The sequence below is a fragment of the Paenibacillus sp. FW126-R14 genome (genome assembly GCF_058789495.1).
Genome location: NZ_JBYTBS010000040.1, coordinates 1 through 57,671 on the forward strand (window position 1 = coordinate 1; position 57,671 = coordinate 57,671).

Annotated in this window: 43 protein-coding genes (1 of these 43 running past the window's edge); 26 read left to right on the forward strand and 17 right to left on the reverse strand. The window is 47.0% G+C overall.

Translation table 11 applies throughout. The annotated features are described in order from the left end of the window. Nucleotides 1-369: 369 nt before the first annotated feature. The gene (locus tag AC3WRW_RS22260; RefSeq protein ID WP_492548485.1) at nucleotides 370-2,271 is read left to right on the forward strand and encodes a heavy metal translocating P-type ATPase; all 1,902 of its coding nucleotides are present in this window, start codon (nucleotides 370-372) and stop codon (nucleotides 2,269-2,271) included. 153 nt (nucleotides 2,272-2,424) lie between these two features. After that, nucleotides 2,425-3,429: a HoxN/HupN/NixA family nickel/cobalt transporter gene (locus tag AC3WRW_RS22265; RefSeq protein ID WP_492548486.1), complete on the forward strand. Its 1,005-nt coding sequence runs from the start codon at nucleotides 2,425-2,427 to the stop codon at nucleotides 3,427-3,429. A gap of 93 nt (nucleotides 3,430-3,522) precedes the next feature. Here AC3WRW_RS22265 and AC3WRW_RS22270 read toward each other — a convergent pair whose 3' ends face one another. Further along, complete coding sequence (locus tag AC3WRW_RS22270; protein ID WP_492548487.1) at nucleotides 3,523-3,672, reverse strand: hypothetical protein; 150 nt, start codon at nucleotides 3,670-3,672, stop codon at nucleotides 3,523-3,525. A gap of 240 nt (nucleotides 3,673-3,912) precedes the next feature. Between AC3WRW_RS22270 and AC3WRW_RS22275 the strand changes: the two genes are divergently transcribed. From AC3WRW_RS22275 to AC3WRW_RS22295, 5 genes are read left to right on the forward strand one after another with little or no spacing between them, the layout of a single operon-like run. After that, complete coding sequence (locus AC3WRW_RS22275; protein ID WP_492548533.1) at nucleotides 3,913-5,523, forward strand: ABC transporter substrate-binding protein; 1,611 nt, start codon at nucleotides 3,913-3,915, stop codon at nucleotides 5,521-5,523. Nucleotides 5,524-5,542: 19 nt separating this feature from the next. Next, entirely contained in the window at nucleotides 5,543-6,532 is a 990-nt protein-coding gene (locus tag AC3WRW_RS22280; RefSeq protein ID WP_492548488.1) for an ABC transporter permease, read from the forward strand. Next, nucleotides 6,529-7,395, forward strand: coding sequence for an ABC transporter permease (locus AC3WRW_RS22285; protein ID WP_492548489.1), 867 nt, complete (start codon nucleotides 6,529-6,531; stop codon nucleotides 7,393-7,395). The genes AC3WRW_RS22280 and AC3WRW_RS22285 overlap by 4 nt, the downstream gene beginning before the upstream one ends. Before the next feature lie 35 nt (nucleotides 7,396-7,430). Further along, a complete protein-coding gene (locus AC3WRW_RS22290) occupies nucleotides 7,431-8,354 on the forward strand; it encodes an ABC transporter ATP-binding protein (RefSeq protein WP_492548490.1) in 924 nt (307 codons plus the stop codon). Continuing rightward, on the forward strand, nucleotides 8,344-8,964 hold the full coding sequence (locus AC3WRW_RS22295) for an ABC transporter ATP-binding protein (protein ID WP_492548491.1): 621 nt from the start codon (nucleotides 8,344-8,346) through the stop codon (nucleotides 8,962-8,964). Before AC3WRW_RS22290 ends, AC3WRW_RS22295 begins: the two co-directional genes overlap by 11 nt. 185 nt (nucleotides 8,965-9,149) lie before the next feature. Here AC3WRW_RS22295 and AC3WRW_RS22300 read toward each other — a convergent pair whose 3' ends face one another. Continuing rightward, nucleotides 9,150-9,392 (reverse strand): PepSY domain-containing protein, encoded by a 243-nt coding sequence (locus AC3WRW_RS22300; RefSeq protein ID WP_492548534.1) that lies wholly within the window; start codon nucleotides 9,390-9,392, stop codon nucleotides 9,150-9,152. Between the two features lie 130 nt (nucleotides 9,393-9,522). Between AC3WRW_RS22300 and AC3WRW_RS22305 the strand changes: the two genes are divergently transcribed. From AC3WRW_RS22305 to AC3WRW_RS22335, 7 genes are all read left to right on the forward strand, one after another. Then, the gene (locus AC3WRW_RS22305; RefSeq protein ID WP_492548492.1) at nucleotides 9,523-10,101 is read left to right on the forward strand and encodes a hypothetical protein; all 579 of its coding nucleotides are present in this window, start codon (nucleotides 9,523-9,525) and stop codon (nucleotides 10,099-10,101) included. A gap of 95 nt (nucleotides 10,102-10,196) precedes the next feature. Further along, nucleotides 10,197-12,410 carry a heavy metal translocating P-type ATPase gene (locus AC3WRW_RS22310; protein ID WP_492548493.1) on the forward strand — a complete coding sequence of 738 codons (2,214 nt, stop codon included), beginning with the start codon at nucleotides 10,197-10,199 and terminating at the stop codon, nucleotides 12,408-12,410. 136 nt (nucleotides 12,411-12,546) lie between these two features. Next, nucleotides 12,547-13,536, forward strand: coding sequence for an ABC transporter substrate-binding protein (locus AC3WRW_RS22315; RefSeq protein WP_492548494.1), 990 nt, complete (start codon nucleotides 12,547-12,549; stop codon nucleotides 13,534-13,536). Between the two features lie 35 nt (nucleotides 13,537-13,571). Further along, nucleotides 13,572-14,525: a FecCD family ABC transporter permease gene (locus AC3WRW_RS22320; protein WP_492548535.1), complete on the forward strand. Its 954-nt coding sequence runs from the start codon at nucleotides 13,572-13,574 to the stop codon at nucleotides 14,523-14,525. Between the two features lie 171 nt (nucleotides 14,526-14,696). Further along, the gene (locus AC3WRW_RS22325) at nucleotides 14,697-18,569 is read left to right on the forward strand and encodes an RCC1 domain-containing protein (RefSeq protein WP_492548495.1); all 3,873 of its coding nucleotides are present in this window, start codon (nucleotides 14,697-14,699) and stop codon (nucleotides 18,567-18,569) included. Between the two features lie 201 nt (nucleotides 18,570-18,770). Continuing rightward, complete coding sequence (locus AC3WRW_RS22330; RefSeq protein ID WP_492548496.1) at nucleotides 18,771-20,000, forward strand: sensor histidine kinase; 1,230 nt, start codon at nucleotides 18,771-18,773, stop codon at nucleotides 19,998-20,000. A 2-nt stretch (nucleotides 20,001-20,002) separates the two neighbouring features. Continuing rightward, on the forward strand, nucleotides 20,003-20,635 hold the full coding sequence (locus AC3WRW_RS22335; protein ID WP_492548497.1) for a response regulator: 633 nt from the start codon (nucleotides 20,003-20,005) through the stop codon (nucleotides 20,633-20,635). An 86-nt stretch (nucleotides 20,636-20,721) separates the two neighbouring features. Here the strand turns inward: AC3WRW_RS22335 and AC3WRW_RS22340 are convergent, their stop codons facing one another. After that, complete coding sequence (locus AC3WRW_RS22340; RefSeq protein ID WP_492548498.1) at nucleotides 20,722-22,263, reverse strand: glycoside hydrolase family 31 protein; 1,542 nt, start codon at nucleotides 22,261-22,263, stop codon at nucleotides 20,722-20,724. Nucleotides 22,264-22,524: 261 nt separating this feature from the next. Here AC3WRW_RS22340 and AC3WRW_RS22345 point away from each other — a divergent pair, with 261 nt between their 5' ends. Beyond that, nucleotides 22,525-24,954, forward strand: a complete 2,430-nt coding sequence (locus AC3WRW_RS22345; protein ID WP_492548499.1) for a DUF4832 domain-containing protein — start codon at nucleotides 22,525-22,527, stop codon at nucleotides 24,952-24,954. A gap of 190 nt (nucleotides 24,955-25,144) precedes the next feature. After that, nucleotides 25,145-26,161 (forward strand): LacI family DNA-binding transcriptional regulator, encoded by a 1,017-nt coding sequence (locus tag AC3WRW_RS22350; protein WP_492548500.1) that lies wholly within the window; start codon nucleotides 25,145-25,147, stop codon nucleotides 26,159-26,161. Nucleotides 26,162-26,241: 80 nt separating this feature from the next. On the opposite strand, the gene AC3WRW_RS22355 is transcribed toward AC3WRW_RS22350, so the two are convergent. The 3 genes from AC3WRW_RS22355 to AC3WRW_RS22365 form a co-directional block, all read right to left on the reverse strand. Then, the gene (locus AC3WRW_RS22355; RefSeq protein WP_492548501.1) at nucleotides 26,242-27,075 is read right to left on the reverse strand and encodes a carbohydrate ABC transporter permease; all 834 of its coding nucleotides are present in this window, start codon (nucleotides 27,073-27,075) and stop codon (nucleotides 26,242-26,244) included. Between the two features lie 11 nt (nucleotides 27,076-27,086). Continuing rightward, entirely contained in the window at nucleotides 27,087-27,959 is an 873-nt protein-coding gene (locus tag AC3WRW_RS22360; RefSeq protein ID WP_492548502.1) for a carbohydrate ABC transporter permease, read from the reverse strand. Between the two features lie 100 nt (nucleotides 27,960-28,059). Next, nucleotides 28,060-29,400 carry an ABC transporter substrate-binding protein gene (locus AC3WRW_RS22365; RefSeq protein WP_492548503.1) on the reverse strand — a complete coding sequence of 447 codons (1,341 nt, stop codon included), beginning with the start codon at nucleotides 29,398-29,400 and terminating at the stop codon, nucleotides 28,060-28,062. Nucleotides 29,401-29,929: 529 nt separating this feature from the next. On the opposite strand from AC3WRW_RS22365, the gene AC3WRW_RS22370 reads away from it, so the two are divergent. The 7 genes from AC3WRW_RS22370 (at nucleotide 29,930) to AC3WRW_RS22400 (ending at nucleotide 39,142) form a co-directional block, all read left to right on the forward strand. After that, nucleotides 29,930-31,273, forward strand: a complete 1,344-nt coding sequence (locus AC3WRW_RS22370) for an APC family permease (protein ID WP_492548504.1) — start codon at nucleotides 29,930-29,932, stop codon at nucleotides 31,271-31,273. 236 nt (nucleotides 31,274-31,509) lie between these two features. After that, entirely contained in the window at nucleotides 31,510-32,583 is a 1,074-nt protein-coding gene (locus AC3WRW_RS22375) for an aromatic ring-hydroxylating oxygenase subunit alpha (protein WP_492548505.1), read from the forward strand. Between the two features lie 24 nt (nucleotides 32,584-32,607). Further along, a complete protein-coding gene (locus AC3WRW_RS22380; RefSeq protein ID WP_492548506.1) occupies nucleotides 32,608-34,032 on the forward strand; it encodes an aldehyde dehydrogenase family protein in 1,425 nt (474 codons plus the stop codon). Between the two features lie 18 nt (nucleotides 34,033-34,050). Continuing rightward, the gene (locus tag AC3WRW_RS22385) at nucleotides 34,051-35,523 is read left to right on the forward strand and encodes an aldehyde dehydrogenase family protein (protein WP_492548507.1); all 1,473 of its coding nucleotides are present in this window, start codon (nucleotides 34,051-34,053) and stop codon (nucleotides 35,521-35,523) included. A 19-nt stretch (nucleotides 35,524-35,542) separates the two neighbouring features. Further along, nucleotides 35,543-36,700 (forward strand): iron-containing alcohol dehydrogenase, encoded by a 1,158-nt coding sequence (locus tag AC3WRW_RS22390; RefSeq protein ID WP_492548508.1) that lies wholly within the window; start codon nucleotides 35,543-35,545, stop codon nucleotides 36,698-36,700. After that, on the forward strand, nucleotides 36,701-37,675 hold the full coding sequence (locus AC3WRW_RS22395; RefSeq protein WP_492548509.1) for an NAD(P)/FAD-dependent oxidoreductase: 975 nt from the start codon (nucleotides 36,701-36,703) through the stop codon (nucleotides 37,673-37,675). Nucleotides 37,676-37,711: 36 nt separating this feature from the next. After that, nucleotides 37,712-39,142 carry an NAD-dependent malic enzyme gene (locus AC3WRW_RS22400; protein WP_492548536.1) on the forward strand — a complete coding sequence of 477 codons (1,431 nt, stop codon included), beginning with the start codon at nucleotides 37,712-37,714 and terminating at the stop codon, nucleotides 39,140-39,142. A 96-nt stretch (nucleotides 39,143-39,238) separates the two neighbouring features. On the opposite strand, the gene rpoN is transcribed toward AC3WRW_RS22400, so the two are convergent. Then, nucleotides 39,239-40,552 (reverse strand): RNA polymerase factor sigma-54, encoded by a 1,314-nt coding sequence (gene rpoN / locus AC3WRW_RS22405; RefSeq protein WP_492548510.1) that lies wholly within the window; start codon nucleotides 40,550-40,552, stop codon nucleotides 39,239-39,241. Between the two features lie 233 nt (nucleotides 40,553-40,785). On the opposite strand from rpoN, the gene AC3WRW_RS22410 reads away from it, so the two are divergent. Then, a complete protein-coding gene (locus AC3WRW_RS22410; RefSeq protein WP_492548511.1) occupies nucleotides 40,786-42,159 on the forward strand; it encodes a sigma-54 interaction domain-containing protein in 1,374 nt (457 codons plus the stop codon). Between the two features lie 7 nt (nucleotides 42,160-42,166). On the opposite strand, the gene AC3WRW_RS22415 is transcribed toward AC3WRW_RS22410, so the two are convergent. Beyond that, the gene (locus AC3WRW_RS22415) at nucleotides 42,167-43,045 is read right to left on the reverse strand and encodes a LysR family transcriptional regulator (protein ID WP_492548512.1); all 879 of its coding nucleotides are present in this window, start codon (nucleotides 43,043-43,045) and stop codon (nucleotides 42,167-42,169) included. 129 nt (nucleotides 43,046-43,174) lie between these two features. Here AC3WRW_RS22415 and zwf point away from each other — a divergent pair, with 129 nt between their 5' ends. After that, a complete protein-coding gene (gene zwf, locus AC3WRW_RS22420; RefSeq protein WP_492548513.1) occupies nucleotides 43,175-44,701 on the forward strand; it encodes a glucose-6-phosphate dehydrogenase in 1,527 nt (508 codons plus the stop codon). A 61-nt stretch (nucleotides 44,702-44,762) separates the two neighbouring features. Here zwf and AC3WRW_RS22425 read toward each other — a convergent pair whose 3' ends face one another. Both AC3WRW_RS22425 and AC3WRW_RS22430 read right to left on the reverse strand, forming a co-directional pair. Beyond that, nucleotides 44,763-45,467 carry a response regulator transcription factor gene (locus AC3WRW_RS22425; RefSeq protein ID WP_492548514.1) on the reverse strand — a complete coding sequence of 235 codons (705 nt, stop codon included), beginning with the start codon at nucleotides 45,465-45,467 and terminating at the stop codon, nucleotides 44,763-44,765. Between the two features lie 3 nt (nucleotides 45,468-45,470). Beyond that, nucleotides 45,471-47,594: a sensor histidine kinase gene (locus AC3WRW_RS22430; protein ID WP_492548515.1), complete on the reverse strand. Its 2,124-nt coding sequence runs from the start codon at nucleotides 47,592-47,594 to the stop codon at nucleotides 45,471-45,473. A 196-nt stretch (nucleotides 47,595-47,790) separates the two neighbouring features. On the opposite strand from AC3WRW_RS22430, the gene AC3WRW_RS22435 reads away from it, so the two are divergent. After that, on the forward strand, nucleotides 47,791-51,690 hold the full coding sequence (locus AC3WRW_RS22435) for an S-layer homology domain-containing protein (protein WP_492548516.1): 3,900 nt from the start codon (nucleotides 47,791-47,793) through the stop codon (nucleotides 51,688-51,690). Nucleotides 51,691-51,826: 136 nt separating this feature from the next. On the opposite strand, the gene AC3WRW_RS22440 is transcribed toward AC3WRW_RS22435, so the two are convergent. From AC3WRW_RS22440 to AC3WRW_RS22470, 7 genes are all read right to left on the reverse strand, one after another. Then, on the reverse strand, nucleotides 51,827-52,726 hold the full coding sequence (locus tag AC3WRW_RS22440) for a DMT family transporter (RefSeq protein ID WP_492548517.1): 900 nt from the start codon (nucleotides 52,724-52,726) through the stop codon (nucleotides 51,827-51,829). 15 nt (nucleotides 52,727-52,741) lie between these two features. Next, nucleotides 52,742-54,055 carry a sodium:solute symporter family transporter gene (locus AC3WRW_RS22445; protein WP_492548518.1) on the reverse strand — a complete coding sequence of 438 codons (1,314 nt, stop codon included), beginning with the start codon at nucleotides 54,053-54,055 and terminating at the stop codon, nucleotides 52,742-52,744. A gap of 2 nt (nucleotides 54,056-54,057) precedes the next feature. Next, entirely contained in the window at nucleotides 54,058-54,756 is a 699-nt protein-coding gene (locus tag AC3WRW_RS22450; RefSeq protein ID WP_171687615.1) for a response regulator transcription factor, read from the reverse strand. Between the two features lie 13 nt (nucleotides 54,757-54,769). Continuing rightward, nucleotides 54,770-55,522, reverse strand: coding sequence for a sensor histidine kinase (locus AC3WRW_RS22455; protein WP_492548519.1), 753 nt, complete (start codon nucleotides 55,520-55,522; stop codon nucleotides 54,770-54,772). Nucleotides 55,523-55,610: 88 nt separating this feature from the next. After that, entirely contained in the window at nucleotides 55,611-56,609 is a 999-nt protein-coding gene (locus tag AC3WRW_RS22460) for an ABC transporter ATP-binding protein (protein ID WP_492548520.1), read from the reverse strand. Further along, complete coding sequence (locus tag AC3WRW_RS22465) at nucleotides 56,606-57,637, reverse strand: ABC transporter ATP-binding protein (protein ID WP_492548521.1); 1,032 nt, start codon at nucleotides 57,635-57,637, stop codon at nucleotides 56,606-56,608. The genes AC3WRW_RS22460 and AC3WRW_RS22465 overlap by 4 nt, the downstream gene beginning before the upstream one ends. 14 nt (nucleotides 57,638-57,651) lie before the next feature. Next, on the reverse strand, nucleotides 57,652-57,671 hold the final stretch of the coding sequence (locus AC3WRW_RS22470; RefSeq protein WP_492548522.1) for an ABC transporter permease. Its footprint extends 901 nt past the window's final position; 20 of the gene's 921 nt are visible here — the last part of the coding sequence; its start codon lies off the right edge, out of view — the gene reads right to left on this strand; its stop codon occupies nucleotides 57,652-57,654.

Here is a 57,671-nt window from a genome sequence, read left to right on the forward strand (position 1 = left end):
GTCCATTTATGGATCCTCTTTTTTATGAAATTATTTTCATATATAAATTTACATTTTGAAAATTAATAAATTAAGAATGTTCGGAATTTCTGAGAAAAATATCCATGGATAACGATGGTTAAAAAATAACCATGATTTGCATTGATAAAAAAGAAATATTTTTCATTTGTAAAGAACAAAGTTTTATTTATGTATTTAAATTTGAATAAGTCTGTGTTACATTATAGTTAAATGATGACACGCATCGACACGGGGTGTTCATATTGAATGCGTTTTCATTAATAGTAATTTAATCCCCAAAGCATTGAAGTTTTCTTATCATTTCCACGAGGCAAAGTAACCTACGAACAGATTGAAGGGGGATATTTTATGGCAAGGCTTTTGAAGGAAATCTGGGTATGGTTTCTGCCTCTGTTTATGATTGTTTCTATTATCGTTTCTTATATTCCAGGACAAGAGGAATGGCTGGGTTTTTCCATTGCTTTTTTACCCATGCTCCTGGGCGGAGGAATAATTGCGTACAGATCGCTTTCGGCATTCCTGGAAACATGGAAGTTTTCGGCTGGTTTTATGGTCGTTATGACGATGGTTGGCTGTGCCTATCTAGGACTATATAAAGCGGCTGCGCTTGTGGCACTAATGATGTTTATCGGCGAGTTTCTGGAAGAAATAACGTTGAAGAAAACCCGCAAAGCTTTCCACGAGCTTCTCGACTTAGTGCCCGATACAGCCCGGGTTTGGCATGAAGGGGAATGGACGATTGTTCCTATTGAAGAAGTACAAGCCGGAAGTCGTCTGCTAATAAAACCAGGAGAACGAATTCCTGTTGACGGCAGTGTGATTCATGGAGATGCGTCAATTAATGAATCCGCAATAACAGGCGAATCGATGCCAATAGATAAAAGCACGGGAGATACGGTGTTTCAGGGAACTGTGAGCGTCTTTGGCTCCATTGAAATTCGTGCTGAGAAACTTGGAGCCGCTACGACCATGGGCAAGATCATCGATATCGTTTTTGCTGCACAGGAATTAAAAGGCCCCGTACAGAAAACAGCTGACCGTTTCGCTAAATATTTTGCTCCAATCATTCTATCGATATCCGGTATTACTTGGCTTCTTACAGACGATTTGCTTCGTACGATGACCGTATTAGTGATTGCTTGTCCATGTGCATTGATACTGGCTACGCCAACAGCAGTTGTCGCAAGTGTAGGCAACGTTGCCAAACGGGGAGTTTTGGTTAAAGGCGGAAGGGCGCTGGAGTCATTAGGGAAAGTCGATGTCATTTGTCTGGACAAAACGGGTACGTTTACTTTAGGAAAGCCTAAAGTGGTACACACAGATGTGTTTGGATCAATGACAGAGCAAGAGTTTATGAAATGGGCAGCAATCGCTGAGGAGCGTTCCGAGCATCCGCTTGGCCGGGCTATTATCGATTATGTGGCGCAAGAAGAACAAGATCACCAGCATCATATTGAATCGTTTCGACAAATATTCGGAGTCGGCATTCATGCTGTAATTTCAGGCAAGCAAGTGTGGTTAGGAAACTCCAGGATTCTGGAGCAAACACAGATTCCGCAAGCTGACATAGATAAGGCCGAAACATTTATGAAAGAGCAGGAGCAACTGGGAAGAACGGCTTTGGTCATGATTCTCGACAATAGATGCGTAGGAGGAATCTCGATCGCAGATACCGCGCGCAACGAGGCTGCTCAAGTGGTTTCTCAATTAAAAGAAGCCGGAATAAAAAGAGTCATCATGCTCACGGGAGACCATGAGATGTCTGCCCAAGCTATTGCCAATCAAACGGGTATAGACGAGTTCCATGCGAGACTATTGCCTGAAGATAAGTTTGCTTTTATTCGCAAATTGCAGGCGCAGGGCAACGTTGTAGCGATGGTTGGAGATGGCGTTAATGATGCGCCGGCGCTTATGATGGCTGATGTTGGTATCGCTATGGGAGCCGCGGGCACGGATGCAGCTATCGATTCATCTTCGATTGCTCTTATGGGCGACCATCTGAACATGCTGCCGGAAGTGGTGAGACTGAGCCGAAGAGTTGTATTTACGATCAGACAAAACATTTGGGGCTTCGCATTCGGTGTGAATGTGATAGGAATAACGCTTGCCATTTGCGGCTTGATATCTCCGGTTACCGGCGCGGTAATTCATAATCTAGCTTCCATGTTTGTCGTACTGAATTCCGCTCGACTGTTAAATTATCGCAAGAAAGAGACAATAAGCAAAGGACTGGCTGGATCTCTAGGTTAATCTGATTCTGAAGGTGCAAAAAAATAACTTCAGTAGAGGAGATGAAATCATAGAAAACTGATCAGGTGTAACTCACACAAACAAATATGATTTCGTAACAAAATCCTGAACAAATTGAGGTATAAGGGGAAAACAATTTCATAGGAGGAATAGATGGTGAACAATAAGCGCTCATATTTGGGATACGGAAGCTCCGTTTTGATGCTGCATGTCATCGGTTTGATATTTTTATTTACAGCAGCCCGTAACAATCCCTCATTGTGGAGTGTTGGTTTATTGGCTTATACATTAGGTCTGCGCCATGCATTTGATGTCGATCACATTGCTGCCATAGATAATACCGTACGAAAGCTTGTACAGCAAAAGAAGAACCCTTTAGGCGTAGGATTTTACTTCTCGTTAGGCCATTCATCCGTCGTATTCCTTATGGTCATCGTAACCGCGCTCTCCGTACACTGGATTCAAAAAGAGCTGCCGCAGCTGCAAGACATCGGCGGAATCATTGGTGCATCTGTTTCTGGAACTTTCTTAGTCATTATAGGTATCGTTAATCTATTAATTTTAATTAATTTGTACAAATTATTTATCAAATTCCGTCAGGGACGTCATAACAATGACGAGTTTGAAAATCTTTTGGAGTCCAGAGGATTCTTTTCCCGCCTGATCAGCCCTATGTATAAATTTATCGGGAAAAGCTGGCATGTGTACCCATTAGGATTCCTGTTCGGTTTAGGCTTTGATACGGCTAGCGAAATTGCTCTCCTTGCTATCTCCGCCGGGGCCGCAAAAGCGTCAATTTCTTTCGTCGGAATTTTATCCTTTCCAATATTATTTGCTGCAGGAATGAGCTTGATGGATACTGCGGACGGGATGTTTATGACAACTGCTTATAAATGGGCGTTCTCGACTCCGCTGCGCAAACTCTACTACAATCTTACAGTAACGGCATTGGCTGTAGTTGCAGCCCTTCTTATCGGAATGGTTGAATTGGTTCAGGTGATTTCTTCAAAGATAGGACTGGAAGGACAGTTCTGGGGTTGGATACAAAACCTTGACTTTGGAGCTCTTGGATATATGTTAGTCGGCTTATTTGTTCTGGCTTGGTTTGTGTCTTACGGTGTCTGGAAGTTTTTCCGAATCGAAGAACGTTGGGGTTAACGGTTAGCAAACCAATGCGCTAGGTATTTGTCTGAATCTACTAACAAACGATAGAAGGGAAGAATGACAATGCATGAAGGACATCACGGTATTTTAGACAAGGTTAAGAAAAACAAAGCAGGTCACCATCACGATCACGATCACCACGACCACCACGACCACGATCATCATCACGATCATGACCATCACCACCACCATGACCACCATGACCACGATCATGACCATCACCACCACCATGACCATGATCATAAGCATTCTAGAAAGATACCGCGGAAAGCTATTCAAATCATCGCGGCAGCAGTAGTCATCGCAGGTATTGTTTTGTATGTCTTGTGGGAAATGAAACAAGGATAAATCACAATAACATAAGTAATAGCGCAAAATGCCATGATTCATGGGCATTTTGCGCTCTATGCGTGCCACGTTTTACATAATTCATGCTACAAACTAAATCAAATAATGAAAAGTGGGGGCGTAACAATGATGAAAAATCAATTCACACGGTTAGCTATTATTCTAGTGCTAGTATTATGCATGGCTTTGACGGGCTGTACTTCTGCGACAAAGCAGTCGAAGCAGGCTGCTGCTCCAGCGCAGAAAGAGGAACTTGTTCTATCCGTCGGCTCAGAACCCGATGCTGGCTTTGATCCAACAACAGGTTGGGGGCGTTACGGGTCTCCCATGTTTCAAAGCACGCTGCTGAAGCGGGACAGTCAGATGAAAATTGTCAATGACTTGGCTACAGGCTACGATGTGAGCGCCGATGGAGCGGTTTGGACCGTAAAGCTTCGCAATAACGCCAAATTTTCGGATGGAAAGCCGGTAACTGCGGCAGATGTAAAGTTTACTTTTGAGACTGCGGCGAAGAACGCATCGATTATCGATCTGACGAATATGAAAAGCGTAGAAGCTTCCGATGATTACACCGTAAAATTCACGCTGAAAGAAGCACAGTCCACTTTCATTAGCCTTTTGGTGACGACAGGGATTATTCCAAAACACGCTTATGGAAAAGATTATGCACAAAAACCGATCGGATCAGGGCCGTACAAGATGGTTCAATGGGATAAGGGACAACAGCTTATCGTTGAGGCTAATCCGGAATATTACGGCAGTAAACCTTATTTTAAAAAGCTGACTTTCCTGTTCCTGAAAGAAGATGCTTCTTTTGCCGCCGCTAAAGCCGGTACTGTCGATATTGCCTACATACCATCCGCTTTCAGTAAACAATCGGTTAACGGTATGCGTCTTGAAGCTGTGAAAACGGTGGATAACCGCGGAATCATGTTTCCCTATGTTAAATCCGGAGAAAAAACCAAAGACGGCAATCCAATTGGAAACGATGTGACAGCAGATATCGCAATCCGCAAAGCCATCAATGTGGCGATTGACCGCAAATCGCTTGTAAAAGGCGTGTTGGAAGGCTACGGCTCTCCCGCTTATACGATCAATGACGGTCTTCCATGGTGGAATCCGAATACGGTATTTACGGATGCTGATGCTACTCAAGCTAAGAAAATTCTTGCGGATGCAGGTTGGAAAGATGCAGATGGCAGCGGCGTTTTGAAAAAGGATGCTTTAAAAGCCGAATTTACGTTAATTTATCCTTCCGGCGATGTTACACGGCAATCGCTAGCCATTTCCGTAGCCGACATGGTGAAGCCGATTGGAATTAAAATTAATGTCGAGGGCAAGAGCTGGGACGATATCAAAAAGTCGATGTACAGCAATGCCGTTGTTTTCGGTTGGGGCAGTAACGATCCTTTAGAAATGTACAATGTGTACAGCAGCAAATATCGCGGCGTCGATTATTACAATTCCGGCTTCTACAGCAACCCTGCAGTTGATGAGTGGATGCACAAAGCTTTGCAAGCAACTAATCAGGAAACAGCAATGGAATATTGGAAAAAGGCGCAATGGGACGGTAAAAACGGTTTGAGCATGCAAGGTGATGCACCGTGGGCGTGGCTCGTAAACATCGATCATTTGTATCTTGTTAAGGACAAGCTCGATATCGGCAAACAGAGAATTCATCCTCACGGCCACGGCTGGCCAGTAACGGATAATATCGAAGAGTGGAGCTGGAAGCAATAAACGAGAAGGAGTACATGAGATGATTCGCAATTTGGTTGCGTTTATAGGATTAAAGGTAGTCCGGCTGGCCTCGTTACTTTTTGCTATCAGTTTAATCTCATTCATACTTGTCAGCTTCTCGCCTATCGACCCGGTTCAAGCTTATATCGGTGCAGACATGATGAGGGTAAGTCCGGAGCAGCGGATGCTGATCGCACAGCATTGGGGACTTGATAAATCCCCCGTTGAACAATTTGTTCGATGGGGGACTACGCTCCTCCATGGTGATTTAGGCACATCCATGATTTTCCGCCGGCCAGTGGCAGAGGTGATCAGTGAAAGGTTCTTAAACTCAATCTTTATGATGAGCACAGCGTGGCTATTATCTGGAATCATTGGTTTTATGGCGGGCGTCATTGCCGCTATGAAGAAGGACACTTGGATCGACAGGCTGATCAAGTGGTATTGCTATACGCTGGCTTCAACACCAACTTTCTGGATGGGGCTGCTGCTTCTCATCGTATTTGCCGTATGGCTTGGCTGGTTTCCAATTGCATTAGGAGTGCCTGCCGGAGTACTCTCGCAGCAGGTGACGTGGATGGATCGTATCCAGCATATGATCCTGCCTGCGTTGACATTAAGTATTGTAGGCATTTCCAGCATAGCTTTGCACACAAGGCAAAAGCTGCTGGATGTGCTTTCAAGCGACTATGTGCTATTCGCGAGAGCGAGAGGAGAACGTGGCTTTCGACTGTTTTGGAGGCACGGGCTGCGAAATGTTGCCTTACCGGCAGTGTCCCTGCAATTTACAGCATTTAGCGAGCTGTTCGGCGGCGCTGTTCTGGCGGAACAAGTCTTTTCGTATCCTGGTTTAGGGCAAGTAACCGTGGAGGCAGGGCTGCGAGGAGATGTTCCGCTGCTGCTGGGAGTCGTTCTGTTCAGCGCGCTCTTTGTTTTCTCCGGCAACTTATTTGCGGATCTTATTTATCGGTTAGTAGATCCGAGGCTCAGGGAGAGGCGGATATTATGAGCATCCAGACAGTAGAACGAATCAAAGCTTCAAAAACAGGAATCCGCTTTAATCGCAGACAGCGTACGCTGATGATCACCATTCTTGCAACCTTAATAGTCACAGGTACTTGGCTGTGCGGATTTATCCTCAGCTCCGAGAACCTTGACTCTCACTTAGAATTGCGCAACTTAGCGCCTTCCTGGGAGCATCCTTTCGGTACGGATTGGCTTGGTCGGGATATGTTTACCCGCACCATCAAAGGGCTTTCCTTAAGTATTCGAGTAGGAATGACAGCAGCAGCCTCTAGCGTGCTGATTGCAGCCGCACTTGGATTAGCGGCCGCTACGATGGGTAAAACGGCAGATCGTATTATTGCGTGGCTTATCGATCTGTTTCTAGGCGTTCCCCATTTGGTCACGCTAATTCTGATCGCTTTTGTTTTGGGAGGCGGAATGAAAGGGGTTATTATTGGCGTTGCCCTAACGCATTGGCCAAGTCTCGCACGTGTCATACGCGCGGAAGTGATGCAGCTCAGGTCGGCGGAATACGTGCTGATCTCCCTGCGGCTGGGTAAATCCCGTTGGTGGGTAGCAACCAGGCATATGCTGCCGCATTTGATTCCGCAGTTGCTAGTAGGTTTGCTGCTTCTTTTCCCTCATGCCATTTTGCATGAAGCATCTATTACATTTATCGGAATGGGATTATCTCCGCATCAACCCGCCATCGGGATTATCCTATCTGAATCCATGCGATACTTATCGGCAGGCATGTGGTGGCTGGCCATTTTCCCAGGACTTTGCTTGTTAATCGTCGTGCGGGCATTCGATATCATGGGCGAAAACTTGCGTATGCTTGTGGATCCTCATCGTTCTCACGAGTAATACATAGATCCTGATTAAAGAAGGAGGCTATCCCTATGCAAATACTTGAAGTGAATGATCTGTCCGTATCTTTCACCCAATACACCAGCGGATTGCGTCAGAGAACGATCAAAGTTATTCATGGTCTTCACCTTTCCATACAAGCAGGGGAAGTTCTGGCGGTGGTAGGGTCCAGCGGTTCAGGCAAAAGCGTACTGGCTCATGCCATCATGGGTATTCTTCCAACTAATGCGAACGTCAACGGCACGATCCTTTATAAAGGGGAAGCCATCGATCCAGCCAAGCAAGCCGCAATAAGGGGGAAGGAGATTGCTTTCATCCCCCAATCCGTTAATTATTTGGATCCTCTCATGCAGGTGGGAGCGCAAGTTCGGTTCTCTGTCCAAAAGGGCGATCCTGCTATTGAACAAAAGAAGGCTTTTGAGAGGTATCAGTTGTCACCAAGCGTGGATACGCTTTATCCCTTCCAGCTGTCCGGGGGGATGGCCAGAAGGGTGCTTGTCTCTACGGCAACCGTTAGCGGAGCGCGTCTTGTGATTGCCGACGAGCCAACGCCCGGACTGCACCCTGCGGTCGTGCAGGAAACGTTGAAGCAATTCAGGGAACTTGCGGATCAGGGATGTGCGGTGTTGTTTATTACGCACGACATCGAGTCCGCGCTTCCCATTGCCGATAAAGTCGCCGTGTTCTATGCGGGGACAACCGTGGAGATCGCCTCGGCAGGCGATTTTTCCGGAGATGGCCATTTGCTTCGACACCCTTACAGCAAAGCTTTATGGAGAGCGCTGCCTCAAAATGAATTCCTTCCCATACCAGGCTTTCAGCCGCACCCTGATGCTTTGCCTGAGGGATGTTTGTTTGCCCCGCGTTGTGAGATGGCTACCTCGGAATGTTCCCATGCAAGACCGGAAATGCGGGAACTGCGTGGCGGAATCGCGAGGTGTACACATGCTTCTTGAAGGTAAAAACCTGGGTTTTCGCTATGGACGGGATGCATGGATATTCAGGGGAATGGACATTTCCTTGAAGCAAGGGGAAGTGGTAGGGCTTGTCGGACCGAGCGGCTGCGGGAAAACCACCTTGGGTCGCCTTATCGCCGGCTATGATCTACCGCACGAGGGCACTGTCCACTTAGATGGCAGTCCTCCAGCCAAAAAGGGTTTTCATCCTGTACAGCTTGTATTTCAGCATCCGGAGAAAGCGGTCAACCCGCGTTGGCCCATGCACCGTATGCTTAACGAAGGCTGGCAGCCTGACTCTGATTTGCTGCGGTCGCTCGGCATTGAGAGGGAATGGCTGCAGCGATGGCCTAATGAGCTGTCCGGCGGAGAGCTTCAACGATTTTGTATCGCAAGGGCGCTTGGTCCTGAAACTCGTTTTCTGATTGCTGATGAAATGACTACGATGCTCGATGCCATTACGCAGGCGCAGATATGGCATGCCGTGCTGAACATTGCTAAGGAGCGGAATTTGGGGGTGCTGGTCATCAGTCATGAGGAAAAATTGATCCAAAGGCTTTGCAGCAGGGTAATCCAGTGGAACGGAGAAAAGCAACGTTCCACTGTATGACCACGGAAGCAAGGGAGGCGTGCTGTCGCTGCAGCACGCCTCTTTCTTTTAATGATGCTGATCGTGATTTTTTTTTGTATCTTGAGAACCCTTCTGAAGCAACTCTCGCTGTTCCTTCGAAAGTTCACCTGCAAGGAATTGTTTGGTTGGCATGATGCTGGAGCCGTTGGCACTTGCATTCACCTTCACATAGTAGAGTCCTTGTCCCCTGGACGATATTTGACTACTTTTGCCTCAGGGTATGTATGCATGACGTTTTCGATTTGTTTAGAAGGAGATATTTTCTCGTGTTGTGCTGCAACATAGTAATACTTATGATACATCCATTTCTCGATCTGAGGCTTAAATAAGTATACCGATCCTGTAACAGCTAGAATTAAAATAAAAGGGGCAAAAATAAGCCCGGCATAAAAATGCCATCTCCATATTGAGTTCTTATGTGGAGTGTCTAGGCAAGTGTAGTGCTTTGTTCAACGAAGGTTAGGCGTCATGCGTAATGTACCATCACCATAGACTAGAGAGTGGGCATATTGAAATTTCACGAAGAGGTGAGGGTCTTTGACGGCATGGAGTAAAAAGTTATTTTTGAAAATCTGTGGTTTATGTATGATATTGATCGTAATCTTCCCGGGATTGCCGGCTGCAGCACATGAGCATGGGGGAGACTCAGCCACAGAGATCCAAATGGGACCCTCTCAATTAACGGTAAACACAAGTATTGCATCTTTGATTTTCGTTCTGCTGGTCGTCCTTGTTCTTATTTTTCATCTACGTTCAAAGAGCTCACTTTTATCTAAAATGGCGGGCATGATGGCCGCGATGGCAATTGCTATGGTATCAAGCCTGCTTGTCGGTACAATAGCAGGAATTGTGCTCGAAAGATTATTTTTTTCAACCGTTATCGGTGTTGCTTTTGGGATGATTGTTGGTTATCTAGCCGGCCAATCCATACATCTTGTTGCATCCCTGGACGGCATGTTAGCTGGATTAATGGGAGGTATGATGGGAGCGATGCTGGGGGTGATGGTGGTCTCAGACTATCCTGCGCTTTCCATTATTTTTATGGATATTGTTCTGGCAATTTCCATGTTGGTTCTATATAAGCTGTTGAATGACGAGGAGCTTCATCATGCATGACTCGAAAGAGCTATTTTCAAGGAATCTTGCATGAACCTGGACGACACCCCATATAGTTGCAAGTAAGTGCGGAGATTGTATGGGAGGTGGAAAAATTGAACGAACATTCAGAGTTTCAAAAAATAAGCTTAAAAATAGAGGGGATGACTTGTGCGGCATGCTCTGCGCGCATTGAGAAAGTCGTTGGTAAAATGGCTGGCGTTCATGAAATCGCAGTCAATTTACCGCTGGGACGTGCCGCGTTAGTGTTGGACTCCGATTCTGAGTTGAGAGGGCGGGTTATCGAGCGTATCGAGAAATTGGGATACTCCGCAGAAAAGTTGGAAGAAGCGAGCGAGTCTCAGAAAACGGTGCTTGGTCTAGGAGCAAAACTGCTGATTTCCGCGCTATTGACCTTGCCTCTTTTGTGGGCAATGGTTCGTCATTATACGTTGACATCCGGAATTTGGATTCCTGAGCTGTTTCTTCAGCCATGGTTCCAATGGGTGCTTGCCACGCCGGTTCAATTTGTTATAGGCGCTCCATTTTACTTTAACGCTTGGAAGGCTGTAAAAAGCAAAAGCGCCAATATGGATGTACTTATCGTTCTTAGTACGACTAGCGCCTATTTATACAGTCATTACATGACTATGCACATGCTGCATTCGGGTGGACATGATCCGCATTCGGTGTATTTTGAGACAAGCGCCATGATTATTACGGTTGTGCTGCTTGGCAAATGGCTGGAGTCTTCCGCCAAAGAAAGAAGTATGAAGACGATTCATCAGCTGCGCCGACTAAGTCCGCAAACCGTTACAATCCTCAGAAGTGGGAATCACCCAGAGACAATAGGATTATCTAGCGTCAGGATTGGGGATACGCTCTTGATCCTTCCCGGTGAAATCGTTCCTGCGGATGGACGAGTTATGAGCGGCAGGTCCGCTGTTGATGAAGCCTTCATTACCGGAGAATCCGTACCTGTGGAGAAACGCCAATATGACCGCTTGATAGGCGGATCAATAAATCGGGACGAAGCCATGACTATGCAAGTGACGGCTCTTGGACCTCAAACGGCGCTCGGCAAGATGATTCATTTAATGGAGGAAGCGCAGGCCTCGAAGGCGGAGATCGGGCGCTATGTAGACCGGATCGCTGCTGTGTTCGTTCCGGCTGTTTTGGTGCTTGCATTGCTCACCTTGTGTATTTGGTCCTTATGGCTTACGCCGGGGGATTTCAAAGGGGCGCTGTTCAAAGCAATAGCCGTACTTGTTATCGCATGCCCTTGCGCTTTAGGGTTGGCGACGCCAACTTCGATTCTGGTGGGTACGAGCCGTGCCTTGGAGTCGGGGATTTTATTTAAAGAAGGCAAATATGTGGAACAGCTGCAGCAGATCGATATCATTTTACTGGATAAAACAGGGACACTTACCCATGGAACACCCCGAGTGACAGACATCGTCACGGATTCGGGCCAGGAACATCGCCTTCTTCGTTTGCTTGCTGCTGCCGAGAAAGGAATCGAGCATCCCTATGCGAAAGCGATTGTGAAAGAAGCCGTTCGGCGCGGACTCCAGCTGAAAGAGATGTCCACCTCTCAAGCGCTAACGGGGTTGGGGGTGACGGCCCAAGTAGACCAACATGAGATTCTTATCGGATCTAGAGCTTTTATGAGTCAGGCCGAAATTTCCATGCAGAAGTTTGCGCCAATAACAGAACAGTTAGAGAGGGAAGGGAAGACGGTACTGTTTGCAGCGGTAGACGGTGTTCCTGCAGGGTTAATCGCGCTCATGGACACATTAAAATCATCTACGCCTCAAGCTATACGACGGTTGAAAAAGATGGGGATCGTCGTCGCCATGGCAACCGGCGATCACCGTAAAACAGCCAATGCGATAGGGGATAGGGCTGGAATAACAGCTATCTATGCGGAAATGCTGCCTCAGGATAAAGTTCGTTTGGTAAGAACGCTGCAGTCGAAAGGGAAGCGTGTTGCGATGGTCGGCGATGGCGTGAATGATGCGCCTGCCTTGGCGGCGGCCGATATCGGCATCGCTGTAGGTACAGGCTCAGAGATCGCCAAGGACGCAGCAGATGTCAATTTGCTTCATAGCGACTTGGGGGGAGTTGCGGATGCCATCGTGATGAGCCGGAAGACGATGCGCAACATTCGTCAAAATTTAATTTTCGCACTCATGTACAACGTCTTGGCAATCCCGCTTGCGTTCATGGGTTTAATGACACCGTGGATTGCTGGAACCGCTATGGCGCTAAGTTCTGTATCCGTCGTAGCCAATGCTAGCAGACTGCAAAAAGCGTCTTGGCGAGATTAATGCCGCAAATAGGGTTATTGAACATTTGGCAAGAATTCTTCACATAATTCCCGGTTAAATAGCACTTTGGAGTCATCTCTTACCCTGAACATTGCTATATGATCAATGGCATATGAAATTTAAGGAGTGTATGCTATTGAAGCGTTTAGGGTTAATCATTGCAAGTGCATTTGTGTTATCAACAGTAGTTATGGGGTGTTCTGCGTCGAGGCCGGAACAGACAACGCCAACTAAACCTACTCCTAGTATTGTTCCGCTGAATGGAGATTTCATAACTTTCAAAGACAGTACGAAGCAAGAAATTACTTTAAAAGACAAACCGCAGCGCGTTATTTTGTTAAATACAGAAGTTCAGGAGTTGTTTTATCAGGTGGGGGGCAAAGCTGTTGGATTGGCGACTGCTCCGGGCATTCCTGTTCCAGAGATGGCTAAGGATGCCGCACAGGTCGGTGCAATTAACCAAGTTAGCTTAGAAAAATTGATGAGCCTGAAACCTGATCTGGTTATAGGGCAATCAATGTTCCATGCTTCTTTGAAAGATTCATTAGCTTCTTCTAAAGTGCCCCTGGCCTTAATGGATATCAAGAGCTATGCGGATATAAAAGCTGCTGCGGAGCTATTTGGGAAAATAGCGGGAAAAGAAGCAGAGACTAAGGCTGCGCTTGATCAAACGGAGAAAAATATGCAAACGGTTCTAAGCAAACTCCCGCAACAAAGCCCCAAGTTTGCGATGATCACTATCATGCCAATGGGAATTAGTGTACAAAAGAATTCGACGATTTCACTGGACGCTGCCAGCCGCTTAAAGCTAAAAAATGTCGCTGATTCCCTCCCATCAGGTATGATGCCAAGTTCTGCGCCTTACAGCTTGGAAAAGCTTGTTGAATTAGATCCGGATTTTGTATTCTTCATCGTACACGGCACAGAAGACTACGGTAAAGAGAAGCTCAAATCTGACATAGAGAATAATCCTGCCTGGAAGACTTTGAGAGCGGTTAAAGAAAATAAAATCTATTTCCTTCCGTCCTCGCTATTTGTGACGAATCCTGGATTTAACTTCGATCAATCCTTATCCTATCTAGCTAAATTAGTTTATCCGGATATTTATGGCAGTACAGCAAAATGATCAGTTATCACAAAAATGTCATATGGCGCTCGGGGATGCTAGTCGTACTTGCACTTTTCGCTTTAATAGGTTTAGTTTTGAGTCTAATATGTGGGGCAGTAAATATTACGATACCGGATGTATTACGTTCGTTGTTCGGCGGACAGAGCACTTATCACGATATAATTTGGAATATCAGACTGCCAAGAACAATCGTTGCTGCGTTAGTTGGTATCAGTCTTTCGTTATCAGGAGCACTCCTGCAAGGCGTCATGCGTAATTCTATGGCTGATCCGCATATCATTGGTGTTTCCTCAGGTGCGGGTCTATTTGGAATCGGTATTCTTATCTTATTTCCCGCCTATGCGTATCTGCTTACACCCGTTGCATTTGTTGGTGCTATTGGGGCTGCTTTACTCATTTATCTTATGGCTTGGCGCGGTGGAGTAAGTCCGCTCAGGGTCATTCTTGCAGGTGTAGCTGTGTCTGCTCTGTTGAATTCCGGCATTTCGGCTTTACTCACTTTCTACAGCGATCGAGTAGGGGGAGCCCTGATGTTCATGACGGGAGGGCTTTCAGCAAGAAGCTGGCCGCATGTTTATATCCTTCTTCCCTATACGTTAGCAGGAACCATACTTGCTTTGATGGGGAGCCGACGACTAAACATTATGGCGCTTGGGGATGCACAGGCGAAGGGATTAGGTCTGCGTGTGGAATTACACCGGGTATACTTTACGGCAATCGCTACATTACTTGCAGCCAGCACGGTCAGTGTAGTAGGATTGCTCGGTTTTGTAGGAATGATCGTGCCTCATTCTGCCCGTTTGCTTATCGGCAGCGATTATCGCTGGCTGCTTCCGGCATGTGTATTATTAAGCGTAGGTGTACTTACGATTTCCGACACTGTGGCCCGCATTTTATTTGCACCTGTTGAACTGCCGGCAGGCATTGTAATGGGTGTGCTTGGGGCGCCATTTTTTTTGTATTTAGTGCGCAGGAGGGTATTGTAGCGGCATATATACTGGATCAAAAGAACAGAAGCCAGCCTGTCTAAATCAGACGTAATTTATTCACGCATCCCCCCCGAATGGGGGATTTTTTTGTCGAAAAATAAGGGATATAGTTGTGATGTTGCAAATTTAAGGAGGCACATTTTTAGTTTAATCGTAGGGGGAAATGGGATGAGGAATACTTTAGTCAAAAAGCTGCTATCCATAATCGTCATAGCATGCCTGTTATTTTCGTCGTTTGGTGTCGCATTTGGTGCGACTTCAGCCGGGACATCGGATATTCAAGGGCATTGGGCGGCAGGCAAGATTTCTGCATGGATCGATAAAGGATTCATTAAAGGGTATGACGACGGCAGCTTTAAGCCGGATAACCAAATTACAAGAGCGGAATTCATTGCTTTGATCAATCGCTCGTTTGGATTTACAGAAACGTCGGATATCGCATTCCGCGATGTGGCGTCCGATAATTGGGCGCATGCCGAAGTGGCCAAAGCTGTTAAAGCCGGCTATATCGCTGGCTATGCAGACGGAACGATTGGCATCAATAAGCCGATTAGCCGCCAAGAGGTAGCCGTCATCGTAAGCCGGTTATTGACATTAAACGGAGCAACCGGCGCTGCGAGTGCAGCTTTTACAGATGCTAGCCAAATGGCAGCTTGGAGCAAGGACGCCATCGCTGAAGTCGTGGCTTCGCAAATTATGAATGGTTATGATGCCGATCATAGCTTTAAACCATTGGCACCTATTACACGCGCGGAAGCGGTTGTTACCTTAGATCGCGCTCAAGCCGCACAAACCGTGGTTTATCAAACGGCAGGTACATACGGTCCTGAAACCGGTATTGAGACAATCAATAAGAATGTAACGGTGAATACAGCAGGTGTCACACTACGGAATATGGTGATTAAAGGTGATCTCTTATTGGCTGAAGGCATCGGCAACGGCGATGCGTTCTTAGAGAATGTTAAAGTCACTGGTAAAGTTACCGTACAGGGCGGTGGCGAGAATAGTATTCATTTTAATAACTCCGTACTGGTTGACATTATTATTGACAAGAAGTCTGGGACCGGTACAGTTCGTATCGTTTCTGAAGGGACCACGACGGTTGCTGTGGTAACTGTAAAATCCCCGGCGATTCTGAAAGAAACCAATTCAACAGGGAATGGTTTTGGCAATGTCAATCTGAGTTCGCTTCCGGCTGGTTCAAAAGTTACGCTGGCAGGCTCCTTCAATACGGTCAATGTGAGCTCGCAGCAATTACAAATTGATATGCCCGAAGGTTCGATTCAGAAAATGAATGTAACATCGACATCGACAGGAATGGTGCTTAACCTTAGCGATGGAGCAAAAATTAACGACCTTGTCCTAGATGCTATCATAAAAATGCTGGGTAAAGGTACGATTGTGTTGGCAACTATGAATGTAGGCGGTTCTACATTTGAGACACCTCCGACTAAAACGACAACCACAACTGCACCTACGCCGGCGCCGACGTCTGCACCATCGTCATCATCATCATCTTCATCTTCACCGTCAACACCGACACCAACACCATCGCAAACACCGGCACCAACATCAACACCAGAACCAACGCAAACACCGGCACCAACATCAACACCAACACCATCGCAAACACCAGCACCAACATCAACGCCAGAACCAACGCAAACGCCTACACCAACGCCGACGCCATCCAGCCCGCCAGAAGACACCGCTAATGAAGATATAACAGCGGCGAAGGCGCTGCTTACAGCAGATACAATCCGCAATACCAACACGGCATTGACCGCAGTACTAGCAGACTTGACCTTGAGCACAGCTGGATCAAATGGTACTACCATTGCCTGGAGTTCAGATAATCTGGCAATCGTTGCGAATACAGGTGTTGTTACTCGCCCTGCTTACACAGAAGGCAATCGCGTTGTGCGCTTGACGGCAACGATTACGAAGGACGCAGGAACACCCCAAACGAAAGAGTTTGAGGCAACGGTATTAAAAGATACGTCCGATACGGATGGTCGATTACTTGCCTTACAGCTAAGCAATGTTACATTGAGTCCGGCATTTTCACCGGATATTCAGCATTATGAAGCAACTGTACCGTTTATTGTGACAAGTACTAAAGTAACAGCGGTACCAATGAATCCTAATGCATATATAGAAGTAAACGATGAAGATGATACGAAGCAGTTGCTAGTAGGATCTAATGAGGTGCAAATTTACGTCAACCATGCAGATGAAGATGGATATGACATTTACACCGTTCAAGTCCACAGGCTGGCAATCGACGTAGTGGCGCAAGCGGCGGCCATTGCAACGATCAAAGCTTACCATGGAGAAGATATCGACTTGATTAAAGTGCTGAATACAGCAACTGGAAGAAATACGGCTATTCCTGCTAATGTGATCTTCTATAAAGATGCTATTCTTGCTGCAGAACCAGGGGATCTGGATACGGCCGAAGATATTTTGCGGATGATTGAGGATGTCAACGAAGCGGTGCCTCCTGTTAACAAAACAAATTTAATCTCAGCCATTTCTCAGGCATCTGCATTGCTTAGCAAATACTCAGTTGGGCTAGCGACAGGACAAGTTTCGCAAGAAGCTCATGACGCCTACGAAGCTGCAATCGCAGCAGCATCTGCTGTGCAGGCATCTGAAATTGCAACTCAACATGATGTGGATGCGGCAGTTGCGACACTATCTTCAGCTACCGCTGCCTTCCGTACAGCTATTATTGTTCCCATTCCTACATTCACTGTGGATGGCAGCCTCTCGAATTACATGCCGATGATCACGGTCACTAATGTAGCGGTTGGCAATCAAATCACTGTCTATGATACGGATGGAACGACTGTGATCGGATCCGGCAAGGCTGTAGGGACGTCAATCACTATAGCGATTGATCCGTTAACGATTGGTACGCATACTCTGAAAGTAAAGTCCGTAGATTCATCGGATCAGTCCAGTGTCTACTCGGCAGGAGTGAGTTATGTCGTCCAAGCCATTTCCATTTTGCCGGGGAATCGAGTTTCTGAAAGCCAAGCCCATATCGCCACGCTGGCTGCCAATGGTCAAGTCTATACGTGGGGTTCTAACTATGGCGGGCAAATTGGAGACGGAACGCAAACACCTCGTACCCGCATATTCGCTGTTCCAAACTTGCCTCTAAACATCATCGCCGTACAAGCAGGTGAAGGATACACGGCAGTGCTGACAGCTGACGGACATATTTGGAAGTGGGGCTACTATGATTTAAGCGGTCCTAAAAAAATAGCCGGCATTGATCATGTCGTTTCTATTTCTGCAGAGGGAACGAATGTCTTTGCTTTAAAAAGTGACGGTACCGTATGGAAATTTGCGATTTATGCAGCTCCTGCGCAAGTTGAGGGATTAGATCATGTCATAGCCGTTCGAGGCGAATGGTCCAATGTTGGAATTGCCTTAAAGTCTGACGGCACAGTCTGGGCTTGGGGAGCTAACGATAATGGGCAGCTTGGCGATGGAACAGGAGTAAACAAACCGGCACCGGTCAAAATCGAGGGCCTGCCTTTCATCGTTGATATCAGAAATGGGAATCAACATTCCTTAGCTTTAAGTGTGACTGGCGCTGTTTATACATGGGGTTACAATGCTATGGGCCAAATTGGTAATGGGACATCTAATAATCAATTAGCGCCTTATGAAGTCGAGGGGTTATCCAACATAACGCAAATTGGGGCTGGGAATTATTATTCCTTCGCCATTGATAATGAGGGCAAGATGTTTTCATGGGGCGGCAATTGGAGTGGAAGTCTAGGCATAGGCTCGTTTGTTAACCGGGATAGGCCTACTCTCATAACAACGAACTTAACCAATGTTCTGGCTATTACAGGTGGAGAAGGAAATACGGGCATTGCGTTACAGGCCAATGGTGATATTTGGACATGGGGCAATGCTTCCGATGGCCTTCTCGGAAGTGGCGAAACCTCTAACCGGTCCACACCTGGTAAAGTGGCTAACTTTAACCTGTTTAATGACCCGGCAGTCTTGAATCCAGATTAACACCAGCTTTTATGAAAAAAAATAATGAAAATAGGGGTTGTTGTCCCAGTAGAATGTTCTACAGGGATGGCAGCCTCTTGCCTATCAAGCGATAGCCAATATTTTCATTTTTAAAAGAAAAGGCATTTTATAACTAACGTCGAATTAAATAAAAAAATGTCGAAACGGTATTCCGTAAAGTCAGAAGGTGATCCAACGCATATGAACATAGTCAAAGACTTTTTGCTTCAACTAGCACTTATTGCAACGTTAATCTTTGCGTTCCAGACATTTTTTCCAGAAAAGCCGGAGCAGAAAAGGGAAAACCGCAATATCATCCAAGCTGTGCTATTGGCGCTAGCGATCGTTCTATGCATGTCTTTTCCTGCGAGTACGGCCTCCGGAATTCGGTTGGATATTAGAATTGTTCCGTTGTTATTAGGAACCCTGTACGGCGGTTGGCGAACGGGGCTATTTCTAACAGCAACGATTATCCTATATCGCCTATATCTCGGCGTAGATTTGGGTTTCTATACAACAGTCATAACCCTCATAGTCAGCATGCCGGCTATCCTTATGTGCCAGAAGTCTTTCCTGCACGCATCCAAAAGGAGAAGAATAAACCTTGCCCTGCTTCTATCCATCTTTTATTGTCTTGTAGGCGCGGCGTCGGGGTCTTTCATTAGAGGTATTTCCACCAAATTTCTCCTGATTAATGGCATTTACATTGTGATTACGGCAGTGGCCGTCTGGTCATTCATTTCGTTAAACGAGACCATCAAAGATATACTTTTGAAAAATCAACGGCTGCAAACAGCCGCGAAGGATGCGGAAATCTCCTTTTTGCGATCCCAAATTAAACCTCACTTCTTATACAACTCCCTGAATTCCATTGCTTCATTGTGCATCGATGACCCCAAAAAGGCGGAAGCGTTAATACTAGATTTATCGCAATACATGAAAAGCAGCTTTAATTTTAAACAAATGGATACCCTGACAACCATCGAAAAAGAGCTGGAATTGGTCAAAGCTTATTTGAATATTGAAAAGGCGCGTTTCGGTACCAGATTGGAAGTGGCGTATGATGTGGATCCCCATCTGGACATGTGGATTCCCCCATTGGTTCTGCAGCCGTTGGTGGAAAATGCCATTAAGCATGGTTTGATGGCCACCCTGCGAGGGGGGACTGTGAGCATATCCGTTAGGAATGAAACGGGCAGTGCCGTTCGTTTTGCCGTAGAGGACAATGGGAGCGGCATGTCCGCAGCCACCTTGGGGGAAATATGGCATTCTGATGGAAAGAGGCAGGGGACGGGAATTGGATTATGGAACATCAATCAGCGGATCAAGCTGCTTTACGGGCAGGGCATTTGCATTGAAAGCATAGAAGGCGGCGGTACCAAGGTATTTTTCGATATTCCCGTAAGACCTTTAGTGCCAAGAGGAGGTTAAATATGCTGCACGCCATTATCGTGGATGATGAAGAGTTGTCTGTGAATCGTATGAAGAGGCTGCTTGTGGAAAGTGGCGAAGTTGACGATTGCCATACGTTTATGAACCCATTGGAAGCCTATGAATTCGTCAAAGGAAATCCGGTTGATATCGCATTTCTCGATATTTATATGCCGGAAATTAACGGGATGCGGTTTGCAAACCTATTATCCGATCTCAACAGATCGATCGATGTGGTCTTCGTAACGGGGTATGATCATTATGCCGTTCAAGCCTTTGAAGCACATGCGCTCGACTATCTGATGAAGCCCGTAACCGAGGAACGGTTATCAAAGACATGGGATAAAATTAGAAAGAATCAGAAAAATGCGATCCTTGCGCCCGCCACGCCGGGAGTGGAGAGTCTCGCTGCAGCGCAGAGGAGTAAGGGGGAGCCACACGTTATTCTGACAGAGCGGGAGACGAGAATCCTTCGGTTAGTCACGGATGGACTGACAAACAAGGAAATCGGTGCACAGATGAACATCGCAGCTGAAACGGTTAAATCGCATATTAAAAATTTGTACAGAAAACTGGATGTCAATAATCGGATCCAAGCGATACAGCGTGCCAAAGAGTTAAAGATATTAGTCTAAGGGGATCTTGTATTATGAGAATTCCCGATTCTGTTTGTTAAATAAAACCAGCAAACCCTTGAGTTTGCTGGTTTCTTGCATTTCAGCTATATTTTTCGATACCACGGAAGCCTGGATAAAGGTGCTTGGACCTCCTCCACCGCCGGTCCTTGCACGATAGAGGCGTCATCGCCCATCCAGGTACCGGCTGGAAAATGAATTTTGCGCGAGGTTTGTCCTTTGATAAGTACAGGCGCTACGAGAATGTGATCGCCCAGCATAAATTGATCATTGATAAGGGCATATCCCTCATTAGGGAATACGTAATCCAAGTGCCGCATAATTGGCGCTCCGGTTGTTGCAGATTGTCGGGCTAGCTCCAGTATTTCTGGCCCCAATTGCTGCCTTAACTTCACGATGTCAAAGCAATAACTCAAGTGGTCCCCTTGAAGCACCCGCCAAGGAGCTAACGAAAATTGCATGATGGGGAACAGAGCGGAGCATTGCGCATACCTGACGAATAATTCGCTGTCAAAGGCGAAGTCGGGTGAATTAAAGTCTCCGTCCAATCCGCCCCCGATCATATCCGGACAATTGTAGGAATAACCCATCAGTCCTTGAACGATGCCATTAGGTATAAGGTCAGACAATCCACCGCGTCCCCACTTATGAGCTTTATCCCGCTGCCGTTGAATAAGCGATTGTCCGCCGTTCTTCCAAGACATCCGGTATTCGCTGAGCGGATACTTAGTTCCTATCTTTGCGAATGCATGGCAATCATCGTTGAGGGGGAGCGTGTTAGCCCATATAACGGATTTGCTAAAGTCATCGGCATCCGGAATGATGGGCTCTCCTGCGTCAAATTTAAAACCGTCGATCGCATAACTAGCAACGAGATCATCCAGTTGTTCGTGGAACCATTCCACCGCCTCTTTCATGGAATAATCAATCATAGCGCTGTAGCCGTTCCACCATTGACGTAAGGCGGGTGTATGATCTTTTGATTTAAGCAAATAGCCTTTGTTCTGAAGCAATCGAAAAACAGCGCTATCCGGACTGACATAAGGACAAACCCAGAGCATGACTTTAAATCCCAGTTGATGCAATTCGCGAACCATTTCCTTCGGATCGGGAAATCGTTCCTTATTGAATTTCCAGTTGCCATAGTCGATCATCCAATTGTCGTCAATGATTAATATCCCGGGAGGAAATCCTTGATTCAAAATGGATTTGGCATATTGAATGGTTTTATCTTGTGTCGGTTCGTAAAACATTTCAACCCATGTATTATATTGCGGTGATAGAAATACCAAGGGATCAGGAATCTTTCCCGAAGATGGAAAATAAGTGCGTGATACATGAGTGTAAGCTGCAGCTAGATTGTGATCGTTTTGCCCGACGATAACGGGACTATTCGCATGATGAATCAAAAGTTCATCTTCATGAAAAGAGAAAGCGAAAGGCTGATCACTCCAAACATATCGCCCTTTATTCGATAACAGCAAGGGAGATGCTTGATTATCGTCGATTGTGCGCAAGTTGCGCGAATAGTCGGCATTGCCGAAGGGCATGAGCGCGCCATCGTTGATAACCCCGCCCCACCAATATTCGCCATGCATGAGTTGTATCGATTGACAGGTATCCTCCATGTGAATAATCTCCTTGTAGTAAAATTTTTGCGCAAATAATTTATACTTTGATTTTATTCCTAATTTTTCTGACTGTCAATACGAGTTGCGCATTCTAACATATGAGGAAATATCAAGTGAAAAGTGATTGACGGCATCTAAGATAGAGAGTACACTTACCTTGTTAAAACTTGCGCAAATTTTTAACGTTGCTTTTTCTTGGATTAGGATCTATTTATTGATTTGAGTTGTAAGCGCAATCAAAAATAGGAGGTAAATGACATGAAAAAGATCAACCTATTTGCCGTTTTTTTGATTTTTACGATTTTGTTTATCCAACTGAACAAGGCTGATCTCCAAAACAAGGCACTCGCCGCCACGGGGAACATCACGGTGAATCTTTCCGAATCAAGCGAAGCTTTCAAAAACCCGATTATCGGGTTCAGACCTTCAAGATACATCAATGACTCCTCGTTTCCAGACAGAGAGTATTCGGATATTTACAAACACTATATTAAATATACGGATCTGGAGAACTATGCAACGGATTCGGTTCAGAAGATCAAAGACTGGAGCAATGCTTCTTGGGCAGGGATCGAAAATAAAAATATTAAAGTCGTTCCACGCGTTGTCATTGTGTATCCGGGTACCGGGGAATTCTGGCCAAATGGAGTGCCGCATAGCGATCCGGTGAACGAGTGGCTCTCTGATACGCTGAAATCCCGGCTGGTTGCTTTTATCGGCAAGCTGGGAGAAGCATGGGATAACGATCCCCGTGTAGCTGCCATTGAGCTTGGGCTATATGGAAACTGGGGGGAAAATCATATCTATCCGCTTAAATTCGCGGACGGCACGGATCGCATTCCATTAAGCTTCCAAACGGCACTAGGAGATGCTTATAAGGCCGCTTTTCATAACAAAAAAGTGATGATTCGCTATCCCGAAACGTTTACCAATTATAACTTCGGCATTCAGTGGGACTCCTTTGCTCTGCCGGATGACGCGGCTGGCGGCAACGGCGAGATTGCCAGAGATACGTGGAGAACGCAAATAAACAGCGGAGAAGTCGCTTATGATTGGGGAGATCAATCTAATCTTGGGGGAAGCCCGGATGGAACATTAGGCAGTCCCTCCAATACCAACTATGTGATTGATTGGATCATGAACACGCATACGTCCAGCTTAGGTTGGATCTCCGATTATAACGCGGGCAACAGCTCCGTTGAAGCTGGAGCTACAGCTATGCAGAAAGTGCTTGGTTACCGCTTTGTTATCAATCAAGCTACGTTCTCGGGCAACGTTTCACCTGGCGGGACAATGAGCGTTTCGCTTAATGTTGTAAACAAAGGCTCATCCCCTATGTATTACAAATGGCCGGTTGAAGCGAGCCTTCTAAAAGCAGATCGTTCCGTTGCGTGGACTGGGACTTTCAATACAGATATAACATCGTGGCTGCCGGGAACGAATTGGAACTCTTCCTCCAGGGCATACGCGAATGCCCCTGCCGTAAATACAGTTGCCGGTACCTTCACGATTCCGTCTAATTTGCCGGCCGGAACTTATACGTTGGCGGTATCCGTTCTTGATCCTGCTGGAAACAAACCAAGTTTAAGGTTTGCAAATACGAATTATTACACAGGCGGAAGAACGCCGCTCGGCAAAGTAGGAATCGGGCAAGATCCAAGCGATCAAAATCTCGGTACCTTCAATAGCTTGAAAAGCGATAGTACGCTATCTTACAGCCTTTCAGGCGGTTCCTCATCAACGCCGACGCCAACGCCGACATCAACCCCGACTCCTACACCAACACCAACGCCGGGATCGCAATCCTATGAGGCAGAAGCTAGCGCTAACACATTGACGGGCTCGGCTGCTGTGAGTTCTTGCCCTACCTGCTCAGGAGGGAATAAAGTAGGATACGTAGGAAACAACAACGGTACTTTGCAATTCAATAACGTCAATGTGACAAGTGCTGGAACCTATACGCTTAAAATAGATTATTTGAACGGGGACTCCAGCAGGTCAGCAAGCATGAGCGTTAATGGAGGAACAGCCGTATCGTTAAATTTCCCAAGCAGCGGCGGATGGACAACGGTGGGAACGTTACAAACCACAGTAAACTTGCAAGCTGGCAACAATACGATCAAGTTCTCCAACGCGACGGCGTATGCGCCAGACTTCGACCGAATTACGATTGTTGGCGGAGGGACGTCAACTCCGACTCCGACGCCAACCGCAACGCCCACACCAACGCCCACACCAACGCCCACTGGCAGTTTGCTCTTAGATAATTTTGACAATACGCCAGCCTGGCCGGGCAATAACGACCTGGGCAAATGGACGGGAGCCAATGGTTTTACGAACGGAACGGGAGGTTCCGGTGCCATCAATGGCAAAGGTCTCACCTTGCAATATAACAACAACGGATGGTTTGGCAGCGATGTACTGCAGGACATTTCAGCCTATAGCACAATGATTATCCGTGTAAAAGGGAGTGCCGGCGGCGAACAAAATCAATTCCACCTTGCGCTTGGAGGAGTTGAGAAAACGCTGGGAGCGTTTAGCGGCGATACCATTACAACATCTTATAAAGATATTGCCATAAATCTAGTAAGCAATGGCGTGAATCGCACATCCCCAGGACAGCTTACGATGTCATTCTGGTGGGGCGGCAGCGGAACCATTACAATCGATGAAATCAGATTTCAATAAGTATAATTGATGCGTGATTGGCCCATACTGTCGACCATGTCGCGGAATGGGCCATTTCTTTTCATTTTGCAACAAGAGATATTGACATAAAGGAATAAACGGGCATACAATTAATTAACATTGCAAGAAATTGCGCATTTTTTTTCAAATAAACCATCTTTCCCTTCGGGAAGGAAAAAGGAAGATCGTCATGCTGAAATTAAAAGATATCGCCGAAATTGCTAACGTTTCCGTCACTACGGTTTCCAGGGTGTTGAACAATAAAGGGAACTTCAGCGAGGAAACCAAACAAAGAGTATTGGATGTTGTGAAAGAATACTTATACACGCCAGGTACCACGCTGCAAAAGCTAAGTAATATCTCTTATACGATCGGCGTCTTCATTCCAAATCAAAATGATTTTATCGATGATGATCCTTCGTCTTCTGTCGATTTGAACAATCTGAAAGAAGAGTTGGAGAGTTTAGGGCATAAGCTTGTCTTGACAACAAATACAGGTAAAATCGATCGATCCTCCATGTCCAATAAAATGATTCAGGAAAAATTGATCGATGCCGCCATCATTTTTGCGCCTTTTACGAATGATGAGCTTGTTGATGAATTAATCACGAACAACATTCCTTACTTCGTTACGAATGGGCGGAATATGGAGAAGGACTGGAATTACATTGATTACAATAACTACAATGGGGCTAATAACGCCATTCACTATTTATATAATCTGGGACACCGCAACATTGGCATTATTGCCGGTCCTGTCGATCATTTGGTCAATATGAATCGGATGCAAGGCTGCATGGATGCATTCAAAAGTCTGAATTTGCAGGTGGCAGACGAGCAGATCAGTTATGGTTCTTTCAGTTTGACGCACGGTTACGATGCGGCGAAAGCGATATTGCAGGGGAATTCTAACATAACGGCGTTTTTCTGTTTTGACGACATCATTGCTTTTGGAGCCATGAAGGCCATATTCGAGCTTAATTTGAAAATACCCGATGATATCTCCATTGTTGGCTTCGACGATCTGAAATTATCGGAGTTCATGATTCCGCCGCTAACAACGGTAAGACGGTTTAAATATGATATTAACCAGCTCATTGTCAAATTGCTTATTGATTTGATCGGCAACAAATATATTGAAAATATTCATATCAGCTTAAAGACGGAATTGATCGAAAGAAGCTCTTGTAAGGAGATTAAACCGTAGTTTGTACCTTGTTCACGTTCAAAAGTCCACAGTCAGGGGAGGGATTCCTCGCAGACTGTGGCTTTTTTGTTGTGTGCCGACTATTTTAAACCGGTGAATGCGACGCCTTCAATAAAGCGTTTTTGGAAAATGATAAATACAATGAGCATAGGTATGATGGCCATAATCGCACCCGCCATTAAGGTAGGATAATCCGTTTGATATTGTCCCACGAGATTTCGCAAACCGGTAGCTAAAGTCAATTTATCAGGGCTGCTGTTCACGATAAAAGGCCATGTAAATTCGTTCCAAGTCCATAGCGTATGGATGATGGCAACGGCTGCCAAAGCCGGTGTGACCAGTGGGAGCAATACCAAACGAAGCGTCTGATAATGGTTGCACCCATCGAGAATTGCCGCTTCTTCGAGTTCTTTCGGCAAACCCAGGAAAAACTGCCGCAGCAAAAATGTTGCGAAAGGGCTGACCAAGCCTGTAATAAATAAGGCCGGAACCGTATTGATCAAATGCAGCTTGTTGAGAATGAAATATTGAGGCGTATAAAATACGGGATTTGGTACGAGCATGACCGATAGAACCAGGAAAAAGAGAAAGTTTTTAGCCGGGAAGACGATTTTGGCAAAGGCGTAAGCAGCCATGGAACTGAAGATCAGCGGCCCGACCGTTCTGAAGAAAGCGGCAATAATCGTGTTGAGATACAGGTGAGTAAAAGGGAGCGCCTTCCAAGCGTTGGGAAAGCTCTTCGGATTGAAGTGCGACGGGAAATATTTGAAAGGAATTTGCGTCGTCTCGGTTACGGTTTTGAAAGAAGTCAGAACCATCCAGATGAATGGAACCAACATGGCGATGGCGCCAATAATTAAGACAGTTTGGGCAAAATAATTGGTTTTGGTATACGATTTAATATGAGCACTCATTTGATGGCCTCCTATTCGTAAAATACCCACTTTTTCGACAAACGAAATTGTATGGCTGTCAAAATGAGGTTGATGAACAATAAAATATCGATGATCGTCGAACCGTAATTGGGATCGTCCATCGTATATGTATTGATATAATAAGAGAAAACAAGTGAGCGAACATCGTCCAGAACGATGCTGTTTTTGCCGACTAAAAATAAAATGCCGTCAAAAACTTGCGTTCCTTCAATGACGGAAATGATGGCTACGAAAAATAAGGTAGGCGTAAGCAAAGGGAGTGTAATATGCCAAAATCTCCTCAAAGCATTAGCGCCTTCAAGAGCAGCGGCTTCGTATAAGGAAGCTGGGATCGATTGTAAGCCGGCAAGAATGATGACCATCTTCAATCCGACGCTTCCCCAGACTGAGGTGGTGACAAGTGCCAGCATGACCGTCCTTGAATCGGACAACCATCCGATATCTGTTCCGAGCACATGATTGATAAGCCCGTAATCCTTGTTAAACAAAACGACCCACACCAAGGCTGTTGCGGCGGGAAGTGTAATTTGCGGCAGAAAATAAATCGTTCGGAATAGGGATATTCCTTTAATTTTTTGATTTAACAATAAGGCAAGAATCGTCGATGCCACTAATACGAGCGGAACGAATAAAATGACATAATGGAACGTGTTCCATAAATCTCCCCAAAATTGCTTGTCTTCCACCAGCCTTCTGTAATTGTCCAAACCGACCCATTTGTTGCTTAAACCGAAATTTTCGGATTTTACAAAGCTTAGCAGCACGGATATGATAACAGGAATCACATAAAAGAAACTGACTAAAAGTACGGTAGGAGCCACCAACAGATAAGCGGGTAAGTATTGGTTTCGGAATTTTGACATTTTCTTTTTTCAACACTCCTTGCCATAGTTTAAAAAGTAATTGGCTCTGTAAACCTTCAGAGCCAATTACTTTTAGGTCTGATCTAAACGGATGAAGCCATTATTTTTCTGCGGCGATCGCGTCGTTCATAGCTTTCGCAACCGCTTTTGCAGCGTCTTCGATGCTTTGTTTGCCGCCAAACGCCGGAGCCATGATTTGCGATTCTTTCTCAAACCAAACCGGATAAGACTTCGAGCCCGCCGGATATGGGGTAGCTTCTTTGGCTTGCTCCGGGAAAACCTTCAAATTCAGATCCGTTTTCGATTTCAGCCATGCATCTTGGGTATCTTTAAATGCCGGAATTGCAGCGCCTTTATCGGCAAATATTTGCGCAGCTTGCTTGGAGCCCAGGAATTTCGTTAGCAACCAAGCTTCATCTTGATGCTTGCCTGCAGCCGACATGGAATAGCCTAAACCGTTAATGATATTGCCGCGGGTTTTCGGTCCTTTTGGAAGCTTAGCCCAATCCCACTTGCCTTTGATAATATCGCTGGAATAAATATCGTTGATTTGCCATGATCCCTCGAACATCATCGCCAGTTTTCCGGATTTAAACATTTCGCGAGGATCTGTATCCGTCATTTGCTGCTGTGTCGGTGAGGATTTGTCCAGGATCATTTGATATCTTTGTTTTAGTGCGGCAATCGATTCAGGGGAATCGTAACCGGATTTTTTCATGTCTGGAGAAAGGATGGAACCGCCGAAGGACAACATATCATTCCAGTATCCGATTTGAGTGTCTGCTTTAGCGGCAAACCCATAAACGCCCTTGCTTGGATCTGTAAGTTTTTTGGCCACTTCAGCTAATTTCGCATAATCCCATGTGTCATCAGGAAATGGAATATTCGCTTTTTGGAATAGATCTTTGTTATAGGCTAAGCCGATCGTGTCGAAATCTTTAGGCACTGCATAAGGGACGCCATCTAAGGTGTAGACGTTTCCTAAGTTTGCCACGTAGTTGTTTAGATCGATTTCCCCGGCTTTCACTTTGTCTGTGAGTGGTTTAATGAATTTTCCTGTTGCATATTTCAAGAACTGACCGCTGTGCATCCAGAAAACATCGGGCAATGTGCCTGAGGTGGCTTCGGCCGATCGTTTGACCCAGTAATCGTTCCAAGGAGTAACTTCCACTTTTACAGTAATATTGGGGTTTGCTTTCATGAATTCCGCTGTGATGGCTTCCGTTGCTTCCTGCTGGCCTTTATCCCAAATCGCTAAGGTCAATGCTACAGAATCTTTTTTTGCTTTCGGTGCTTCGGTTGCTGTTGCTGTTTCTGTTTTTGGTTTTTCTGCCGGTGCGGAGGTTGCAGTGCTTGTTGTACTGGAGCTGCAGCCTGATAAAACAACGGAAGAAACAAAGAAAGCGCTTAACAAAGTGGTAACAATTTTCTTATTACTCATACTTTTCCCCCTTGAGCATTGATATTTGACTACAGAATGTATGGTTTATGCTAGGATAAATATTTGCGCAAAATATTTTCCTGTACTCACATTGTAATTTAGGCACTGATCTTGTGTCAATAGATTTCGCACCTTTTTTAAGTTGCAACGTCTATTCTTATACTCTATTAGTATGATTTGAATTCGTTTTCAAGTTCATGAACCTGTGGAAGAAGGGGACTTGTATAGAAGTTTAATTATTTGCGCAAAAAATAATCTAGGCAAGAAAGCGACATTTTTCGGTGATGATATAATGATTAATGATTAGAAGAAAATATGTGAAATTGAGTCTGAATAGACTCATAGAGTCGATTTCAACTCAATATCGTCGAGAAATAAGGCCGCATAAGGGCCAATGAAAGCATATTATCGTAATATTTCATATTGGCACGCTTTCTGCTTGATAATAATGATGAAACATTTTATTCAGAGATTGTCGATTTATTTGTAAGCGCAATCATCTAGATACGACATTTTAGGAGGTATTCACATGGGAGAGCAAGGGACGCAATTGAAGAGAACGCTCGGATTTTTTGGCGTGTTCATTATCGGATTGTCGCTTTTAACGCCTACGACTGTTTTTACGACTTTCGGTATCGCATCGGGATATACGAAGGGGCATGTGCCGTCTGTGTATCTGTTTGCTATGTTTGCTATTTTGTTCACGGTTTTGAGTTATGCAGCTATGGTTAAGCTTTATCCGCGATCAGGTTCGGCTTACACCTACTCGCAGCAGGCTTTTCATCCGAATGTTGGCTTCATGGTCGGTTGGGGTACGCTATTCGATTATTTATTTCTGCCCATCGTGTATGTGCTGTCGGTTACTACGTATATGGTTCCTTATTTCCCCAATGTTCCAATGTGGGTATGGGTTGTCGGTACGCTGCTCATCACGACGGTATCCAATGTGTTTAACGTGAAGATCGCGGTGTCGGTCAGTACAGTTCTGATTGTGCTGCAGCTAGCTATCTCGGCTGTGTTTGTCGCGCTCCTCATCCAGTATCAGTACAATGGGAACGGTGCGATTCTATCTTTAGCGCCGTTTTACTCGCAAGGACTGACCTTGCCGATCATGTTGTCAGGCTCGGTCATCCTGGCTTACGGTTTCATCGGATTCGATGCGGTGAGTACGCTGGCCGAAGAAACGAAAAATCCGACGAAAACTTTGCCTAAGGTCATGATTGCGCTCGCCTTGTTTATTGGAATTCTGTACACGACGATTACCTATTTCATGCAAGTGGCTTTTCCGGATGTGTCCGTCTTCTCTGCACCTGATGCCGCTGCTATGGAAATTGCCGATATTATCGGCGGAGCATTCTTTACGGCTGTTTTCCTTGGCATCATTATTACAGCGATTCTCGTTGGCTGCATCGCCGCGCAGATGGGCTCATCCAGACTTCTGTATGCTATGGGACGGGATAACGTATTTCCGGAGAAAATTTTCGGACATCTGCATCCGAAAACAGGTATTCCGGTATATAACATCCTGCTTACAGGCGTCTTCGGCCTTACCTCCATCTTCCTAACCTTGGATGAGGCGGCATCGATCATCAGCTTTGGCGCGTTTACCGCCTTCACGTTCGTTAACCTGAGCTTGATTATGCACACCATTCGCAACAAAAATTATGGAACGGCATGGAAAGCCATCAGGAACATCTTGTTTCCTGTCATCGGGACGGCCTTCTTGGGTTTGATGTGGTACAACATCGACCCGACGGCCTTGAAACTGGGGATTATTTGGAATATCGGGGGCTTTATTTTCCTTCTGTTCCTTACCCGCTTGTTCAAACGTCAAGCTCCGTCGCTTGCCATAGACGAAGCTCACGAAGATTAATCTCATAGTGACCGACTCAAGCTGAGTACCTATTGACTAAAGTGAGTTAAAACGAACTCGAAAGTGCATGGGTTTCATCCGGACAAGCCGCTTTAGTATGGATTTATCAAGGCTTCATTGAGGTTGGCACGCTTTCTGCTTTATCTATTCATAGGTCATTCAATTTGACTTCACAGTTTGAAAGCGTAATCAGAACAAATTGAATCTAACGCTATGGAAAAGGGGCTACGGACGTCATGACGAACGCAAAAGATGCAATTCAACAGGATTTTTATCCATCGATGCCTTATTACTTATACGCTAAACCCGAAGTACACGAGCAAGAGAAAACCCATATTTTCGCGAATTCATGGAATTTTGTGGGTCACATCAGCCTTGTTCCTAAACCGGGAGACTTCTTTACTTGCGACGTGGCCGGACAGCCGATCATTATCGTACACGATCAAGACGGCGTCATTCGGGCATTCTATAATGTCTGTCCTCATCGGGCAACCAAGGTGGAGAAAGAGGAATTTGGATCCAAAAAAATATTAATGTGCGGTTATCATGGCTGGACCTTCAAACTGGACGGCTCCCTGAACCGAACGCCGAATTTCAAAAATTGCGACGGGCTGTGCAATGGCGAATTTGATTTGAAGAAGGTTAGGCTGGAAATCAAATCTCATTTGATGTTCATTACATTCGATGAGACGATCCCTCCTGTCGGAGAAGTGTATCATGATTTCTTTGAAGATATTGCGAGCTTCCCGTTCCTGGACCGATTGAAGAAGAATCAGGTAAGAAAACGCATCATCAAGTGCAACTGGAAAGTATTCATTGACAACTTCCTGGAATGCGACCATTGCCCAATCGCTCACCCGGGCTTCGTAGCTACTTTGGATATGAGCAAATATAACATTATTAACGGGGATTACTGTAATATTCAGGGCTCTTCCCTGAAGCCGAGCCGCAGCGATTTGAACGATGCTGAGGTTCAGGAAGGGCGGTTTTACTGGCTCTGGCCGAATGCGATGGTTACGGTTTATCCGGGGCCGGGCAACATCTCCACGATTCAGATGATTCCGATTGACCACGAGACGACGCTCGGCATCTATACCTTCTATTTGGAAGGAGACGAGCCGACCGAGGAGCAGAAAGCGCTGATGGATTTCGCAGAGGTTGTGCGCAATGAGGATGTTGAGCTCGTGGAGCTTGCCCAAATCGGCTACCGCTCCAATGCCTTTGGCCGGGGAATCTGTTCGCCGACAGAACACGGGGTGCACCATTTTGCTCAATTGGTACAGCAGGCTTTAGGATTAGGAGATGAGTGATGAAGCTCGAAAGGGGATTAAACGATGAAACAACAACGACTGTTTATTAATGGGGAATGGATTGCGGCGTCAGAATACACGGTGCTTAAGTCTCCGTACTCGGGGGAGTCGATTGCGGAAATTCCTGTCGCATCCTTAGATGAGGTGGACCGAGCCATCGAGGCAGCCCATGAGGCGCGGGCTGTCATGGCGGCCATGCCGGCGCATCAACGCGCGGCAATTTTGGAGAAACTGGCCGCATTAATGACCGAACGTGCAGATGATGCTGCACGAATTCTAGCTCTGGAAGCAGCCAAACCGCTGACAACAGCCAAGACGGAAGTGCAGCGCACGATACAGACGTACAAATTCGCGGCCGAGGAAGCTAAGCGTATTCATGGGGAAACAATTCCGCTGGATGCGGCGCCTGGAGGAGAAGGCCGAATCGCTTATACGACTCGGGAGCCGCTCGGTGTTATCGGAGCAATCACACCGTTTAATTTTCCGATGAACCTGGTTGCTCATAAAGTAGGTCCGGCCATTGCGGCTGGCAATACGATTGTGCTGAAGCCAGCCGCCCAAACGCCATTATCGGCCTTTTTCATTGCGGAGCTGCTGCTTGAAGCCGGCCTCCCGGCAGGCGCGCTGAATGTCGTAACGGGAAGCGGCCGGCTTGTCGGCGATCGGATCGTGACCGATGAGCGAGTCAGCATGATTACCTTTACGGGAAGTCCGGAGGTAGGAATCGGAATCCGCAGCAAAGCGGGCTTAAAGCGGGTGACACTTGAGCTAGGGTCCAATGCGGCGGTTATTATTGACAAAGGAGTCGACTTGGACAAAATTGTTTCCCGCTGCGTAACCGGCGCTTTCAGCAATCAGGGTCAAGTATGCATTTCCTTGCAGCGCGCCTATGTACACGAGGCAGAGTATGAGCGCTTCGTTGAGAAGTTCGTAGCGATCACGCAAAGGTTAGTCGTTGGAGATCCCATGAAACCGGAAACCGATTTGTCAGCTTTGATCGCACCGGGCGAGAATGCGCGAGTGCTGCAATGGATCGAAGAAGCCAAACAGCATGGAACGGTTGTAGCGACAGGCGGGGAGGTCCGGGATGGCGTATTGCTTCCTACGGTATTGCTCAATGCGGATCAAGCGTTGAAAGTATCCTGCCAGGAAGCTTTTGCGCCTATCGTTGTTATCAATAAGGTGTCTTCTATTGCTGAAGCGATCGGACACGTCAATCATTCACGCTTTGGTTTGCAGGCAGGAATTTACACCAATGATATTCACACGGCTTTGGATGCGGCGGAGAAGCTGCACGTCGGCGGCGTCATCATTAACGATATTCCCACCTTCCGGGTGGATCATATGCCCTATGGCGGGGTCAAAGAAAGCGGCATCGGCCGCGAAGGGATCAAATATGCGGTCGAAGAGATGACCGAAATGAAGCTGGTCGTTTTCAATCGAAATTAACGGAAAGGGTGAACTCGCATGCTGCACCTTAGAATGTTCATTGATGGCGAATGGAAGGAAGCCGCTGACGGGAAGGTTAGAGAAATTCTGAATCCTGCTAACGGCGAAGTCATTGCCCAGGCGGTAGAAGGAAATGCGGCGGATGCCCGAACGGCGATTGAAGCTGCAAGACAGTCGTTCGACAGCGGGGTATGGGCGGATTTGGGCGGATCGGAACGAGCTGCTTATCTATTTAAAATCGCAGATGCCATTGATGCAAATACAGAAGAACTAGCACGCCTGGAGTCGCTCGACAATGGGAAGCCGATTCGCGAGGCGCTATATGATGTCACCGATACGGCGGCTTGCTTTCGCTATTATGCCGGCTTAATTACGAAGCCCGACGGGCATACGCTGAACGTTCCTGGGGACGTGCAAACGCTGGTGGTCCGTGAACCAATTGGGGTATGCGCGCTAATAGCTCCTTGGAATTATCCGCTGCTGATGGGAGCTTGGAAAATAGCTCCGGCACTCGCGGCGGGCAACTCGATTATTTATAAACCATCGCAGGTGACGCCGGTAACGGCTGTTAAACTGTTTGAAATCATAGAAAGGGCAGGCATTCCCAAGGGAGTGGCGAATCTCGTCCTCGGTCCGGGTAGCGCCATAGGCAACGAGATGTCGGAAAGCCCGCTAGTCGACAGCATCTCCTTCACGGGGGGCACGGAAACTGGGCGTACGGTCATGAGAGCGGCGGCAGGCAATTTGAAAAAGATTTCGCTGGAGCTGGGCGGCAAGTCGCCGAATATTATTTTCGCGGATGCAGATTTCGAGACGGCTGTAGATTACGCTTTATACGGGATTTACCTGGGGAGCGGGCAAGTGTGCTCGGCTGGCTCCCGGATTTTGGTCGAGGAAGAGATTTATGAAGCTTTCGTGGAACGCTTCGCGGAGCGGGCGAAGCAAATTCGTGTCGGCCCTGGCGATAGACCGGATACGGAGATGGGGCCTCTGGTCAGCAAAGCGCACATGGAGAACGTGCTTCGTTATGTTGAGATCGGCAAGGAGGAAGGGGCCCGGTTGATCTGTGGCGGGTATCAGCTTGAAGGAGAAGGGCTGCAAGGCGGGAACTATGTTGCGCCTACGGCATTCGCAGACGTACGTTCCGATATGCGCATTGTATCTGAAGAAATCTTCGGTCCCGTCGTTGTCATCCAGATGTTCAGCGATGAGCAGGAAGCGATTAGACTCGCCAATGAAAGCGAGTATGGTTTGGCAGGGGCGGTCTTTACAAAGGACGGAGCCAAAGCGCTTAGAGTCATTAAGAAGCTTCGTGCGGGAATTACGTACATTAATACGTATCATCTCGGTTTTGTCGAAGCGCCATGGGGCGGTTACAAACAAAGCGGTATCGGTCGCGGTCTGGGCATTTTCGGCTTGGACGAATATCAGGAAGTGAAGCAGATCAACATTAACTTGCAAGTAGAACCCATCGGTTGGTTTGAAAAATAAAGGACAGGAGGCGTGCAGCATGAACTTTCAATTTTTGCTTCCGACACAGGTCGTAGTGAAAAAAGGCGTACGGCATGAGACAGCTGCCTATTTGCTGGAACACGGCATTCGCCACGTACTTATCGTAACGGATAAAGGTGTCAAGCAGGCAGGACTGCTTCAAAATATTTATGCGAGCTTAGAGCAAAACGGTGTGACGGCGGACGAGTATTCGGACGTCAAGCCTAACCCGCGGGACACAGATTGCGATGCCGCTGCCGAGCACTTCCGCGGGAAGAATATCGAGGGTATCTTAGCCGTCGGCGGGGGCAGTGCGCTCGACACGGCTAAGGCGATCAGCATCCTATACACGAATGGCGGTTCCATTCGGGATTATGAAGGTGCATCTGTCGCACAGAAAGCGCCGATTCCGGTCATCGCGATCCCGACAACGGCGGGTACGGGGAGCGAAGTGACCCTGTGGTCGATCATTACCGACACGGATCGCAATTACAAAATGCCGATCGGAGACTTCCGAATGGCCCCGAAGGTTGCTTTGCTGGACGTGGATTTGACAGCATCCTTGCCAGGACCGATCGCCGCCAGCACAGGCATGGACGCACTTACGCATGCGATTGAGGCCTATACTTGCCGGGTTGCATCGCCGATTACGGATGGTCTGGCCTTACACGCGATCAAAATGATCAGGGAGAATCTCCTGCATTCCGTTTACGGGGAAAACAATGAAGCCGCCAGGGAGAATATGCTGGTGGGGAGTCTAATAGCCGGCGTAGCGTTCGGCAATGCGGACACGGCGAGCGTACACTGTCTATCCGAGGCGATAGGCGGGTTATACGATACGCCGCATGGCATCGCCAACTCCATTTTCTTGCCGTACGTATTCAAGCACAATATGGATGCCAATCTGAAGAAGCATGCGGATGTGGCCTATGCTCTTGGCGTTAACCCTTGGGTACAGCCGGCTGAAGCGGCGGAAGAGGCTGTCAGTATCTTGTTCGAGTTGTGCGAGCAGCTGAAAATACCGAAGTTCCATCAGATCGATCGCGTGAATCCGGAGGATTTCTCCAAGCTTGCGGACAAATGCATGATGAACTGGGGAAATCAGGATAATGCAAAAGTTATGACGCACGAGGACTATGTTGCGATTTTGCAGGATGCTTTTGAAGGGAAGATCTAAGTGAATGATATTATTATAATCGGCGGCGGCCCGGCGGGCATGTTCGCCAGCTTCTATGGCGGGATGAGGCAGACGTCCGTTAAATTAATCGAAAGCATGCCGCAATTGGGAGGCCAACTGGCAGCTTTATACCCGGAGAAATATATCTATGATGTTGCCGGCTTTCCGAAAGTAACGGCTCAGGAGCTTGTGGACAATCTGGATAAGCAAATGAAGCATTTTCCGATTGAGATTTGTTTGGATGAACGCGTTGTTAATGTGAAAAAGAAGGACGAGCGCTTGTTCGAGATCACGACAGATAAAGGAGTTCACTATAGCAAAGCGGTCATTATTGCGGGAGGAGTAGGGGCCTTCGAACCGAGGCGCTTGGATTTGCCGGAAGCTTTAGGCTACGAAAAGATCAACTTGCATTATTTTGTGAATGATTTGAGCCAATTTAAAGGGCAAAAGGTGCTTATTAGCGGCGGGGGAGATTCCGCTGTGGATTGGGCCTTGATGCTGGAGCCGATTGCGGAGAAAGTTATGCTCATCCATCGCAGGGATAAGTTCCGCGCCCATGAGCACAGCGTCGAGAACTTGTTGAACTCTGCTGTAGACATCCAAACACCGAAGGAAATAACGGGATTGCACGGTGCGGATCGGATCGAGCAGGTTGCACTGCGTGATTGCAACACAGGAGAAACGGAAGTGCTGGATGTCGATGCCGTCATCGTTAATTTTGGCTTCGTGTCCTCTCTGGGTCCAATCAAGGATTGGGGGCTGGAGATCGAAGCCGGATCGATCGTCGTCGATTCACGCATGGAAACCAGCGTTTCCGGCATTTTCGCCGCAGGCGATATTACGACGTATCCCGGCAAGCTGAAATTGATCGCCGTTGGATTCGGCGAAGCACCTACAGCGGTGAATAACGCAAAGGTTTACATCGATCCGACAGCCAAGCTTTCGCCCGGGCATAGCAGCAATATGAAGCTGTAACCAACATGGAAAGTCGCAGAAAGGGTGAAGAGTAAAATGGGGGAAAGCAGCAGCAAAGTGCTTGGCGGGAAAAGCGTCATTCTTCGATTGGAAATCGATGCGGGACAGATGAATTTCGGGCTGGTCGCGACAATCATCACCAGCATGGGCGGAGACATGATTGCGATAGACACCATTCATATGGGGCATGAGAACAGCATCAGAGATATTACCGTAAACGTTATAGACGCTAGCGATATTGCGAAAATTACCGAAGCCATCCAGAAAATACCTGGCGTTCGGTTGGTGAATACTTCGGATCGAACCTTCTTGCTTCATTTGGGAGGCAAAATCGAAGTTGCTCCGAAGGTCACCATACAGAATCGGGATGATCTATCCCGCGTATACACGCCGGACGTCGCGCGCGTTTGCACGGCGATTCATGAGAATCCGGACAAGGCCTATTCCTTAACGATCAAGCGCAATACGGTAGCGGTGATATCGGACGGTACGGCTGTGCTTGGGCTTGGAGATATCGGGCCGAGAGCCGCGATGCCTGTCATGGAAGGAAAAGCGATGCTGTTTAAGCAGTTTGCGGGGGTAGACGCCTTTCCCATATGCTTGGATTCTCAGGATACGGAAGAGATCATCAAAGCGATTAAGCTTATGGCTCCTGCTTTCGGAGGCATTAATTTAGAGGACATCGCGTCCCCCAGATGCTTCGAGATCGAGAGAAGACTGAAAGAGGAGTTAGATATTCCGGTCTTCCATGACGACCAGCACGGAACTGCGGTGGTGCTGTATGCGGGACTTATCAATGCGCTTAAAATCGTAGGCAAATCTATCCATGATATTAAAGCTGTTGTGTGCGGAATCGGCGCCGCAGGCGTTGCTATCAGCAACATTCTGCTAGCGGCAGGCATTAAGGAGCTGATTGGGGTGGATAAAGAAGGGATTCTTGTTGCGGGACAATCCTACTCCAACTCGATCAAGGAAAGCTATGCCCAATATACGAATCCGAACCGTATTCAGGGCGGGCTGAAGGAAGCGCTGAAGGGAGCAGATGTTTTCATCGGCGTATCCGCAGCGGGGCTGCTGAAAAGGGAATATGTTCTTGAGATGGCCTCTAATCCGCTTATATTCGCTATGGCCAATCCGCAGCCGGAAATCCTGCCTCATGAAATTGAAGATATTGCCGCTGTCGTTGCGACGGGACGATCGGACTTCCCGAATCAGATCAATAACGTCCTTTGTTTCCCGGGGATGTTCCGTGCCGCATTGGACTGCCGGGCGAGTGTCATTAATGAGGAGATGAAGCTTGCCGCAGCAGAAGCTATCGCATCCGTGATTACCGATGACAAGCTGAGCAAATACGATATCGTGCCGAGCGTATTCGATCAGAAGGTCGTGGAGCGCATCCGGGATCGGGTTATTCGCGCAGCCATCGAGACGAAGGTTGCACGCCGGATTCCGAAAGAGTACAGGTAGACATTGAGGGATCCCCATGTTGCAGGTTGGCGGATTCCAGAGGAAGCAAGCACAAAAATGCGGAGCCTTGATAGGTATTATCATGGCTCCGCTTCGCTATGCTTCATAGCGTTTTCGTTGGGCAGTCGACAGAATGTTCATTTGCTCTCTATATTTTGTTATCGTACGGCGAGAAATCAGTATGCCTTCTTGCTGCAGGATTTCTGATATTTTAAGATCTGATATCGGAGCGCGCTTATCTTCTGAGCAAATAATATCTTTTATTCGTTCTTTGGCGGTCAGTGCCGAAACAGATTCCCCGTCGGTTTGCTTCAGTGCGGAGGAGAAGAAAAACTTGAGTTCATAAAATCCCCAAGGTGTCATGATATATTTATGATTGACGGCGCGGCTGACGGTAGAGTCGTGAATATTTAATTCTTCCGCGATGATGCGCATGGAGATGGGCTGAATATGAGAAGGGCCATATTTGCAAAACTCCGTCTGCTTATCGAAGATCGCTGCGGCAATCTTCAACAGTGTTGACTTCCGGTAATCGAGACATTGCATGATCCAGCGGGCTTCTTGTCGCTTTTTACGAAGAAAGTGTTTTACATCTTTAGGCTGCTGCTTTTCTAGCAGAAGATCCGAATAATGAGCATTTAAGCGAACCCTCGGCAAAAAATCATTCTCAAGATAAATTTCGAAAGCTCCATGATTATTGCGTAAAAATAAATCGGGAATGACGTACTGCGGCTTATCATGTCCGAACATCGCGCCAGGCTTTGGATTCAATTCTTTAATTCGGTCAATGGCCTCTTGGATAGCTGAAGGCTCGACGGCGTATTTTTTGGCAAGTAGCTTAATTTTTCCGTTTGCGATGGGCTGTAATTCAAATTGGATCAGATGACTAATGAGACTGTCCTTCCGATCAGCTGGGGAAAGCTGAAGCAAGAGGCATTCCTCCAACGAAGAAGCAGCTAACCCGGCAGGATCTAGGCCTTGGATCATCGTGACGATTTTTTTCACCAAGGATAACTCGGTGTTCAAATAATTGGCGATCCATTCTGCCGTTTGCGTTAAGTAACCGTTATCGTCCAAGCAGCCCACAATGAAAGAACATACGCGAGATTCAAGTGAGGATAAAGGCAATTGTTCCATCACGATGTCTTCCAGTTTAGGGGAAGCGGATGTATTTATATTTAACCACCAGTCGCTGGGTACAGCGGAAGCGTACGGTTTATGGGAACTGCGGGATATACCTGAAACGGTTTGGCTTGGGGGGAGAATATCCATGATCGGATTATCGTTTGCAAGCGTATGCAAATGTTCCTGAAGATCGATTGAAGATAGCTGCAGGATTTCCATGGATTGTCGCATGCTTGTGGTGATTGCAAGTTGATTTCGCTGATTCACTGACAATCCGATTTCCATATAGCTGCACCCCTGTCATTTTGTTATCGTTTTCTCTCTTCATTATAATATCATTGGGATTAGACCTCTATAGCAGGTTATTCCTATTAAATATATAAGCAATAATCGTGCCAACATCATAGGCTCCAGGATTCCTGCGAAAAAAACGGATTTAACGGGCTAACTGAGAGTTATAATAAACTCAATGCGCAAAATCATGACTCAATTTCATGTAGCCAGAAGGAGAAACGGCGATGTCATCTGCTAACCCGATCGATCCCAAATTAGAAATATCCACCGAGATGCTGCAAAAAATATTGGATCATTCCTCCGATGAAATATTTGTAGTGGACGGGAACAAACGAATCGTTTATGTCAACCGTGTATGCGAAAGGCATTACGGGCTGAAACCATCCGAAGTCATCGGTAAAAATGTAATGGAACTCTATGAAGAAGGGTATTGGACGCCATCCATTATTCCTTCAGTTTTTGAAGAGAAAAGAACAACCGTGATGAAGCAAACGACTTATCTGGGAGGAGAGCTCCTCACAACGGCCGTTCCCTTACTGAATAACCAAGGGGAAATTGAACTTGTCGTGATTACTTCGCAGCAGCTGCAGCATTTCACCACGATACGCCACGGTCAAGAAGAGACAGCGGCTGAGGAAAACGTGCAATCGGAAATCAACGTGATCACGAACAGCGATAAGATGAAGAAGATATTGAAAATGTGCCAGAAGATCGCGGTAGTCGATTCTACCGTTCTTATTAGCGGAGAATCCGGAACAGGCAAAGGCGTGCTCGCGCAATACATTCACTCCGTTAGCAACCGCAGATCAGGTCCTCTGCTCACGATCAACTGTGCGGCCATTCCGGAAGAATTATTGGAGTCCGAATTGTTCGGTTATGCACAGGGGGCTTTTACAGGGGCGAACAAGGCAGGCAAACAAGGGCTAATTGAATCGGCGAATAAGGGCACCTTGTTCATGGATGAGATCGGCGAGCTCTCGCTGAAGCTTCAGGCCAAGCTGCTGCAAGTGATCCAGGACCGGGAGTTCATTCCTGTCGGAGGGCGTGAAACGAAGAAGGTCGATATTCGAATCATCGCCGCAACCAATCGGAATTTGCTGGAAATGACCCAGAATAAGCAATTCCGGGAAGATTTGTATTATCGTTTGAATGTAATCGATATTCGGGTGCCTGCACTGCGGGAAAGAGCAGAGGACATTACCCCTCTAACGTATTATTTTCTTAATAAATTCAACAAGAAATATGATATGAATCAACTGATTTCGCTTGAAACCATCGACATTTTCAATCAGTTTCCTTGGCCGGGCAATCTGAGGCAGCTGGAGCATTTGATCGAGAAGCTCGTCGTAACGGCAGATTCGGCTATTGAGCCTCAGGATTTACCGGAAATTTTCCGGAAATATACGGAAGCTCCCGCAGCAGCCTCCTCGTCCACATTAGACAAAGCCGTGGAGGATTTGGAGAGAAATATGATACAGCTCGCCTATCAAAAGCATAGAAGCAGCCGGAAAGTTGCCGACGAGCTGCAAATTAGCCAGACCAAAGCCTCACGAATGATCCGCAAATACGTTGACGGCGCCGCGCAGGATGACGTTTAGCAGCAGTCTATTGAACCAGCTCAATAAACCCCTTGGCTGAACTGGAAAGAGGCATGTTGCGCATCGTCATAATCCCCACGTGAGTAGGCGGCAGCTGCACGTCTAACTGAATCTCGAAGAGGGAGCCTTCTTCAAGCTCCTTCGCAATAAATTCTTTGGTCACGTAAGAGATCCCGTGCCCTTTCCGCGCAAACTCGATGAGAAGCTCCACGCTCCCGACCTCGATTTCAGGCTTGAGCTCATAGCCGTAGCTTTGAAATAATTCCGTAATGGCCATACGTGCCCGGCTATTGCGCGAGAATAGAATGATGGGATGCTGGAGCAGCATATCCAGCGATAGAACCGCGCCTTTAAGCTCGGCATAATGGGCCCCCGCTACAAAGCAATCCTTAAGCTGAATACTTTCCCTCACTTCAAGCTGGGAATCCACAATCGGCATACGAACGACGCCCAAATCGATTCTGCCTTCTTTTAAGAAGGAAATGATTTCCGGCGTTGTTCCATGATTCAGGTGAAGTTTGATACCAGGCCGCTTCTGATGAAAGTCTTCCAGGAACGGAAGCAAATAATGCTTGAACAATGAATCGCTGCCGCCGATTCGCAGCTCGCCGCTGTCCAGATTTTTAAGCGCTGCCATTTTTTCTTCTGCCCGTGATATGAAGTTCTGGGATTGCTCGATGTAGGAAAAAAGGATAGCTCCCTCTTGGGTCAAGGCAACCCCTTTGGAATTCCTGTAAAACAAGGCGATGCCAAAGCTGTCTTCCAGCTGTTTGATGGCGTGGCTGACGCTAGGTTGGGTAATGTATAAAACCTTGGCAGCCTGAGTCAAACTGCCTGTCTTCGCAGCCCAATAAAAAACCTTATACAATTCGTAATTGTTGATCATATATGCTGTCTATATCTCCTGTGAAATATATTAATTTCATTAATGGATAATATTTTATTATAGTGGAATTACGAATAAGAAACCAGAGCTGCGGATGATCAAGGGAGTTCGGTTGGAAGGAGTATGAACATGGAATCAACTACATTTGTTTTGTTTGGAGCGACAGGGGATTTAGCCAAAAGAAAAATTTACCCTGCTCTGTATAATTTGTTTGTCGATCACAAGCTGCCGCCATCATTCTCTTTGTTTGGTCTTGGAAGAAGAGAACTGTCTGACGAGTCGTTCCGGGCGCATGTCGAGCAATCTATCGCTATGTTCTCCAGACGTAAAGCGAATAATCCTGAATTGATGGAAAAATTCTTGCGTATATTCCGCTATAGTGTACTGAATATAGACCATATAGAAGATTATCAGAAGCTGCTGCGGTTGATCGAACAAAGGGAAGAAGAGCTTCGCCTTTCGCCGAACCGCATGTTCTATTTATCTGTCGGACCTGAATTTTTCGGAACGATCGCTGACAACATCGAGGAAAGCGGGCTTGGTTCCGCGAGTGGCTGGAAGCGTCTGGTGATCGAGAAGCCTTTCGGCCATGATTTGCAATCTGCCCGGGATTTGAATCAGAAGCTGAGCAAAGCTTTTGCGGAACACGAAATTTTCCGAATCGATCATTATCTCGGCAAGCCGATGGTGCAGAAGCTTGAGGCTCTGCTGCAGAGCAATCCTGTTCTTCGTGCAATATGGGCTAATGATTACATTGCCAACGTTCAGATTACGGCCAACGAAACAGTCGGTGTGGAAGAAAGAGCGGGGTATTACGATCATACAGGCGCGTTAAGAGACATGTTTCAAAACCATATGCTGCAATTGCTGATGATGCTGACGATGCACCTTCCGAACAAAAGCAATTCCGAGCTGGTGCGTTTCAAGAAGAAAATGGTGTTGGAAAACCTCGAGACGCTGCAAAAACAAGATGTTAGCGCCAACGTTATCCGCGGGCAGTACAAAGCAGGAACGATCGCTGGAAAATCAGTCATCGGCTATACTTCCGAACCCGGGATTGCTAGTTCATCCTTGAACGAAACGTTTATTGCGGCCAGAATGCAGATCGACGATTTCTTTTGGCGGGGAGTCCCTATTTATATCCGGACAGGCAAAAGAATGCAGGAGAAATCAACCCGGATCGTGATTGAGTTCAAAGAACCGTTTAAGAAGGTCTCGCAAGCCAGCGATGACGGTCAAGTGCCTAATCTTCTGGTCTTTGAAATTAGTCCGAACGAGCGCATTTCGCTGCAATTAAATACGAGGGATCCGCAGCATTCCGGGAAGTTCAAGCCCATGCAAATCGATTTCCATAACAGTCATGAAGATGTTCCCGAGGCTTACGAAAACTTAATTTACGATGCTTTTCAAGAAGATCCTACGTTTTTTGCCCATTGGGACGAAGTTGAATTGGCCTGGGCTTGGGTTCAACCCATCTTGGAGGCATTCCAAGAGAATTTGCTTCCGCTTCATTTGTATGCGGCGGGCACTAACGGACCGGCCGAGTCCGATGCTTTGTTGGCGGAGAACGGCCATCATTGGTGGTTCGATTCGAAGGCTCAACAAGAGATTGAAGTCAATGAAGAAGAACTTTATGCGCATCAGTTAAATAAATGAAGCTTCTGAGAGCGATAAGCTGGATTGGATGAATCTTTGAATCTTTGAATCTTTGAACAATCTAATCCAAACAAAACTTGTAGCCGAATCCGCGCACTGTCACCACATAACGCGGATTCCCCGGGTCTTCTTCAATCTTTTTACGAAGATTACGGATATGCACCATCACCGTACGTTCATCACTTTCCCGATCCCAACCCCAAATGCGGTCATATAGCTGCCCGACATTGAATACTTGGTTGGGGTTCTCGATGAAGAAAGTAAGGAGCTGCTTCTCCTTGGCATACATGGGGATGACAGCTCCATTTATCTTTACCTCGTATTTGCCCAAGTCCACTTCCAGACGCCCATGCCGCCACAGTTGGCCGTCTTTGCGCTTTCCCGCTTGGGAAGCAGCGAGTACGGAACGGCGGAGATGACCTGTGACCCGCGCCACCAGCATCTTCGGATTGAACGGCTTGACGACATAATCGTCTGCGCCGTTTTCCAAGCCGGCAATGATGTCATCGCTTTCCCGTTTGCAGGTCAGGAAAAGGATAATGGCATTGGAATTGGCGCGAATTCGCTGGCATAGTTCCATACCGTTCGCATCGGGAAGCATAATGTCGAGCACAAACAGATCGAATCGCTCCTTGGCAGCGAGCTCCATCGCTTGCTCGCCGTTTTCTGCGACGGATACCCGGTATCCTTCCTTGACCAAATATAGCCGGACTAACTCGCGAATATCTTCCTCGTCCTCGACCAACATAATATGTTCTCCCGCCATCCGTTACATCCTCTCTCCGCTGTCGCCGTACATTTCGCAGTATGCCGGAAGTTTGAAGAAAAACGCACTTCCTTGCCCTGGTTTGCTTTCCACACCAATCTTTCCCCCATGCGCCTCGATGATTTCTTTGGCGATGGCCAGACCTAACCCCGTTCCTGCGACGCGTCGCTCTCTCGAACCTTTGCCGCGATAGAACCGATCAAAAATGAAAGGCAGGTCCTCTTCCGCGATGCCCTCGCCGGTATCGGATACACGTAAAGTGATCGTACCTGATTCATGTTCGAAGAGCAGCTCTATCCGGATTGTTCCTCCTGCTGGCGTAAACTTTCTGGCGTTTGTAAGAAAATTGGAAACGACTTGCTCTATCCGAAGCGGATCGCCGGAAAAAATGACGGTTCCGTCATCGTGCTTTAAACTCTCCGCGGTTGACTGAAGGCCGCCCCACTCCAACTGCTGGTCATTCGAACGAAGCTCCGGCTCGTACTTTTCACAGATATGGCGAAAATAATCTTCCACGGGAAGCGGTTCAAAATGAAACGCCATCTGCCTGGCTTCCAGTTTGGACAATTCCATTAAATCGCCGATGATCCGGTCCAAATACACGGTTTTCTCATAGATCAAATGTAAATATTTCGGATTCCCCGGATCGATGACCCCGTCCTTCATGCCGGTTACATAACCTTGAATCGACGTAAGCGGTGTGCCTAGTTCATGCGAAATGCCGGACAACAGGTGGCGTCGGGACATTTCCAATTGCGAGAGTTCATGGTTCGCCTTTTGCAAGTTGGCGACAGACTGGTGCAGCTGCACGGTTCTTTCTTTGATTTTCTCTTCCAACGTTTCGTTGATCACCGCCAGTTCTCCGGACAGCTTCTCTACTTGCTGGAAAGAACGCGAAAATTTGCGCGACAAAACAAACGATTGTATGAACAGTGCTCCGATCAAGCCGAGCGGAAACGCATCTCCCGTTGAAACAGTATGGTTGTAGTACAAGGTGTCGTTAACGGCGGCGGATATAAACAATAAAAGAGCCACGCAATTGAATCCGGCAGCTTCTTTCCTTCTCAGCAGGGCCAGTATATATACGAAGCCGACGTAGGCGAAGATCAGCAGTATCCACAGCTGAAAAGCAAGCATCATACGGGTATATAAGCCGGCGGACGTGATGAGTACCACGAGTGCGCAGGAGACACTGACCCAGACGGCGATCTTGTATATGCTTCTGTTGATTTCACCGGGGTACTGGGAATTTACGAGCGCTGCGACCAGAGCAATTCCGAGTAAGACGCCGAGATACTCCAGCTTCGTCCCCCATTCCCAACTGATGCCCGGAAACAGACGAATCGCCAACGCTTCACCGACAAATAATGTCCGAATGGCAATGACCAAGCACAACGTGCCAAAAAACAAAGGTGACGTGTCCTTGCGTCTGAGTAAGAAAATCACAAGATGATAGAATCCCATGATCGCAAGACTGGCCGTCAACGCGGCTTCGACCGTAACTTTCTTGTCCCGTTCATAGCTGATCTGCTGCTCGTTCCCAAGCCGAATGCTTGACCATAAACCACCTTTGCGCTGTACGAAGTTGGAAACCTGAAGCACAAGTTCGATTTGCTCCTTATCTGGAGTAAATGTAACGATTTTGGCGTAATTCCGCGGAGTCATCGTGTCTCTGCTGTTTCCGACAGTACCGTTGGAAGCGGCATAATTTCCGTCGATCCAAAGTCGGTAAGCGGTAGCTATTCCCGAAATATACAAGGATTTATGTTTATGGATTTCGTCAGGGGGCAGTTTGATTTGTAGCCGGTATGTAGCGTATCCATCGTTGGAAAGCGGCTTGCCGCCAATCGTGTAGCTATGCCATTCATTTGGCACTTTCACGTATTCGGGATTAAAGCGGGAGGATGAATTGTCTATATCATTCGGTTCCAGGAGCTGGTTCCAATAAAATTCCCATTCACCCACTAATGGAAGGTCTCCATTCCGTTCCGTGCTCCAGCCTGTCGCATCCAGAACACCGCGGAGAGCCTGTGGGTCTTTGTTTGAAGCCAGAGCTTCCTTAGCCTGAAAAGCCGTACAAAAAAGCACTAGGAGAAGCATTACGCTATAAAGCGCAGACTTTCGCATCGGATCCTCCTCAAAGCGAGTGTCGAATCTTGTCAATTGATTATTATTGTATCATAGAACTTTGAACCAGTTATACTGGAAATTCAAATGTGCCGAATCCAATAATAATAATTTTTTTATTTTTTTAAACCAGTTTTAAACATGCAATGTTACTCTCCATACGGAAGTTTTTAATAATAATTATGGGAGTGTGTTTATGAAATTCAAGCTGCTGCGGATTTTGACATTGATACTCATGATCGTGTCATTATTTCCTGCCCCTGCCTCATTCGCTTCACCGGATCCTTCCCAGACGAATATTGCCGGCGTCTATCCGGTTAAAGTTGTTTCTTCAGGAAGCTTTGCAGTCGCCCTGGATGCCGACGGATCGGTGTGGACATGGGGGAAAAATACTTATGGCCAGTTGGGAACAGGCGATATCGCCGACCGCCAATATCCGGTTCAAGTTGCGATCGGCGGTTCTCCGAAAATGCAGGATATTGCCGCAGGTCCTACGTACACGCTGGCCCTGGACACCCAAGGCAATGTGTGGGAATGGGGAATGCTGCCGCCCAATCCTAACAATGTAGGGATTCCTGCTCCAACATTAGTGAATGGTCTGAGCAACATCCAACAGATTGCAGCGGGTCAAACGATGGCGATGGCATTAACCTCTGATGGGAAAGTGTTGACATGGGGCAGTAATTATTTTGGGGGAGAGCTGGGGCAAGGTAATCAATTCGCTAATCCATTGTCCACGAATCTTACTCCCTCGCCAGTAGTTATTGACGAGAACAACACCGTATTGACCGGTATTCAGCAAATCGCTAAAGGCAATCTGGCCTCTTATGCTCTCAAGGACGATGGAACCATCTACCAATGGGGGTTGATAGATAACAGGAACTTTACGACGTCTTCCGTGGCGACTGCTGTTAACGGCATTTCCGGAGCAACCGCAATCGTATCCAACTCGAATGCCCCTTTCGCTTATGCCGTAACAAGCAGCGGTGTCTTCGCCTGGGGGAGAAACAGCAACGGACAACTGGGCACAGGGGACATGATAGATGCCAATACCCCGGTGCAGGTGACATCTTTGACAGACAAAAGTTTGAAATCGTTAAGTGTCGGTACGAGTCATGTGCTCGCGTTAATGAACGATGGCTCTGTTTGGGGAATCGGCGCTAACTATCGTGGTCAACTAGGCGATCCTCAAATTTATTGGCAAGCGTCCGAGTTCAAGAAAATCACAACGGTATCCAACGTAAAAGCTGCTTTTGCAGGTTATGACAATTCCTTTTTCATTAATGGGGATGGTACTGTCGTTGCTAGTGGACTAAATTATGACTATAACACGCGCGTTAATGGATTGTTGGGCGTCGGTTACAATTTCGATATTGCAAATAGCCCCATACCGATGATTTCTTTTGCAGCATCGTACGATGCAGCGCCAAAAGCTTTGAGAAATGTTTCCGTTCAAGTAGTCAACAACGATCAATTAAAGTTTACGTATGATATTCCGGCTTTGTCGAATTTGGACAAGATCTATTTTGATGTATTTCAGATCGGCGGAAGCACCGCTAGCCTGAGCGATTCAACCCGTAGATACGACTCGTCCGGTGTTACAGGAGTAGCGCATACGCTGGATGGCCACTTGCCACCAGGAACATACAGTGTCAAAATCCATACCGGATATACAGGGAATGGTTCCGTATCGGATACCGTAACCTACGATAATAATGGCCAAGGGTATACGGTAAACCCGGGGTCCGTGACGTTAAGAGTACCGGTCAAGGAATGGAATGTGTCAACGGAGGCAAATCAATCAGTTTCAAACTCCGTATATGGTGCTGTATACAGTGCTCTTGTTTCTGGAATTACCGTTACGATTGTAGCTGATGATGATTTTCGCCATCAAATGACAGCGATCACCTCGACGGACGGGGTTGCGGTCTTCAATCATTTGTATCCCGGTCTTTATCGTGTAGGCATTACAAATGGCATGAACGGTGAGATGGAAGGAATGCTCGTTCAGGATCCGGTTTATGTATTCGGCAGCCAAGTTTCACATACGCTTCAGACGATTTCAAATACGCAGCCGACTAATTTCCTATACCGGCAAGATCGTAATACGCCGGCGGGAAAAATTGCCGGTTATGTGTCCTGGTATCCCTCATCTGCGTCATCATTGCAGCCAACGGAGTATCGCTTGTATTTTGAAGATGGTAGAGGGAATAAGGTCGGCGATATGATTTTGGATACGCCATTTGTTCCTGGCTGGACGAATTATGATCCTGATGTGCCAGAAACCGATATCCCAACAGGGGCAATAGGCATTCGTTTATACATTTTTGATGGTACATCCGAGCATATCACCCCAGATTTTGCTAGTCTTTGGAGTGATTCCATGCTGCCGCTGCATCCATCTATGCAAAGCACAGATTCTACCGGAAACAATTTAAACGGAATTATCAAGTGGAATGCAGCGTTAAATGAGACAGGCATACTTAATTATGTGCTCATGCCTGACTTTCAGACGATTGACGGCAATAACGAACGTAATGAAATTAGAATTGCGGAGATACCGGCAACTGGAGCTTCTGCATACTCCTATACTTTATCTGATTTCCTTCTCTTGGATAACTACAACTCCCCGTCAAATGCCAACCAATACATGATTGGAGTAGAAAATGCGATGGGACAATTGTTAGGATATTTGAATGCCAATTGGCAATATGTCCCTTATGCTTCAGCTGTTACGGTAACTCCTTATTCGCCTGACACAGGCGGCAACACAGGCGGTAACACCGGGGGCAACACCGGGGGTAACACCGGAGGCAACACGGGAGGCAACACCGGAGGCAACACGGGAGGCAACACCGGGGGCAACACGGGAGGCAACACAGGCGCCGATGCCAATGGGCATAAGTTTTCGCAAATAAACGTAGATACCAAAACGATTCTGGATGCGTTGGATCATTTGTCATCATCTAATAAAGATCAGGTGGACATACAACTACCATCGGACGAATGGGATGATTTCGAACTCGATTTTGAAGCGGAACTATTTCAAAAATTATTGAATAAAAATCCGGCAACGGTACTGGCCATCCAGTCCAAGTTTACAGCTTTTCATTTCCCTGTCAGCACTGTGCAAAAGTCAATTGAACAATTAAGGGTGCCATTAACTGATGCACATGTGAAGTTGCGTATAGCGAAGAAGAGTCTCGCAAATGATGAGCTTTTGCACCAACTTGGGGTATCGTCTGTTACGACACCAATCGAGTATAAGATGAACTTCATCGAAAAAAGCGGATCGAATCATGGCATGAATCAGTTTGACGCTTATACGAAACACTTGTTATATGTGCCAAGTACATTTAGCGAAACAACATTTAGTCATCTCGTTGGCGTGATGCTCGATCCATCAACCGGTAAATATCAGCCTGCACCAGCCGTATTCACGAAAGATTCGAAAGGAAATCTGCAAGCGCAGATCTATGGGAGAAATCATACTGTATATGCTGTTGTTCAAAATAGTAAAACATTCCGCGATGTTGAAAACAGCTATGCGCAAAATGCAATCGATACACTGGCTTCCAAATATGTGCTAAACGGATATGAAGATGGCAGCTTTAAGCCAACTAAAACGGTGACTCGCGCCGAGTTTACCACGATGCTTACGAGAGCGCTAGGCATCACTCCTGATGCAAGTGATAGTCAACCTCTTTTTAAAGACGTGAAGTCCGGAGATTGGTTCGCGCAATCCGTTGGGACTGCGGTGAGAGCACATTTGATCAATGGTTACTCCGATGGAACTTTTAAACCGAATGTTGAGATAAGTAGAATGGAAATGCTGCAAATGATCCACAATGCCATGTATGCGAGCGGAATGTGGAAGGAAACGGTATCCCCTGCGGAAATCGACAACATTCTCTCCCCGTATGCCGATCATGATAAAGTTCAAGACTGGGCGAAAGAAGCGATGGCTATGGCGATAAAAACAAGGATTACAAGCGGCGTGGCAGACAACGAACTGGCTCCCGCTATGCATGCAGACCGCGCTCAGAGCGCATCATTTTTGTATCGTATGTTAAAGAATTTAAACTTAATTAACTAGGTGAGCTAACTGGAAAAGCTCCCTCTAATTTAACCGAAGAAGCTTGTCAGACCCATTTAAAAGGAAAAACTCCCATTCATTGCGCCGATTTCATGAGAATTTTCATAATCCGGTCAAATTAATGGGAGTTTTTCCTTTAATATTCCCTGCGAGGTCCCCTTTGGAGCCATTTAGAGGGAGACTTTCCTGCTAAAGATGCCAAAGTAACGCCACCCACGATGAACAGGGAACCGAACAACTGTTGCGAGGTAACGAGCTGGCCGAGTATCACGTAGCCGACAATCATCGCGACAAAAGGTTCGAGGTTCGAGAACATCGCGGCCTTCGCCGCTCCAACCTTTTGCAGTTGGCTGTTCCAAATGAGGGTGACGATGCCGTGCATCAGAATAGCCGTGACAATTAACAAAACCCACGCCCAGGCTTCATGACTGATGTTCCAGCCTGTCCCGCCCGCCAGTACGACCGGCACCATCGTGCCGAACCCGATCAAGGTCGAATACAGCGTAGTGATGATGGGGGGCAGCCTGCGAGCCAGCAGACGCACTAAGACGATGGAGATGGCAAACGTAATCATCGTGACAAAAATCCAGAGGTGACCTACATGAAATTCAAGTCTGGCACCGTTATAAACGACGAGAAACACCCCTGTGATGGCCACAAGCGAGCCGGCTAGCATGGTTACCGTTAGAGCTTCTTTTAAAAATAGGGCCGCTAAAAGGGCTGTCGTAATAGGAGTCAGCGCGAGAATAAGCGCCGAGGTGGTCGGGTCGGCCGTTTGTAAGCCTTGGTAAAATGACCACTGGTTAATAAAGACGCCGATGACGCCAAGCAGGATAAGCAGCTTCCACTCTTGTTTACGAACGGAAACGAAGCGATGTCGAACCCGTGTATAGCCGAGCAGAAACAACGATATGAACAACAAGCGCGCCATGGCAAGAAATAAGGGGGAAAATTGTTTGGCCAGTATGTTTCCAAAAACAAAGTTGCTCCCCCAAACCGTAACGCAAAAGATTAATAACAAGTAGGATCGAAGCATAGAAGAAAATTCCTTTCAATGATTGCCCAGGTGCTTCTTAATAAATTTGCTGCCCCAATATATAATGACGAGCAGGCTTGACACTATCATGCTAACCCAGACGGCATCCAGGTTCCCTAATTTGTATCGACTCGTATAGCCCGCGATCAATCCGATCAGTGCGCATAGAGGAATGAAATTGTCCACTTTTCCTTTGCTAAAAACGATGAACAGGAGCGGGACAATGAGTGCTGCATAAATAATACCAAAGAAAAACAGCAGATCCAGAAGCGTAGGCGTGATGAAAAAGGTAAGCGCAAACGACAGAACGCCGATCGCTACCGCCAGCATGTATCCCATGCGCATTTTCTGCTTTTCACTCGCGTCCGGCTTTAAGATCGGATACACGTTGCCCGCAATGAGACTGATCATGGAGTGCAGCCCTGCGCCGAAGGCGGAGGTAACGGCACCGAATGAACAGAGGACAAACAACACCAGAAGGAAAATCGTATCAATCTTGCGGATCAGATCAAATAAGAGCGAATAAATGTTATGAAAACTGCCTGTAAATATAACGACCATGATCAGCGAAGAAAAAGCTAGCGGAACGGTTGCCCAGATGAGCCCGGATAGCAGGAAGGTGGGCACGATTTTTTTGCCTTCGAGCATGTACAGACGCTGCCACGTCGCTTGATCGACGAAAATTTGACCGAAGCCAATTAAGAGGCCTGTGCACATAAAAAACAATCCTTCATGATTGTTCAGCACGAGCAAATAAGGATGATACAGGCGAATGCCTTGATATACGTTCTCAACCCCTTTAGCGATGAAAAAATAAAGCGGGATGAGGATGGCTGCGGCAAACATCAGGATGACTTGAACGAAAGCCAAGCGCTGAATGAGGACAATCCCGCCAAAGCCGACATAGACGACGCATAACAAGAAGAAGCAAAGCATGCCGATCGAAATCGGGATACCGAATAAAATATTGACAAGCACGCCGGCAGCCATTCCCTGCATAAATAAACCTTCTATGCTGGTGATCAGCAGAATAGCAATCATCATCCAATAGCCGAGGCCGTGCAGCTTAAATTGAAAAAAATCCCCGATGGTCAAGCCGTCGCCATATTGTTGACGCACCCTTTTCCCAAACCAGCCAAAAGCCATGAGCGCGATAGCTCCCATCAACGCATAGCCAATTCCGCCGAAGATGCCATATTTGACCAGCGCTTCGGGGGAAGCGAAGATGGTTATGCCCGTGACCCATCTGGCTAAGATCGTTATTACTCCCAGGCCGATGCCGATCTTGGCCGCTCCCTGCGCATATTCACGAAATGATTGGTAAAGCAACGTTATTTCTCCTTCTCGCGATATTCTTTAGGTGTTTGGCTTGTACTTTTACGGAAAATGGTGCAAAAGTAATGCTGGCTGTTAAAGCCGCTTTTCTCCGATACCGTAGAAATACTCCAATCCGGATGGGAAACGAGATATTTCTTGGAAATCTGAATGCGGTACTGCATCAAGTATTCGGAAAATGACACCCCAACCTCGTCATGAAAGCGGCGGCTTAAATAGGTCGGGTTAATATGCACCTCTGCGGCAAGGTCGGCGAGCGCGAGCTTTTCGGCAAATTTCTCATGGATAATGGTCAGCGCGTCATGAATCACATGAGAGTACTTGGACTGCGGCATCTTGTTGCGGTATTTGCTCAAGATATCGACCAGCTCGCTTTGAATGACCGGCTTCGTCATGTAGTCTACCACGCCGAGACGGATGGACTGTTTGGCATAATGGAAGTTTTGATAGGCGGTGACGATAATAAGCTCAATATCTTGGTTGTGCTGACGCAGCTCTTCGCCAAGCTCCAGTCCTGATTTGCCCGGTAAATTGATATCGAGAAAGGCAAGATGAATCTTTACCTTTTGGCTGATGGCGGTAGCCTGGCAGCTATCGGATGCTTTGTACAAGTTCCAAAAAGGAAAAAGCGGGTGAATCAGATATTCAAGCTGTTCCAGCTCAAGGGGCTCATCATCCACGAGCAATACATTCATTAGGGCACCTCTTTTAGTTAGGTTCTACGATGAAAGGCCATTTGACTTGCACCTTCGTGCCTGTCTCAGGGATTGATTCAATCTGCAAGCTAGCCTGATCGGCGAAGTAAAGATGCAGACGGCGTCTAATGTTGTCCAAGCCATGCCCGCTTTTCGCCTCCATAGCTTCTTCCGCCTGCTCCATCGTGCCATTATCGAAGACCAGGAGGTTTGCCGTCCCATGTTCGAGGAAAAAGCGGATATCCAGGCTCACGGCGCCGATTTTTCGTTCCAATCCGTGCTTAAATGCGTTTTCAACAATGGTTTGCAAAACAAAAGGCGGGATATAGGCTTCATGGATTTCTTCCTCGCACGTTAGTGTGACCGTAAGGCGAGTGCCGAAGCGAAGCTTTTGAATCTCGATGTAGTACTCTGTATAACGAATTTCCTCCCGAAGAGGAATCACGGGTTCTGTGGTTTTGTACTTAAACTTAAGGAATTGGGAGAAGACCTCAAGGGCTCTGACCAATTCCTCCGTACGCTCCAATCGCGCTAAGGTTAGAATGACGTTCAACGAATTGAATAAAAAGTGAGGCTGGATTTGCTGGTTTAACTGGTTGTAAAGCGATTGCTGGAGCTCTTTTTCCAGCTCGATCTTCTTCGCTTTGTTTTCCAAGAGATCAATGCGCTTCTCAAAAACAAACAAAAATAATAAAGTAATAGCTCCAATAATTGGAGCTAGAATAAACAATAAAATGAGTAAGGTAAAACCCTCAAAGCTAAGCATGAGATCCCTTCTGCACACGGTTTTAATAGTTGATATCTTTACTATTTTAAAGTATTCGTCCTGATAATGCGAATGAAAACAAGGAACTTCATGAATTTACCAGGTGGCAAGCCACTTGATGTCCTTCACCGGTAAAGCGCAGCTCAGGCTCTTTGGATCTGCACGCCTCGACGACAAACGGGCAGCGCGTATTAAATCGGCATCCCTGAGGCGGATTGATCGGAGAGGGAACATCGCCGGTCAGCAGGATGCGCTCTTTCTTTTCCTTGGCATTCGGTACAGGAATAGCGGAAAGGAGCGCTTTGGTATAAGGGTGCTGCGGGTTATCGAAAAGCGATTTTTTGTCCGCGATTTCTACGATTTTCCCCAGGTACATGACCATCACCCGATCGGAGATGTGCCGTACCACGCCTAGATCATGGGAGATAAATAAATAAGTGAGCTGATATTGGTGCTGCAGCTTCTTGAGCAGATTCAGCACCTGCGCTTGGATCGACACGTCCAGTGCGGACACGGCTTCATCGCAGACGATAAGCTTCGGCTCCACAGCGAGTGCGCGTGCGATGCCGATACGCTGGCGCTGACCGCCGCTGAATTCATGCGGGTACCGGTCGATATGGTCGGGCCGCAATCCGACATTGTCCAGCAGTTCTTTGATGCGTTCTGTCCGCTTTTCCTTCGGAATGACAGCTTGAATGGCGAGTGCTTCGCCGAGAATTTGGCGGACGGTTTGCCTTGGATTCAGCGATGCAAAAGGATCCTGGAAAATGACCTGCATGTCCTTGCGCAGCTTTCTGAGCTCCCGCTTATTCAGGCCAAGAACATCCTGATTCTGAAAGCGGATATCTCCTCCGGTCGGTTCATCCAGACGCAAGAGGGCTCGTCCTGTCGTTGATTTGCCACAGCCGGATTCGCCTACAATGCTGAGCGTTTCTCCCTCATAAATGCTGAAGCTGATGTCGTCTACGGCTTTTACATGGTTCACGGTTCGCCCGAGGACGCCGCCTTTGATCGGAAAGTATTGTTTCAAATGGTTGATTTCAACTAAAACGTTCTTATCCTTGCCACGCTCCACAGGTATTGTCATTGGATGGAACCCCCCGCTTTCATATGCGCATCAAGCTCTGCGTTCCACTCCGGTGTATATATCCAGCAGCGAACCTGGCTGCCGTTTCCGACGTCGGTTAGCTCCGGGATAGTTGTCTGGCAGAGTTCTCTTGCATGAGGACAACGGGGAGCAAAACGGCATCCCGCAGGCATGTTATACGGACTTGGGACACTTCCTTTGATCGCTTGCAGCTCTTCTTGGTCTTGGTCCGTGCGAGGAAGAGAGTTAAGCAATCCTATTGTATAGGGATGTTTCGGATTGGCAAATAGCTCGCCGGCATCGGTGTATTCCACGATCTTGCCGGCATACATCACAGCTACGCGATCGCACGTTTCGGAAACGACTCCCAGATCGTGGGTGATCATAATGATGCTCATGCCCATCTGCTTCTGCAGCAGCTTCATCAAATCCAGGATTTGCGCTTGAATCGTTACATCAAGAGCGGTTGTCGGCTCGTCGGCAATCAGAATCTCCGGGTTGCAGGCCATCGCCATAGCAATCATCACCCGCTGCCGCATGCCTCCGCTAAGTTCGTACGGCTCTTGCTTGGCGCGTTTCTCCGGGGAGGGGATACCGACCAGACGCAGCATCTCGACTGCTTTCTCCCAGGCTTCCTTTCTCCCGAGCTTTTGGTGATGGCGAAACACTTCCGCGATTTGTTCCCCAACCGAGTAGACGGGATTTAAAGAAGTCATAGGTTCTTGGAAAATCATCGAGATTTCGTTCCCCCGAATGGCACCCATTTCTTTATCCGTTTTCTTCAATAAGTCTTGCCCTTTGAACAAGATTTCCCCGTTAAGGATTCGTCCGGGAGGACTTGCGATCAGCCTGAGGATGGAAAGCGATGTAATGCTTTTACCGCAGCCCGACTCGCCTACTAGACCGAGCGTTTCCCCTTTATGCAGCGTAAAATCAATCCCGTCAACAGCTCTGCTTACGCCTTCGTCGGTAAAGAAGTGTGTTTGAAGATTGCTTACTTCCAAAACCTTTTCTTGTTGTTTAAGCATCTCGTTCCCTCCTTTTAATCCAATTCGATCCGTT

Excerpts from the sequence above, each read along its gene's own strand:
- AC3WRW_RS22260 (WP_492548485.1), top strand. The coding sequence starts at position 370 with ATGGCAAGGCTTTTGAAGGAAATCTGGGTATGGTTTCTGCCTCTGTTT.
- AC3WRW_RS22265 (WP_492548486.1), top strand. The coding sequence starts at position 2,425 with ATGGTGAACAATAAGCGCTCATATTTGGGATACGGAAGCTCCGTTTTG.
- AC3WRW_RS22270 (WP_492548487.1), bottom strand. The coding sequence starts at position 3,672 with ATGGTCATGGTGGTGGTGATGGTCATGATCGTGGTCATGGTGGTCATG.
- AC3WRW_RS22275 (WP_492548533.1), top strand. The coding sequence starts at position 3,913 with ATGAAAAATCAATTCACACGGTTAGCTATTATTCTAGTGCTAGTATTA.
- AC3WRW_RS22280 (WP_492548488.1), top strand. The coding sequence starts at position 5,543 with ATGATTCGCAATTTGGTTGCGTTTATAGGATTAAAGGTAGTCCGGCTG.
- AC3WRW_RS22285 (WP_492548489.1), top strand. The coding sequence starts at position 6,529 with ATGAGCATCCAGACAGTAGAACGAATCAAAGCTTCAAAAACAGGAATC.
- AC3WRW_RS22290 (WP_492548490.1), top strand. The coding sequence starts at position 7,431 with ATGCAAATACTTGAAGTGAATGATCTGTCCGTATCTTTCACCCAATAC.
- AC3WRW_RS22295 (WP_492548491.1), top strand. The coding sequence starts at position 8,344 with ATGCTTCTTGAAGGTAAAAACCTGGGTTTTCGCTATGGACGGGATGCA.
- AC3WRW_RS22320 (WP_492548535.1), top strand. The coding sequence starts at position 13,572 with ATGCTAGTCGTACTTGCACTTTTCGCTTTAATAGGTTTAGTTTTGAGT.
- AC3WRW_RS22325 (WP_492548495.1), top strand. The coding sequence starts at position 14,697 with ATGAGGAATACTTTAGTCAAAAAGCTGCTATCCATAATCGTCATAGCA.
- AC3WRW_RS22330 (WP_492548496.1), top strand. The coding sequence starts at position 18,771 with ATGAACATAGTCAAAGACTTTTTGCTTCAACTAGCACTTATTGCAACG.
- AC3WRW_RS22335 (WP_492548497.1), top strand. The coding sequence starts at position 20,003 with ATGCTGCACGCCATTATCGTGGATGATGAAGAGTTGTCTGTGAATCGT.
- AC3WRW_RS22340 (WP_492548498.1), bottom strand. The coding sequence starts at position 22,263 with ATGGAGGATACCTGTCAATCGATACAACTCATGCATGGCGAATATTGG.
- AC3WRW_RS22345 (WP_492548499.1), top strand. The coding sequence starts at position 22,525 with ATGAAAAAGATCAACCTATTTGCCGTTTTTTTGATTTTTACGATTTTG.
- AC3WRW_RS22350 (WP_492548500.1), top strand. The coding sequence starts at position 25,145 with ATGCTGAAATTAAAAGATATCGCCGAAATTGCTAACGTTTCCGTCACT.
- AC3WRW_RS22355 (WP_492548501.1), bottom strand. The coding sequence starts at position 27,075 with ATGAGTGCTCATATTAAATCGTATACCAAAACCAATTATTTTGCCCAA.
- AC3WRW_RS22360 (WP_492548502.1), bottom strand. The coding sequence starts at position 27,959 with ATGTCAAAATTCCGAAACCAATACTTACCCGCTTATCTGTTGGTGGCT.
- AC3WRW_RS22365 (WP_492548503.1), bottom strand. The coding sequence starts at position 29,400 with ATGAGTAATAAGAAAATTGTTACCACTTTGTTAAGCGCTTTCTTTGTT.
- AC3WRW_RS22370 (WP_492548504.1), top strand. The coding sequence starts at position 29,930 with ATGGGAGAGCAAGGGACGCAATTGAAGAGAACGCTCGGATTTTTTGGC.
- AC3WRW_RS22375 (WP_492548505.1), top strand. The coding sequence starts at position 31,510 with ATGACGAACGCAAAAGATGCAATTCAACAGGATTTTTATCCATCGATG.
- AC3WRW_RS22380 (WP_492548506.1), top strand. The coding sequence starts at position 32,608 with ATGAAACAACAACGACTGTTTATTAATGGGGAATGGATTGCGGCGTCA.
- AC3WRW_RS22385 (WP_492548507.1), top strand. The coding sequence starts at position 34,051 with ATGCTGCACCTTAGAATGTTCATTGATGGCGAATGGAAGGAAGCCGCT.
- AC3WRW_RS22390 (WP_492548508.1), top strand. The coding sequence starts at position 35,543 with ATGAACTTTCAATTTTTGCTTCCGACACAGGTCGTAGTGAAAAAAGGC.
- AC3WRW_RS22400 (WP_492548536.1), top strand. The coding sequence starts at position 37,712 with ATGGGGGAAAGCAGCAGCAAAGTGCTTGGCGGGAAAAGCGTCATTCTT.
- rpoN (WP_492548510.1), bottom strand. The coding sequence starts at position 40,552 with ATGGAAATCGGATTGTCAGTGAATCAGCGAAATCAACTTGCAATCACC.
- AC3WRW_RS22410 (WP_492548511.1), top strand. The coding sequence starts at position 40,786 with ATGTCATCTGCTAACCCGATCGATCCCAAATTAGAAATATCCACCGAG.
- AC3WRW_RS22415 (WP_492548512.1), bottom strand. The coding sequence starts at position 43,045 with ATGATCAACAATTACGAATTGTATAAGGTTTTTTATTGGGCTGCGAAG.
- zwf (WP_492548513.1), top strand. The coding sequence starts at position 43,175 with ATGGAATCAACTACATTTGTTTTGTTTGGAGCGACAGGGGATTTAGCC.
- AC3WRW_RS22425 (WP_492548514.1), bottom strand. The coding sequence starts at position 45,467 with ATGGCGGGAGAACATATTATGTTGGTCGAGGACGAGGAAGATATTCGC.
- AC3WRW_RS22430 (WP_492548515.1), bottom strand. The coding sequence starts at position 47,594 with ATGCGAAAGTCTGCGCTTTATAGCGTAATGCTTCTCCTAGTGCTTTTT.
- AC3WRW_RS22435 (WP_492548516.1), top strand. The coding sequence starts at position 47,791 with ATGAAATTCAAGCTGCTGCGGATTTTGACATTGATACTCATGATCGTG.
- AC3WRW_RS22440 (WP_492548517.1), bottom strand. The coding sequence starts at position 52,726 with ATGCTTCGATCCTACTTGTTATTAATCTTTTGCGTTACGGTTTGGGGG.
- AC3WRW_RS22450 (WP_171687615.1), bottom strand. The coding sequence starts at position 54,756 with ATGAATGTATTGCTCGTGGATGATGAGCCCCTTGAGCTGGAACAGCTT.
- AC3WRW_RS22455 (WP_492548519.1), bottom strand. The coding sequence starts at position 55,522 with ATGCTTAGCTTTGAGGGTTTTACCTTACTCATTTTATTGTTTATTCTA.
- AC3WRW_RS22460 (WP_492548520.1), bottom strand. The coding sequence starts at position 56,609 with ATGACAATACCTGTGGAGCGTGGCAAGGATAAGAACGTTTTAGTTGAA.
- AC3WRW_RS22465 (WP_492548521.1), bottom strand. The coding sequence starts at position 57,637 with ATGCTTAAACAACAAGAAAAGGTTTTGGAAGTAAGCAATCTTCAAACA.